Annotated in this window: 54 protein-coding genes, 1 tRNA gene and 1 pseudogene (1 of these 56 running past the window's edge); 35 read left to right on the forward strand and 21 right to left on the reverse strand. The window is 65.2% G+C overall.

Features of this window, described 5'->3' with window-relative positions; translation table 11 throughout:
* Positions 1-118: 118 nt before the first annotated feature.
* Entirely contained in the window at positions 119-1,783 is a 1,665-nt protein-coding gene (locus HYG81_RS29805; protein ID WP_180839730.1) for an ammonium transporter, read from the reverse strand.
* A 485-nt stretch (positions 1,784-2,268) separates the two neighbouring features.
* Positions 2,269-3,297 (reverse strand): porphobilinogen synthase, encoded by a 1,029-nt coding sequence (gene hemB, locus HYG81_RS29810; protein ID WP_180839731.1) that lies wholly within the window; start codon positions 3,295-3,297, stop codon positions 2,269-2,271.
* 98 nt (positions 3,298-3,395) lie between these two features.
* Here hemB and HYG81_RS29815 point away from each other — a divergent pair, with 98 nt between their 5' ends.
* The 4 genes from HYG81_RS29815 (at position 3,396) to HYG81_RS29830 (ending at position 6,548) form a co-directional block, all read left to right on the forward strand.
* A complete protein-coding gene (locus HYG81_RS29815; protein WP_180839732.1) occupies positions 3,396-3,698 on the forward strand; it encodes a hypothetical protein in 303 nt (100 codons plus the stop codon).
* Between the two features lie 91 nt (positions 3,699-3,789).
* A complete protein-coding gene (locus HYG81_RS29820) occupies positions 3,790-4,965 on the forward strand; it encodes an MFS transporter (protein WP_180839733.1) in 1,176 nt (391 codons plus the stop codon).
* A gap of 321 nt (positions 4,966-5,286) precedes the next feature.
* The gene (locus HYG81_RS29825; protein WP_180839734.1) at positions 5,287-6,072 is read left to right on the forward strand and encodes a TrmB family transcriptional regulator; all 786 of its coding nucleotides are present in this window, start codon (positions 5,287-5,289) and stop codon (positions 6,070-6,072) included.
* Positions 6,073-6,224: 152 nt separating this feature from the next.
* Positions 6,225-6,548, forward strand: coding sequence for a 4Fe-4S dicluster domain-containing protein (locus HYG81_RS29830; RefSeq protein WP_098724945.1), 324 nt, complete (start codon positions 6,225-6,227; stop codon positions 6,546-6,548).
* A gap of 26 nt (positions 6,549-6,574) precedes the next feature.
* Here HYG81_RS29830 and HYG81_RS29835 read toward each other — a convergent pair whose 3' ends face one another.
* Positions 6,575-6,739: a DUF6757 family protein gene (locus tag HYG81_RS29835; RefSeq protein WP_180839735.1), complete on the reverse strand. Its 165-nt coding sequence runs from the start codon at positions 6,737-6,739 to the stop codon at positions 6,575-6,577.
* A gap of 56 nt (positions 6,740-6,795) precedes the next feature.
* Positions 6,796-7,617, reverse strand: coding sequence for a PHP domain-containing protein (locus HYG81_RS29840; protein WP_180839736.1), 822 nt, complete (start codon positions 7,615-7,617; stop codon positions 6,796-6,798).
* Between the two features lie 158 nt (positions 7,618-7,775).
* Between HYG81_RS29840 and HYG81_RS29845 the strand changes: the two genes are divergently transcribed.
* The gene (locus tag HYG81_RS29845) at positions 7,776-8,063 is read left to right on the forward strand and encodes a DUF5789 family protein (RefSeq protein WP_180839737.1); all 288 of its coding nucleotides are present in this window, start codon (positions 7,776-7,778) and stop codon (positions 8,061-8,063) included.
* Between the two features lie 210 nt (positions 8,064-8,273).
* Here the strand turns inward: HYG81_RS29845 and HYG81_RS29850 are convergent, their stop codons facing one another.
* Positions 8,274-9,281 (reverse strand): DUF5784 family protein, encoded by a 1,008-nt coding sequence (locus HYG81_RS29850; protein ID WP_180839738.1) that lies wholly within the window; start codon positions 9,279-9,281, stop codon positions 8,274-8,276.
* A gap of 247 nt (positions 9,282-9,528) precedes the next feature.
* Here HYG81_RS29850 and HYG81_RS29855 point away from each other — a divergent pair, with 247 nt between their 5' ends.
* On the forward strand, positions 9,529-9,702 hold the full coding sequence (locus tag HYG81_RS29855; RefSeq protein ID WP_219628726.1) for a DUF5786 family protein: 174 nt from the start codon (positions 9,529-9,531) through the stop codon (positions 9,700-9,702).
* A gap of 62 nt (positions 9,703-9,764) precedes the next feature.
* On the opposite strand, the gene HYG81_RS29860 is transcribed toward HYG81_RS29855, so the two are convergent.
* A complete protein-coding gene (locus tag HYG81_RS29860; protein ID WP_180839739.1) occupies positions 9,765-10,760 on the reverse strand; it encodes a YkgJ family cysteine cluster protein in 996 nt (331 codons plus the stop codon).
* A gap of 139 nt (positions 10,761-10,899) precedes the next feature.
* On the opposite strand from HYG81_RS29860, the gene HYG81_RS29865 reads away from it, so the two are divergent.
* Entirely contained in the window at positions 10,900-11,145 is a 246-nt protein-coding gene (locus HYG81_RS29865; RefSeq protein ID WP_180839740.1) for a DUF7561 family protein, read from the forward strand.
* Between the two features lie 137 nt (positions 11,146-11,282).
* Here HYG81_RS29865 and HYG81_RS29870 read toward each other — a convergent pair.
* Positions 11,283-11,371, reverse strand: a tRNA-Gly gene (locus HYG81_RS29870).
* Between the two features lie 95 nt (positions 11,372-11,466).
* Entirely contained in the window at positions 11,467-12,165 is a 699-nt protein-coding gene (locus HYG81_RS29875; protein ID WP_180839741.1) for a hypothetical protein, read from the reverse strand.
* 143 nt (positions 12,166-12,308) lie between these two features.
* On the opposite strand from HYG81_RS29875, the gene HYG81_RS29880 reads away from it, so the two are divergent.
* Positions 12,309-14,174 (forward strand): helicase C-terminal domain-containing protein, encoded by a 1,866-nt coding sequence (locus HYG81_RS29880; RefSeq protein ID WP_180839742.1) that lies wholly within the window; start codon positions 12,309-12,311, stop codon positions 14,172-14,174.
* A 303-nt stretch (positions 14,175-14,477) separates the two neighbouring features.
* On the opposite strand, the gene HYG81_RS29885 is transcribed toward HYG81_RS29880, so the two are convergent.
* The gene (locus HYG81_RS29885; RefSeq protein ID WP_180839743.1) at positions 14,478-15,668 is read right to left on the reverse strand and encodes a class I SAM-dependent methyltransferase; all 1,191 of its coding nucleotides are present in this window, start codon (positions 15,666-15,668) and stop codon (positions 14,478-14,480) included.
* Positions 15,661-16,788 carry a 60S ribosomal export protein NMD3 gene (locus tag HYG81_RS29890; protein WP_180839744.1) on the reverse strand — a complete coding sequence of 376 codons (1,128 nt, stop codon included), beginning with the start codon at positions 16,786-16,788 and terminating at the stop codon, positions 15,661-15,663. Before HYG81_RS29890 ends, HYG81_RS29885 begins: the two co-directional genes overlap by 8 nt.
* A 530-nt stretch (positions 16,789-17,318) precedes the next feature.
* Here HYG81_RS29890 and htpX point away from each other — a divergent pair.
* From htpX to HYG81_RS29950, 12 genes are all read left to right on the forward strand, one after another.
* Positions 17,319-18,203 carry a zinc metalloprotease HtpX gene (htpX, locus tag HYG81_RS29895; RefSeq protein WP_180839745.1) on the forward strand — a complete coding sequence of 295 codons (885 nt, stop codon included), beginning with the start codon at positions 17,319-17,321 and terminating at the stop codon, positions 18,201-18,203.
* A gap of 53 nt (positions 18,204-18,256) precedes the next feature.
* Positions 18,257-18,793 carry a metal-dependent hydrolase gene (locus HYG81_RS29900; protein WP_180839746.1) on the forward strand — a complete coding sequence of 179 codons (537 nt, stop codon included), beginning with the start codon at positions 18,257-18,259 and terminating at the stop codon, positions 18,791-18,793.
* 70 nt (positions 18,794-18,863) lie between these two features.
* A complete protein-coding gene (gene pspAB, locus HYG81_RS29905) occupies positions 18,864-19,469 on the forward strand; it encodes a PspA-associated protein PspAB (RefSeq protein WP_180839747.1) in 606 nt (201 codons plus the stop codon).
* Positions 19,470-19,836: 367 nt separating this feature from the next.
* Positions 19,837-21,483, forward strand: coding sequence for a receiver/sensor box histidine kinase (locus HYG81_RS29910; RefSeq protein ID WP_180839748.1), 1,647 nt, complete (start codon positions 19,837-19,839; stop codon positions 21,481-21,483).
* Positions 21,484-21,593: 110 nt separating this feature from the next.
* The gene (locus HYG81_RS29915; protein WP_180839749.1) at positions 21,594-22,781 is read left to right on the forward strand and encodes an outer membrane protein assembly factor BamB family protein; all 1,188 of its coding nucleotides are present in this window, start codon (positions 21,594-21,596) and stop codon (positions 22,779-22,781) included.
* Between the two features lie 153 nt (positions 22,782-22,934).
* The gene (radA, locus tag HYG81_RS29920; protein WP_180839750.1) at positions 22,935-23,966 is read left to right on the forward strand and encodes a DNA repair and recombination protein RadA; all 1,032 of its coding nucleotides are present in this window, start codon (positions 22,935-22,937) and stop codon (positions 23,964-23,966) included.
* Positions 23,967-24,472: 506 nt separating this feature from the next.
* Positions 24,473-25,846 (forward strand): diaminobutyrate--2-oxoglutarate transaminase, encoded by a 1,374-nt coding sequence (locus tag HYG81_RS29925; protein WP_180839751.1) that lies wholly within the window; start codon positions 24,473-24,475, stop codon positions 25,844-25,846.
* Positions 25,843-27,429, forward strand: coding sequence for a pyridoxal phosphate-dependent decarboxylase family protein (locus HYG81_RS29930; protein WP_180839752.1), 1,587 nt, complete (start codon positions 25,843-25,845; stop codon positions 27,427-27,429). The genes HYG81_RS29925 and HYG81_RS29930 overlap by 4 nt, the downstream gene beginning before the upstream one ends.
* Positions 27,426-29,333 carry an IucA/IucC family protein gene (locus tag HYG81_RS29935; protein WP_180839753.1) on the forward strand — a complete coding sequence of 636 codons (1,908 nt, stop codon included), beginning with the start codon at positions 27,426-27,428 and terminating at the stop codon, positions 29,331-29,333. The genes HYG81_RS29930 and HYG81_RS29935 overlap by 4 nt, the downstream gene beginning before the upstream one ends.
* Entirely contained in the window at positions 29,330-29,995 is a 666-nt protein-coding gene (locus tag HYG81_RS29940; protein ID WP_180839754.1) for a GNAT family N-acetyltransferase, read from the forward strand. The genes HYG81_RS29935 and HYG81_RS29940 overlap by 4 nt, the downstream gene beginning before the upstream one ends.
* Complete coding sequence (locus tag HYG81_RS29945; RefSeq protein WP_180839755.1) at positions 29,988-31,526, forward strand: lysine N(6)-hydroxylase/L-ornithine N(5)-oxygenase family protein; 1,539 nt, start codon at positions 29,988-29,990, stop codon at positions 31,524-31,526. Before HYG81_RS29940 ends, HYG81_RS29945 begins: the two co-directional genes overlap by 8 nt.
* A 3-nt stretch (positions 31,527-31,529) precedes the next feature.
* Positions 31,530-33,380, forward strand: coding sequence for an IucA/IucC family protein (locus HYG81_RS29950; protein WP_180839756.1), 1,851 nt, complete (start codon positions 31,530-31,532; stop codon positions 33,378-33,380).
* 84 nt (positions 33,381-33,464) lie between these two features.
* Here HYG81_RS29950 and sufU read toward each other — a convergent pair whose 3' ends face one another.
* A complete protein-coding gene (gene sufU, locus HYG81_RS29955; protein WP_180839757.1) occupies positions 33,465-33,887 on the reverse strand; it encodes a Fe-S cluster assembly sulfur transfer protein SufU in 423 nt (140 codons plus the stop codon).
* Between the two features lie 182 nt (positions 33,888-34,069).
* On the opposite strand from sufU, the gene HYG81_RS29960 reads away from it, so the two are divergent.
* Positions 34,070-34,726 (forward strand): dihydrofolate reductase family protein, encoded by a 657-nt coding sequence (locus HYG81_RS29960; protein WP_180839758.1) that lies wholly within the window; start codon positions 34,070-34,072, stop codon positions 34,724-34,726.
* 22 nt (positions 34,727-34,748) lie between these two features.
* Here the strand turns inward: HYG81_RS29960 and HYG81_RS29965 are convergent.
* The 3 genes and pseudogenes from HYG81_RS29965 to HYG81_RS29975 all read right to left on the reverse strand — a co-directional run.
* Positions 34,749-34,841 (reverse strand): annotated as a pseudogene (locus HYG81_RS29965) (HD domain-containing protein); the annotation flags it as partial.
* A gap of 84 nt (positions 34,842-34,925) precedes the next feature.
* Positions 34,926-35,378, reverse strand: a complete 453-nt coding sequence (locus HYG81_RS29970) for a response regulator (RefSeq protein WP_180839759.1) — start codon at positions 35,376-35,378, stop codon at positions 34,926-34,928.
* A gap of 106 nt (positions 35,379-35,484) precedes the next feature.
* Positions 35,485-36,732, reverse strand: coding sequence for an aminotransferase class V-fold PLP-dependent enzyme (locus HYG81_RS29975; protein WP_180839760.1), 1,248 nt, complete (start codon positions 36,730-36,732; stop codon positions 35,485-35,487).
* Between the two features lie 710 nt (positions 36,733-37,442).
* Between HYG81_RS29975 and HYG81_RS29980 the strand changes: the two genes are divergently transcribed.
* Complete coding sequence (locus HYG81_RS29980; RefSeq protein ID WP_180839761.1) at positions 37,443-38,438, forward strand: ABC transporter ATP-binding protein; 996 nt, start codon at positions 37,443-37,445, stop codon at positions 38,436-38,438.
* Positions 38,435-39,310: an ABC transporter permease subunit gene (locus HYG81_RS29985; protein ID WP_180839762.1), complete on the forward strand. Its 876-nt coding sequence runs from the start codon at positions 38,435-38,437 to the stop codon at positions 39,308-39,310. Before HYG81_RS29980 ends, HYG81_RS29985 begins: the two co-directional genes overlap by 4 nt.
* A gap of 60 nt (positions 39,311-39,370) precedes the next feature.
* Here HYG81_RS29985 and HYG81_RS29990 read toward each other — a convergent pair whose 3' ends face one another.
* From HYG81_RS29990 to HYG81_RS30000, 3 genes are all read right to left on the reverse strand, one after another.
* The gene (locus HYG81_RS29990) at positions 39,371-39,664 is read right to left on the reverse strand and encodes a DUF424 domain-containing protein (RefSeq protein ID WP_180839763.1); all 294 of its coding nucleotides are present in this window, start codon (positions 39,662-39,664) and stop codon (positions 39,371-39,373) included.
* Between the two features lie 4 nt (positions 39,665-39,668).
* Positions 39,669-40,652 (reverse strand): tetratricopeptide repeat protein, encoded by a 984-nt coding sequence (locus HYG81_RS29995; protein WP_180839764.1) that lies wholly within the window; start codon positions 40,650-40,652, stop codon positions 39,669-39,671.
* Between the two features lie 92 nt (positions 40,653-40,744).
* Entirely contained in the window at positions 40,745-42,373 is a 1,629-nt protein-coding gene (locus tag HYG81_RS30000) for a hydroxysqualene dehydroxylase (protein ID WP_180839765.1), read from the reverse strand.
* A 130-nt stretch (positions 42,374-42,503) separates the two neighbouring features.
* Here HYG81_RS30000 and thpR point away from each other — a divergent pair, with 130 nt between their 5' ends.
* The 5 genes from thpR to HYG81_RS30025 all read left to right on the forward strand — a co-directional run bounded on the left by thpR (position 42,504) and on the right by HYG81_RS30025 (position 44,803).
* Positions 42,504-43,061 (forward strand): RNA 2',3'-cyclic phosphodiesterase, encoded by a 558-nt coding sequence (thpR, locus tag HYG81_RS30005; protein WP_180839766.1) that lies wholly within the window; start codon positions 42,504-42,506, stop codon positions 43,059-43,061.
* A gap of 171 nt (positions 43,062-43,232) precedes the next feature.
* Entirely contained in the window at positions 43,233-43,385 is a 153-nt protein-coding gene (locus HYG81_RS30010; RefSeq protein ID WP_006184874.1) for a 50S ribosomal protein L39e, read from the forward strand.
* 2 nt (positions 43,386-43,387) lie between these two features.
* A complete protein-coding gene (locus HYG81_RS30015; protein ID WP_180839767.1) occupies positions 43,388-43,666 on the forward strand; it encodes a 50S ribosomal protein L31e in 279 nt (92 codons plus the stop codon).
* Between the two features lie 2 nt (positions 43,667-43,668).
* Positions 43,669-44,334, forward strand: a complete 666-nt coding sequence (locus HYG81_RS30020; RefSeq protein ID WP_180839768.1) for a translation initiation factor IF-6 — start codon at positions 43,669-43,671, stop codon at positions 44,332-44,334.
* Positions 44,335-44,491: 157 nt separating this feature from the next.
* A complete protein-coding gene (locus tag HYG81_RS30025) occupies positions 44,492-44,803 on the forward strand; it encodes a hypothetical protein (protein ID WP_180839769.1) in 312 nt (103 codons plus the stop codon).
* Between the two features lie 17 nt (positions 44,804-44,820).
* On the opposite strand, the gene HYG81_RS30030 is transcribed toward HYG81_RS30025, so the two are convergent.
* A complete protein-coding gene (locus HYG81_RS30030) occupies positions 44,821-45,132 on the reverse strand; it encodes an ASCH domain-containing protein (RefSeq protein ID WP_180839770.1) in 312 nt (103 codons plus the stop codon).
* Between the two features lie 153 nt (positions 45,133-45,285).
* On the opposite strand from HYG81_RS30030, the gene rpl18a reads away from it, so the two are divergent.
* From rpl18a to HYG81_RS30060, 6 genes are all read left to right on the forward strand, one after another.
* Positions 45,286-45,462 carry a 50S ribosomal protein L18Ae gene (gene rpl18a, locus HYG81_RS30035; RefSeq protein WP_180839771.1) on the forward strand — a complete coding sequence of 59 codons (177 nt, stop codon included), beginning with the start codon at positions 45,286-45,288 and terminating at the stop codon, positions 45,460-45,462.
* Positions 45,459-45,911, forward strand: a complete 453-nt coding sequence (gene pfdA, locus HYG81_RS30040; RefSeq protein WP_180839772.1) for a prefoldin subunit alpha — start codon at positions 45,459-45,461, stop codon at positions 45,909-45,911. Before rpl18a ends, pfdA begins: the two co-directional genes overlap by 4 nt.
* 28 nt (positions 45,912-45,939) lie before the next feature.
* On the forward strand, positions 45,940-47,637 hold the full coding sequence (gene ftsY / locus HYG81_RS30045) for a signal recognition particle-docking protein FtsY (protein WP_180839773.1): 1,698 nt from the start codon (positions 45,940-45,942) through the stop codon (positions 47,635-47,637).
* A 78-nt stretch (positions 47,638-47,715) separates the two neighbouring features.
* Entirely contained in the window at positions 47,716-48,351 is a 636-nt protein-coding gene (locus tag HYG81_RS30050) for a hypothetical protein (RefSeq protein WP_180839774.1), read from the forward strand.
* A 369-nt stretch (positions 48,352-48,720) separates the two neighbouring features.
* The gene (locus tag HYG81_RS30055; RefSeq protein ID WP_180839775.1) at positions 48,721-50,421 is read left to right on the forward strand and encodes a nitrite/sulfite reductase; all 1,701 of its coding nucleotides are present in this window, start codon (positions 48,721-48,723) and stop codon (positions 50,419-50,421) included.
* Positions 50,411-52,129, forward strand: a complete 1,719-nt coding sequence (locus HYG81_RS30060; RefSeq protein ID WP_180839776.1) for a Coenzyme F420 hydrogenase/dehydrogenase, beta subunit C-terminal domain — start codon at positions 50,411-50,413, stop codon at positions 52,127-52,129. Before HYG81_RS30055 ends, HYG81_RS30060 begins: the two co-directional genes overlap by 11 nt.
* Before the next feature lie 534 nt (positions 52,130-52,663).
* On the opposite strand, the gene HYG81_RS30065 is transcribed toward HYG81_RS30060, so the two are convergent.
* The gene (locus HYG81_RS30065; protein ID WP_180839777.1) at positions 52,664-53,623 is read right to left on the reverse strand and encodes an AEC family transporter; all 960 of its coding nucleotides are present in this window, start codon (positions 53,621-53,623) and stop codon (positions 52,664-52,666) included.
* Positions 53,624-53,921: 298 nt separating this feature from the next.
* Complete coding sequence (locus tag HYG81_RS30070; protein WP_226375938.1) at positions 53,922-54,071, reverse strand: hypothetical protein; 150 nt, start codon at positions 54,069-54,071, stop codon at positions 53,922-53,924.
* 805 nt (positions 54,072-54,876) lie between these two features.
* Here HYG81_RS30070 and HYG81_RS30075 point away from each other — a divergent pair.
* Positions 54,877-55,482 (forward strand): GNAT family N-acetyltransferase, encoded by a 606-nt coding sequence (locus HYG81_RS30075; protein WP_180839779.1) that lies wholly within the window; start codon positions 54,877-54,879, stop codon positions 55,480-55,482.
* A 33-nt stretch (positions 55,483-55,515) separates the two neighbouring features.
* Here the strand turns inward: HYG81_RS30075 and HYG81_RS30080 are convergent, their stop codons facing one another.
* Positions 55,516-56,057, reverse strand: partial view of a haloacid dehalogenase type II gene (locus tag HYG81_RS30080; RefSeq protein ID WP_180839780.1) — the 3' portion only. The gene runs 148 nt beyond the window's last position; the window shows 542 of its 690 coding nt (coding positions 149-690); its start codon lies beyond the right edge, outside the window; the stop codon is at positions 55,516-55,518.

Below are 56,057 nucleotides of genomic sequence, written 5' to 3' on the forward strand. Positions count from 1 at the left end.
GGATGTCACAAGCGCGCCGATTGCCAGAGCCACACCGTAAAACGTGGGTCGCGTGAGTCACCTTACGTCGCGGTCCGTCGGCGGGCGGACCGCGAGCGGTCGACCGCGTGTCCCCAACTCAGACGGCATCACGACCGGTTTTGCCGGTGCGAATCTGCATCGCGCTCTCGACTGGCATGACGAAGATCTTGCCGTCGCCGGGTTCGCCGGTCTCTGCGCCGTCGCGGATGGCATCGACGACCTCCTGGGCCGGGATATCCGCGACGACGCACTCGATCTTGACCTTCTGGTGGAGGTCGACCGTGTACTCCTCGCCGCGCCACTGTCCTTTCTTCGCGGGCTGGGAGCCGCGACCGGAGACGTTGGTGACGGTCAACGACGGCGCGCCGGCTTCGGCGAGGGACTGCTTGATCGCGCCGAGGCGGTCGGGACGAACGATCGCGCTGACCATCTTGATTTCGCCGTCGTTCGGCTCGCCGCCGTCGGCGCGGACGATCTGCTCGTCGCTACCGCCGTCGGTGGCGATGTCGGGTTCGCCAAACTCGGGGTAGGTGTCGACGCCGTGTTCGGAGACGTCGAGCCCGTCGCGCTCGTGTTCGGGCGAGACGCGGGCCTGACCGGCTGCTTTGAACGCGTACCAGATGACGGCGGTCGCGGCAATCGTCCAGCCGGCGATGACGACGACACCGATGAGCTGCGCGACGAACACGTCGACACGACTCCCGCTGATCCCGCTCATGTATTCGGGCGAGGCCACGACCGGGAGCAGCAGCGTCCCGAGGACGCCGGCCGAACCGTGGACCGGGAAGACCGCACAGACGTCGTCGATCTTCAGGTAACTCTCGACGATGCCGAAGACGATGGGGAGCTGGGCACCGGCGAGGCCGCCGACCAGAAACGCACCCCACCAAGTCGAGGCGTGAGGAATCGCGGTGATCGCGGCCAGGCCGGCCAGCAGACCGTTAGCGACGTACAGGGTATCGACTTTGCCGGTCTTGACCCAGGCGACGAGTCCGGCTCCCATCGCACCGCAGGCCATTGCGACCGTCGTGGTCAAGGCGACGCGACCGAGCTGATCGCCGAGGAACGCGCCCTCGCCGATGATCGCCGAGGTACCGACGTTGAAGCCGTACCAGCCGAAGGCGAGGATCAGCGTACCGAGCGCAGCGAAGGTCAGCGAGTGCCCGGGAATGACGTTCGCGCTCCCGTCGCTGTTGTACCGGTCCATTCGCGGACCGAGGACCCACGCGGCGGTGAGACCGGCGATGCCGCCCATCCCGTGGACGATCATTCCGCCGGCGAAGTCATCGAACACCACGCCGTTGTACGAGAGCATCTCGCCCGCCCACGTGAGTCCGGTGACGACGGGGTAGATCACCGCGGCCAGCAGGAAGGTATAGGTGACGTACGCGCGGAGCTTCGCGCGACCGGCGACGGCCCCCGAAACGATGGTCGCCGCAGTCATGGCGAAGACCGCACCGTATAGCCAGTCCATCCAGTCGGATGCGGCACTCTCGAACTGGAAGGCGAGCCCGTTGCCGGCCACGAGGCCCTCGATGGTGGCGCCGATCAGGAAGAACACCGTCACGCCGACCGACCAGGTCAGCAGGTTCTTCGTTAGTTGGTTCGCCACGTTCTTCGAGCGGACCTGTCCCGCCTCGAGCATGGCGAAGCCGGCGTGCATGAAGAAGATCAGGAACGTGGCGACCAAGATCCACGTGTAGTTGATCGAGTCGATCAACATCTCGATCTCAGCCTCGCTCTGCAAGAGCGTCGGCTCCATCAGGCAGCCACCTCCGTTTCCGTCGTTTCGTTACCGGAGCGTTGTAGACGTATGTCCATGTATGAGCTGTTCAGGCGCATGGTTGTCTTTTGAATCACGTTAGATGCCGATGGACTAGCTATACATAACGTTTAGTGTTGATAAACGTCCAAAAATAGGCGAGTAATAGGGACAACCAAACAAATCTAAAGGAGATCTAATGTGTATAAGGCTATTCTATCTTGCGTATTTTTCGAGTCGTGGTTATATATTCGACCTTTGTAAACCTAGAAAAACTCGAGGCGAGACGTTCAACCACCATATCGACCCTGCATACCCCCTCGAGTAGCCCGACTCCCCTCGCGCGCGGTAAATATTGCCATCCGTCCGGCACTGCGGAGGATGGTGTGGACGTTTGTCCGAATACCACCTGCTATCCACGCGTAGCCGGCCGTTCCGACGGCGCGCTCCCCGATTCACTCGTCGGCTCGGCCGGCGACTTCCGGCTATCGGTCGCCGGTCAGTCTCTCGGCGACGTCTTCAGCGAAGTAGGTCAAAATCAGATCCGCTCCCGCACGTTTGATCGATAGCAGCGACTCGAGCGCCGCATCCTCCAGCTCCATCCATCCCTTCTCGGCGGCGGCGTGGAGCATGGCGTACTCACCGGAGACGTTGTAGGCCGCGACGGGGTGGTCGAACTCCCGGCGGACGGCGCTGACGATGTCGAGGTACGGCAGGGCGGGTTTGACCATCATCACGTCCGCGCCCTGCTCGGCGTCGAGTCGGACTTCCCGCATGGCCTCCCGCGAGTTCGCGGGGTCCATCTGGTAGTGCCGGCGGTTGCCGAAGGACGGCGCACCGTCGGCGGCGTCCCGGAAGGGGCCGTAGAAGGCGCTCTCGTACTTCGCCGCGTAGCTCATGATCGGAACCTGCTCGTAGCCCGCCTCGTCCAGCGCCGAGCGGATGACCCCGACCATCCCGTCCATCATCCCGCTCGGCGCAACCATGTCCGCACCCGCGCGAGCGTGCGATGTGACGATCTGCTCGAGCGCCTCGAGCGTCGCGTCGTTGTCGACGGTCATCGTCGGTTCGCAGGCCGGTCCGTCCGCCTCGACGACGCTCCCCTCCGCTCGCAGCTCCTCCTCGAGCGGACCGCAGTGGCCGTGATCCGTGTACTCGCAGAGACAGACATCGGTGATGACGTAGGCGTCAGTCTCGCTCGTGACTCGGCGCAGCGCCTCCTGAATGACGCCGTCCTCGGCCCACGCACGACTCCCCTCGGGATCCTTCGATTCCGGAATGCCAAAGAGCATGATCGCCTCGACGCCCGTTTCGAGGACCTCCTCGACGCGGGCGACGATTCCGTCGATCGGCACCCGCTCGTGACCGGGCATCGACTCGATCGGGATGCGCTCGTCGGTCGTGGCGTCGACGAACACCGGCGCGATCAGATCGCTCGGCTCGAGGCTCGTCTCGCTGACGAGACCGCGAATCCGGTCCTGTCGGAGCCGCCGGGGGCGATGTGTGAGGTCCATAGACGTGCATTCGACGGGAGTCGCAAAAGCACCTCGCTCGCGGAATCGATCGTCACCGCTCAGCGGGCCGCGTCTCCGCTCATCGGAGCCGCCGCTCGATGCTCGAGACGGTCGGCAGCCGCCGCTGCAGCCGCGTCAGCGCGAACATCCCGCGGGCGTACTACGCCGTCGGCACGCCCGGCGGGACGTCGAGCGGGCCGATCCGTGAGGTGGCGATCGTCCGGGGCTCGAGGTGGCGGACGGCGGATTCGTCCTGGCCCGACGCCCGTGAGGAACGCGATCAGACGTTGCTATCGGTAACTGCCTCGAGACGACGAACATTCGTCCGTCCGGTCGATCGGCCGCGGATCGATCCCGTGGACAGTGAGACCGAACCGCAATCCAGTGGCGACTGCCGGTAGCAGTGCCCTCATCCGTCGGGATCGATGACGAGTTAGCAGACTCTCGTCCCGACCGGAACGTACCGATGATGCTGCGACTACTCGAGTTCGAATGAGACGCTGGCGATACGAGGAGACCGTCCTCACGATGTGTACGCTCGCCTTCCTGGCGACGATGGCCGCCAGGCTGGTGATCAGTCCGGTCGTCCCCCGGATCACCGCCGAGTTCGGCGTCTCGAACTCGGTGATCGGGCTCGCGCTGACGGGGATGTGGATGGCGTACTTTTGCTCGCAGTTCCCCAGTGGCGTCTTCGGCGACAGGTTCGGCGAGCGCCGCGTCATTCTGGTCGCCGTCGGCGGAACGGCCGTCGCGAGCGCGTTCCTCGCGATCGCACCACTGTTCCCCGTCTTCGTGGTCGGCACCATCGTGCTCGGTGCCGTCGCCGGCCTCCACTACAGCGTCGCGACGTCGCTGCTGACGCGGACCTACGTCGAGATCGGAGCCGCGATCGGCGTCCACAACAGCGGCGGTCCCATCGCCGGCCTCGTCGCGCCGCCGGTCGCCGCCTGGGTCGCCGTCCGGTACGGCTGGCGGGCGGCGATCGCGGTCGGTGCCGTGGTAGCCGTCCCTATCTTCGTCCTGTTCGCCCGGTCGGTCCGACCGACCGCTCCCCAGCGGCCCGACCAGCCGATGGCCGAACGGTTCGAACTCGAGCCGCTCGTCGAACTCCTCTCCCGGCCGAAAATAGCCTTCACGTCCGCCCTCGCCATTCTGGGCGATTTCGTCTGGCAGGCGACCTCCTCGTTCCTGCCGACGTTCCTCGTGACCTACCGCGGCCAGTCCGCGACGACGGCGAGTCTCGTCTTCGGGGGCTACTTCGTGGTTCAGGGGCTCACGCAGGTCGGCGTTGGGGCGGCCTCCGATCGCTACGGTCGCGAGGTCACTACCGCGGCCTGTATGGTGCTCTCCGTCGCCGGCTTCGCGCTGTTCGTCGCCGTTCCGGGAACCGCCGCCGTCGCGGCCGCAGTGGTGCTCCTCGGGATCGGTCTCGGCTGGGGTGCAGCGCTGTTGCCCCGATTTATGGACGAACTGTCCCCATCCGAACGGGGGGCGGGGTTCGGTCTCGTTCGCACCGTCTACGGCTTCGTCGGGGCGCTGGGCTCGGTCGTCACCGGAACCCTGGCGGACCTGTTCGGCTGGGGCGTCTCCTTCGGTTTCCTCGCCGCGTTACTCGCCGTCGTCTTCGTTGCGTTGGCCGTCAACTGGGCGTTTTCACTGGGCTACTGACTCGTACTCGCGAATCGGACCAGCGTTGTTACGGTTGGAGCACACGACGCAGCACTCCCGTCACACTCGCATCTCGCTTATGTGTTCGAAGCGGGTAGATCGCTCCATGGCAGCAGAGTCACGGCGGAAGGGTGCGGCGCGGTGTACGGACTGCGGAAGAGCGTTGGCGGTATGGCTTTCGCCCGGCGAAATTCGACCGATCGGCAGCGCTAACGGTTGTCCCTGCGGTGGCGACTCCTTTCGTCCGTTTTCCTGATCGTCGAATAACGACGTGGCGGTAGAAAGCCGCGTTTTTTCCTCCGTGCTGGCTGTGTGTTACCCGTGCCAAGCGCCGAGGAAGCGGTCAAAACCCTCGAGGAGTTGGGTCTGACGGAGTACGAGTCTCGGTGTCTCGTGGCCCTCGTTCGCATCTCGAAGGGGACCGCAAAGGAGATCAGTCAGGTCGCGGATATCCCCCGCTCGCGGGTGTACGACACGATCGAGCGGCTCGAACGCAAGGGGCTCGTTAGCGTCCAGCAGACCGAACCCCGCGAGTACAAGGCCGTGTCCGTCGAGACGGCCTGTCGGCGGCTTCGCGAGGACTTCGACTCGCGGATCAACGCCGCCGAGAACGCGCTCGGCCAGCTCGAGGAACCCGATTCGCGGGACGACGAGGGAATGTGGGCGATCACGCAGAAAGAACACGTCACCGAGCGCGTCGTCCGCTTCCTCGAGGAGGCGGAGGACACCGTCCGGTATCTCGTTCCGGCGACCGAAGTCGTCGAACGGGAGATCTTCGCGGCCCTCGAGTCGGCTGCCGACCGCGGCGTCGACGTCTATATCGAAGTCCCGACCGAGGACGATCACGAGCGGTTCTCGGAGGCGGTTCCGAGCGCGGGTATCGTCGTCGCACCCGATCTCCAGACGACCAACAACGTCCAGAACGAGTGGCCGGCACAGTTGCTCATGACCGATCAAGAGGCGATCGTCGCAGCCGGGATCAAGGAGAGCGAGTTGCCCGACGTGATCAACGAGATGGCTGTCTGGACCTACGGCCGCGATCACGGCTTCGCCGTCTGGACGCGCGAACTCCTCGACGATCGGCTCGCGAGACGCGACGAGGACTGAACGACGGACGGGTAGAATGACGGACGGGTGGCACATCCGTCCGCAGGGTCGGCCTGGTTGTCTCGTTCCGATCGTTCCCGCTCGAGGGAGCGGCCGCTCGCGTTGCAGCGAGTACGCACTTTTAAGTGTGTCCGTCATTTAATCTGTTAGCAATGGCCATAGACCCACAGTTCCACGAGAACCGCGACCAGGTCGACGAACACGAGGGGCACTCGGTCTGGGGTCCCGTCGACGAACCCGAAGAACTCGGCATCCACGGCACGCACGTCGCGGTCGACTTCGACATCTGCATCGCGGACGGCGCCTGCGTCGAGGACTGCCCGGTCGACGTCTTCGAGTGGATCGACACGCCCGGACATCCGGAAAGCGAAGAGAAGGCTGATCCCGCCAAGGAAGCGCAGTGTATCGATTGTATGCTCTGCGTCGACGTCTGCCCGGTCGACGCCATCGACGTCGACGCCGGGCGAACCGCATAACGGGACGAACAGGACGCGCCGGCTCCTTACTCGGCGCGATCGACGTCGACTTTCTCTTTCAGGCTCTCGAGGCCGTCCGCTTCGGCGAGTTCCTGTAACCGCTCGCGGAAATGCTCTTCGCAGAGTCCGACTCTGAGCCCGTCGGACTCCGCGGCGAACGCGGCCTCGCGGTCACAGTAGTGGCAGTTCATACCCGTTCGTTAGGACTACGATGCATTGAACCCTCCGCTAGCGGTCAGCTTTTAGGTCACTCGACTGGCAACCCGAGACGCTCGTACGCCCGTCGAGAGAGCCCATCGACGCCGAGTCGCTCGTCGTGCGCGTCGCTGCCGCCGGTCGCGAGCAGGCCGTGGCGCTCGATCGCTCGTTCGACGAGGTCGCGGTCGACATCGCGGCCGTAGGGGTACTGCAGTTCGACGGCATCGAGTTCGGCTGCCAGCGCGAGCGCACTCTCCGGATCGCGATATCGCAGCGGATGGGCCAGCGAAACGAGCTGACAGGACTCGGCCAGCGCCGACCGTCCCCGCTCGAACGACGGAACCTCCCGGGGCACGTAGCAGGGACAGTCGGAACCGATGACGTGATCGAACGCGCCCTGATAGTCGTAGTCGGCCTCGGGATGGGCCTCGATCGCCCGCGCGATGTGGGGCCGCCCGAAGCCGCCGTCGACGGTCACGTCGAGATCGATGCCCAGCCGCGATTCCACGCAGTCGACGATCGCCTTTCCGCGATCGATGCGGTTCGTCTGTATCCGATCGAGAATGGCCTCGAGCGCCGGGCTCGGCTCGAGGCCGTAACCCAGCAGATCGATTCGCTGGCCGCCGCCGGATCGCCGATCCGACTCCTCGCTGCTGGCCTCACCGCCCGGCGTCTCCACGCGCAGCTCGATCCCGTGGAGGAGCGTCACACCGTCGCGCTCGACCACCGGTCCGTCGAACGGCTGTACCCGATCGTGGTCCGTCACCGCGACGATGTCGACACCGCCGCGGCGAGCGGCGTCGGGGATCGCCTCGAGCTCGAGGCTGCCGTCCGAGCGCGTCGTGTGGACGTGTAAATCCGCATATGGCATACGATATCCGAACAGCCCCGCTCTGAAAGGTGTTTCTCCGGGCCTGCTACCGATTCTCACGATATCTAGGGTGGTATTAGGTATATTAGGTCTGGGGTGCTACTAGGAAACATAGATGGACAATGTTTATAATTATCGTTCACACAGGATAGGGCGTAATGCTGCTCAATGGCACCGGCGAGGTCATCGACGACCACGAGTACCCCGCGACGACCGAGGAACTGATCGAGGAGTACGGCGATCGAACCCTCGAACTCCCCAACGGCAGTGAGACGGTCGGCGATGTACTCGCCCGTCTCGAGTCCGAAACTTTCGAAAATCCGGAAGAGGCGCGTTTCGCCGTCTACTCCGCCGTCAGCGACAAAGCCGTCGGCCGCGTCGGCTACAGCGACCGCGACCCGACCCCGGTCGGCAGCCCGTACGCGCCCGACGCCGTCTCGTTCTAACCAAAGTTTTTACGCGGGATCCTCGCTCGTTTTGCTCGCTCGAACCCCGCGCAAAAACTTTGATGAAAAAGGCCGAGCGTTCGCTGCGCTCACGCTCGGTGAAACCGCTCGCTTCGCGAGCGGTACGCTATTCCCGTTGTTCGATTGGCTGGTCTCTCGAGCGATTAGATCACGTCACTGACCAGACCGGAGTCCTGATCGGTTCGAAACTTAGTCCAGGAACTCGAGTGCGTCATCCAACTTGAGGGGCACCGCACCTTTCCGGTAGCCTTCGGCGTGGCCGTTCGGCCGGACGCGGTAGACGACCGCGGGGCGGTGGCGAACGTCGGGTTGTTCGCCGCGGACGGCGGACCAGGCGTCGTCGCGAAAGCTCGAGCAGTCGACGAAGAGGACTGCACCGCCGCCGTGTTCGGCCAGCTGGCCGTTGGTCTTGGTCTCGGCGGTGTCGCGGACGGCGGCCACGGGGCCGGACGCCGCGCGGTTCTGGGGCGGCTGGGGTCGCGTGACTTCGACGAGGACGTTGGTCTCGTCGTTTTCGGCCCGAAAGTCGAGCGAGTGCCCGGTCGTGACCTCGATCTCCGGGACCACGTCGTAGCCCGCGTCGGTGAGGAGCTTTGCCGCGATGAACTCGGCCATCGCGGCGCTCATCCGGACCCGGTCGACGTGGTTGCTGGTGCCGAGTTTGCCCGACATGACGTGTCGGTACTTGTCAAGGACGCCGGTCTCGAGGAAGTCCTCGAAGAAGCGGGTCGTCTCCCGACGGCCGGCGTCTGGGAAGCCGGCGGCGTGTTCGCGGAAGAACGCTCGAGTCGAGCCCCGGCCGTCTTTGGACATGAACACTGGCAGGAAAAACCACGAGAGGTGCGGGTAATCGGCGAGCCAGGGGTCCTCCTCGTGAAGCGTCGCGGTCAGTTCGCGCTGGGCCCACCGCGAGACGCGATGGGGAACCTCCCGCCAGCCGAACTTGTCGGTCTTCCACAGCGAGGAAGGTGTCTCCGTGTTGCCCATCCAGTAGGCGTCGCTGTCGGTGCGCGCAAAGAGGGCGACGTCTCCGTTTTGCATCTCGAAGCGGTGTGTCTGCCAGTCGCCGCCGATCTTGAACCACGGCGTAACGGACTGTGCGCCGATATTCGACTGCAGCGGCTGGAGAATCTCGTGTTGAACTCGCCCGTCGCTCCAGGACTGCGGCGAGTAACGAAAGCGAAGCGGCCGTGCCACGGGTCGATTTAGAGCACGGAGGTGCATATACTGTTCGTTGTCCGCTGTCACCACGCCGGCCGCGAGGCTCTACTCTCATCCCGATGCGGTCGACAACCTCGGGAGTTCCACCCGCCGACCGTGACGGCTCGGCGGCTGTCCCGCCGTGGTGGATCGCCGTCTCGGTCGAAACGGATGCGGCTGACTGATGGGTGTGTGCAACCGTTACATTCATAGTTGCGCCGCCCCTATCATGTTCACACTAACCATGTCAATGGGTGCCTATGACGAAGACGAGCACGAGCGCCGCGAAAAACAGGCCTCGAAGGTCGACACCGATTTCGACGACGAGCGGACGATTTACCACGGCAAAGTCGAGTACGACTCCGGCGATTCCGCCGAAGAGTTGCTAGATACGTTCGAACAGATCAAGTCGGATTAGCGGCGTTGAGTTGGCCGTTCCCCCCTCTGTTCGTCTCCCTCTCTAGCCGTCGGTATCAGTACTCACTCGAGGATGTCCCAGCCCGGCGTTTCGGGTGCGCCGCGAGCGGTCTCGATATCGTCGGCGACGGCTGGTGACGGCACAGCCTCGCCGGCCTCCCGGCAGCGCTGCTGCCAGTCGCGGATCGCCGGCCCGACCCACGATTCGTCGTCTGCGGATTCCGACTCGGCATCTTTACCGTCGAGCAGCCGCGCTTTCGCCCGATCGTAGTGGAATTCCGAGATTGCGAGTGTCCCGGGACTCGAGGCGGCGGCGACCGCGATCGCCTCGGCGCGATCTCGTCGCGTGAGCTCGCCGGTCGCCGCTCGGTCGACGATTCCCTCAAGGTCGGCCGGCCGCGGATGACAGAAGAGCTTCGCCCCGATCGCCTGCGATCCGAGTAGCAGGCCGTCGGGCTCGTCGTGGTCTGCCTCGAGCAGCCGGTCGCCGCCGAACGCGGACTCGACGCGTTCGCACTCGGTCTCCCGTGCGAGCGCGAGGTTGTATTCGGGATACGCACCGCACTCGTCGGGATACAGTTCGCGCTCGTGAATCCGACACTGCAGCGTCGTCGGATCGAGAAAGACGCAGGTCGGCAGCCACGTCGGCTCCTCGCGGCCGAACGGGGCGACCGGCTTCGGCGGTTTCCGGAGGCCCACGAAAAACGCCGGCCGGCCCGCGACGGCGGCGACGCTCACTCCGTCGATCTCGACGCCCTCGGCTTCGTCTCGAGCGTGCCAGAACCGCGGCGTCAGCGCATCGGTCATCCCCGCCTCGAGGAACCCCCGTACCTCGTCTCGAGTCAGCGGGACGAAGGTGGCGTCGTCGTCGAGCGGCTCCCGGGATGCTGTCCCCGCGTCCTCGCCGTCGAACGGGTCGCGCTGTCGCCGGTGTCGCTGTTTGGAGTCGCTCTCGGTCTCGTCTTCACCGTCTCGAGCGGCGGTCGATTCCGCACCCTCTTCGAGCAGCGATCGCCAGTCCATGCAACAGCCGGCACAGCCCTCGCAGTTCACCTCCATAGTCGGCGGTACGCCGCTGTGGCCTATATAACCGCTGTGCGGACTCCCCCGTTTAAACGCTCGCTGGCCGGACACCTCGTCCCAAGCGACTGATCGCGCCAGGAGAACGATTTTCATCGTCGGGCACCCACTGGCACGTATGTCGAAGACTTCCTGTGACGGCTGCGGTCGAACGGTCACTGTCTCCGGCGGGATCGCCACCCTCTGGTCGTTCGGCAGTGACGCCGGGACCGTCGGAACCGCGATCACGCTGGAGCTCGAGGACGGCTCGTCACATCTGCTCTGTTATCCGTGCATCGAAGCGATCCCCGACTATCCGACGGTCGAGGACATCGAGCGACTCGAGCAGGTCGACGACGAAACCTCACGGCTCGAGACGTTATAGGAGTCCTCCGAGTCGATGCGAGTCGACTCGAGCCGCGAAAAATGGGGATTTCGAGTGGAGGCGATGTGACGGCCACGGCGGTTCGCCGCAGAGCGCGTGAGCACGAGCGACACCCGCGGCGGTACCGCAGCCGGAAACGGAAGGGGTGGGAGTTGAACGCCACGGGGCGAAATGCCGCCGCGGAACCGGATGGCACCGCGGTGCTCTACCGCTGAGCGACCCTTCCGTACCTGTATTCCAGTCCCGGATTCGTATTTGTAATCGGGCGGCTACCGTTCCGAAGTGGGACCGATCGCTCGGTAGACGGGGGCTACAGCAGCGTTAGCGCTCCCACGGGCAGGGAGCCACGTCGGCCGTCGATTCGACCAGCGAGAGCTCCTCGTCCACGACGAGCGCGTCGAACTGGAAGTACTCGCCCAGCCGCGAGTCGACGGTCTCCTCGAGTCCGCGATCGTCCGATACCGAACACTCGTAGCGCCCAAGCACGTCGGAAACGTCGATTTTCTCGCGGTCGCCGGCCTCGAGCGCGAGCGTTTCGTCGACCACGGTCTCGCCGTCGTCCTCGCGGACGATGGTGATCGCCACGGACCGGTGATCGTCGGTCGCGTTCTCGACTCGCAGTTCGTGGACCCGTCGCCGCGTCAGTCGATCCCGCTCGACCAGGGAGAGCGTCCGTTCGTCGCCGTCGTCGGATTCGGTGACCGTCGGTTCGTACGTGGCGTCGTCCCTGCGAACGTAGGCGTGGTCGACGTCCATCGCGTCCTCGAGCAAGAACCCACCGGACGCGGTGTAGCCGTCCGTCTCGAGTGCCGCGTCGATCTCACACTGGAGTGGGTCGGGGAACGACGCGTACGAGATGAGCAGGTGACGACACGTCTCGTACGTATCGTCGGCGTCACAGGCTGCACTCGGGCTCGGGGTGGCTGAATCGTCGGTGTCGGTTTCGATATCGTCGCCGAGACAGCCGGCCGACACGACCGTCCCCGAACCGACCGCGGCGAGGAGCGTGCGTCGTTTCATGGCTGGATATCTGTTGATCGGTCTATATGTGTTGGGGTAGGTCAAATACCGCTTTTCCGTTCGGAAGACGGGTTCGTGTTCGCACTCTCGTCTCGAGCAACGGTTCGCAGCCTTTAGGACGTGTCCGGTCCGTGAGTCGAACGGTGAATACCGAGCGGATCTTCGAGGAGTTTCCCGCGCCGAGTTACCGCGGGACCCAACAGCAGGCCCTCCGCGACATTCGCGACGCCTTCGCGGCCGGCAACGACGTCGTGCTCGTTCGCGCGCCGACGGGCAGCGGCAAGTCTCTGCTCGCCCGCGCCATCGCCGGCTGTGCGCAGCGCGCGGACGAGGGTGACCCCAGCGATGCGACGGGCGCGTACTACACGACGCCGCAGGTCTCACAGCTCGACGACGTTGCGGCCGACGACCTCCTGGCGGATCTCAACGTCATCCGCGGGAAGTCGAACTACACCTGCATTCTGCCGGAGGAACGCGACACGCCGGTCAATCAGGCCCCCTGCGTGCGAGAGCGGGGCTACGACTGCTCCGTCAAACACCGGTGTCCGTACTTCTCCGACCGCGCGATCGCGTCGAATCGGGAAATCGCGGCGATGACGCTGGCCTACTTCATGCAGACCGCCGGCAGCGAGGTCTTCCGCAAACGCGACGTCGTGGTCGTCGACGAAGCCCACGGCCTCGCGGAGTGGGCCGAAATGTACGCGACCATCCAGCTGGGGCCCCGAACCGTCCCGTTCTGGGACGATCTGCGGGTTCCCGAGGTGGACTCCGTCGAGCGCGCCGTCCGCTACGCCGAGAGCCTCGCACAGACGTGTACGCGGCGCAAGGACGACCTGCTCGCACAGGACTCGCTCTCCCCCGGCGACGTGCGCGAACGCGACCGACTGCAGGAACTCATCGGCGAACTCGAGTGGTTCGTCTCGGACTTCCGGGACCCGCAGAGCCCGACGACGTGGCTGGTCGATCAGTCCGAGCCGCGCGCTCGCGACGCCGGCGCCGACGAGGGCGACGCCGACGGCGACGAACCGCGGGGCGGTCCCCTGACGATCAAGCCGATGAACCCCGAGAAGTACCTCCAGCACACCGTCTGGGGGCGGGGCAACAAGTTCGCCCTCCTCTCGGCGACGATTCTCAACAAGGCGGCGTTCTGCCGGCAGGTCGGACTCGATCCCGACGACGTCGCGCTGGTCGACGTCGAACACACCTTCCCCGTCGAGAACCGGCCGCTGTACGATGTCACGCAGGGGAAGATGACCTACGAGGAGCGCGACGAGACGACGCCGAAGATCGCCCGGACGATCGTCCGACTGATGCAACACCACCCCGACGAGAAGGGGCTGGTCCACGCCCACTCCTACGACATTCAGGAACGGCTGGCCGACCTCCTCGCCGACTTCGGCGTCGGCGACCGGATCCGGACCCACGACCGCGACGGCCGCGACGCCGAACTCGAGGCCTGGAAGGCCAGCGACGAGCCCGACGTCTTCCTCTCGGTGAAGATGGAGGAGGCACTGGATCTCAAGGGCGACCTCTGTCGCTGGCAGGTCCTCTGTAAGGCCCCCTTCCTCAACACCGGCGACTCGCGGGTGGCACATCGCTTGGAGCAGGGACAGTGGGCGTGGTACTACCGGACGACGCTCCGGACCGTCATTCAGGCCTGCGGCCGGGTCGTTCGCGCGCCCGACGATTACGGGGCGACGTATCTGGCGGACTCGAGTCTGGTGGACTGCTTCGAGCGCGCCCGGACGGACATGCCGGAGTGGTTCGAGGCGCAGGTCGATCGCATGACGCGCCCCGATCTCCCGACGTTCGAGCCGCAGGCGGCGCTCAGCGGGACGGTATCGGGCGGCGGGTCCGGCGTCGCCGACGGATCGTCCCGGACGGGACGAAGTAACACGACGGATTCCCAGCGTAGCAACGGAACCGATCGGGGATCGTCGCGGTCGCGCCGGTCGCGGAAATCGTCTCGCTCGAGCCCGCTAGCGGATGTCTGGGACACGGACGAGTAGAAACTGGATACGCGGGGTCGGCGACGGATTTCTCGCGGACGGTGGATCTGACGATCAGTCTGGCGGTGGTTCGAAGCCCGCGCGAGCGCCTCGAGCGTCTCCACGTCCGTTCGACCAGCCGTCCCTAAAAGAGGGCCGTTGCGCTCCACGCAACCATCGAGGTCATCATGAGGACCGCGAAGATGAGTGCGATGATCTGATTCCTGTTCATAGTCGATGTCAGACGGCCCGCAACTATCAATGTCACGACCGAAGTCGGCCGCCCGAGGCGGAGCGCGTTGCAACGCGAGTCTCCCTGTCTCGCTACTCGAACCGCGCGTCGACGACAACGTGGTCGACGCCCGCACTGTGGCTCTTCACCCGCCGTTTCTCGAGTACCTCCAGTTCGCGGCCGGCGTCGTCGGCGGCCGCCGCGAGGCGCTCGAGCGGCCGGTCCCAGAGTAGCGACTCGGGGGCCGCCTCGTGGTAGTGGACGACGCCGCCGGGGACCAGCGCCGCGAGGGCGTCGGGCAGGAAGTCGTGTGCTTCGTCGGTTCGCGTTCCGTGGTCCGTCCCGTCGTTTCCGTCGTTATCCGAGCCGTCCGAACTCCCGTAGTAGCCCATGACCACGCGATCGGCCTCGAGTTCGCTCGCGAGGTCGCGACAGTCGGTCATGTAGGCATCGACCCGGTCGCCGACGTCGTTGAGCACGGCGTTCTCGAGCAGGTAGCGAAAGGCGGTCGGGTTGATCTCGGTCGCGGTCACCCGCGCACCCGCTCGAGCCATCGGGAGGGTGAAGTAGCCGATACCGGCGAACATGTCGAAGACGTGCTCGCCGTCGGCGGTTATCTCGCCCATTCGGGCTCGCTCGGCTTGGTTCCCGGGCGAGAACATGACCGTCGCCGGATCGAGTCCGTATCGGGTTCCGTGCTCGGTGTGGATCGTCTCCGTGTCGTCGTCGCCCGCGATCAGTCTGGTACGGGGCTCCCGATAGGTGCCGGCCGTCCCGTCGTTTTCGATCCCGTCGTCGGCCAGCACGCTGTCGGCCTCGCCGTGTAACTCGAGCAGGGCCTCCCCGAGCGCCGCCTCGTCGGGGCAGTCGTCGGGCACCGTCACGAGGATCACCGAGCCGATCACCGCCCACGAGCCCGGGACCGACTCGAGGTCGGCGTCGCTCCAGCCCCGCTCGACCAGCAGCGCCTCGAGGTCGGGATTTCGCGGCTCTGGCTCGAGTTGCCGGACGACCTCGGGCACTTGCGTCTCGGCCGGCGGCTCCGTGATCGGGAGCGCGACCCGCTCGGACCCATTTTCGCGCACGCGCCTCGAGTCGTCGTAGACGCCCTCGGCGCGCAGCGATTCGATAGCGGTCTCGGTGCGAGTCTTGTCGACGAGCGCGGCCAGCGGCGCGTCGGCCTCCGCTCGTTCGAGGACGTCGTCAGCCGCGGGCTCGAGGGAACGACGCTCCCCGTCCGCAGCTCGGTCGTCCCCGTCTGCGTCAGCTGCGTCCTCAGTCATCGCTCTCGTCGGGCAGAATGTGCAGTCCGGCGCGGCTCTTCAGTACGGGGACGGTTTCGGCATCCGGATCGAAGTAGTCCGGTCGCGCGACGGTCGTGGCCCGAAACGTCTCGGGGTCGAGCACCTGCACGGCGTTGTCGTCTTCGACGGTGACGACCGTCGCTTCGTCCGCGTCCTCGAGCTGGCCGAGCCGTCTCGCGTCGGGCGAGTTCCCCTCCTCGTAGCTCGCTTCGTAGCGCTCGCCGGTCGTCACGCGGACGCCCTTGAGGTTGCCGCGGGCACTGCGGACGAGGACGGGACCGTCGTCGTCGTCGTCGGCGAGATCGATCACTTCGCCGGGCGTGTATGGCGGCAGCCGAACGGCGAACGTGACGCGGTAGACCTCGTTGCCGTCCTGGTCCTCCGTGACGAGGGTTTCGGCGTCGTTGACGGTCCCGCCGAACTCCTCGATCATCTTGTTCGAGATCTTCTTGCCGATCTTGTTGGTCGAGACCCTGATGTTCAGTCCGTCGTCGACCTCGCTCATCTCGGTGACGAAGGCGTTGCGGTCGCCCGTCGCCTCCATATCGGCGACGATCCCGTTCGCGATCGCTTTCGCTCTCTCGACCTCGTCGGTCGTCGGGGTGCGGTCCTCGGCGCGGACCTGGACGATGCTGGCGTAGTAGTCGCCGGCGATCCGCCCGCAGCGGGTACAGGTCTGACGGGCGATCTTGACCGGAACCGTCACCTGCTCCTCGACCGGCGTCCCGCGAACGACGCCGGTAAAGAAACAGTGCATCCGGATCGTGTTCTGGTCGACCTGCTCGGGGTCTATCTGCCAGGCGACGTCCTCGACGTCGACGTGGACGCCGAGCGCCTCGCTGACCTCCTCGATGGCGATGTCGGTGTAGTCGTCCGCGCCGACGTCGACCCACCGGTTCCCCCGGTAGACCGCACCGCAGCGGGCGCAGACGCGAACGTCGATCCGATCCGGCGCGTCCACGAAGTCGAAGTCCTCGAAGTAACACGAATCGCAGAGTTCGACCTCCGCACCGGGCCGCAACGGATTGTTCGCGTCGCTTGCCGACCGCTCGGGCACCGCGTCCCCGCATCGGGGACAGAACGCACGCGATTCACTCATTGGCCCCGTTTAGGGGCTCACGGAGTTAAGGGACGCGTTCCGACCTTTTCGACTGGGATCACTCGAGGAAAGTCACACGGATCGCTCACCCTCTCCGACCGGTTCCGTTCCGTGACGTTCGGTCCGCTCTACCCGAAACGAAGGGGTAGCGAACTGAAATCGTCAGACACACGTCAGACTTCCTCTCAGTTCGCTGGTGTCAGACGTGACCACGTCACGTGGTTTCCAGCCGAAACGAAGGGGTTGGACGGATCAACTGCCACGGTCGTTGATCGGTCAGTCGCCGAATATGGAACACTATCAATCTGACAATTCCAGTGTCGGCTGCAGTATCACTCCCGTAGCCGTTCTTCTATGGCGTCGCGTTCGGCTTCGATCCGTTCGACGGCGCTCGGCGGATACGGCGGTAATGGCGTCGAAATTCACAACTGACCGGTATTCGTGTCCCGCACTCGAGCGATAGTTGGATGTGAGAGAGTGTCGCCCGTTTCGACAGGGCACTTATTTTGCCGGAGCCCTTCGTTTCGGATATGAAATGGCAGGCGGACTGGGGATTGCGGTTTCGAATGTTCGTGACGATGTTTCTGCTGTTCGTGCTGTACATCGTCTTCGCCGGAGCGATCGCTGCCTACATGGGCAGTTTCGTCGTTTTCGTCGTCCTGTTCGGAGGGATGTCGCTGGTCCAGTACTACTTCAGCGACACGCTCACCCTCCGGAGTATGGGTGCGAAGACGGTCTCGGCCGACGAGTACCCGCAGCTGCACGCCTCGATCGAACGACTCTCCCAGCAGGCGGACCTCCCCAAACCGAAGGTGGCGGTCGTCGACTCGAAGGTCCCGAACGCCTTCGCGACCGGGCGCAACCAGCGCAACGCCGCGGTCTGCGTGACGACCGGGATCATGAACACGCTCGAGCAGGACGAACTCGACGGCGTCCTCGCGCACGAACTCGCCCACGTCAAAAACCGCGACATGATGGTGATGACTATCGCCTCCTTCCTCTCGACGATCGCGTTCATGGTCGTCCGCTGGGGCGCGTTCTTCGGCGGCGGCCACGGCCGCGGTCGGCAGGGTGGAGGCGGCGGTATCGTCGCCGCGATCCTCGTCTCGCTGGTCGTCTGGATCATCAGCTACCTGCTGATCCGCGCGCTCTCGCGGTACCGCGAGTACTCCGCCGACCGGGGCGCGGCCGCCATCACCGGCAACCCGTCGGCGCTCGCCTCGGCGCTGCTGAAGATCTCCGGCGAGATGGACAAGGTCCCGAAAGACGACATGCGCGAGGAGGCCGAGATGAACGCCTTCTTCATCATCCCGATCAAGTCCGGCATCGTCGGTCGGCTCTTCTCGACGCATCCGCCGACGGAGAAGCGCGTCGAACAACTTCGGAGCTTAGAGCGAGAGATGCAGGCGCTGTAAACTGCGCTGCATCCGGGCCATTACTTAAGAGACGTCGGGCGAACGCAACGAGCATGGTCGAACCGATCGGTCACGTCGCGACGGCGCTGCTATTTGCGGTGCCCGCGTGGTTCCTCTGGGGTCGTCGCCCGGCTGTCACGTTCACCGTGTTGACGCAGGTAACGTCCGTGCTCCCCGACGTCGACATCTACCTCCGGGAGTACTTCTCGCATCCGTTGCTCCAGCATCACGGAATCACCCACACGATTCCGTTTATGCTGGTCGTCGGCGCGCGCGTGCTGACGCCGTTTCTGAACGCGAACCGTCTGATTCACAGTGACTCGATCACGCCGTCGACGACGTTCGTATTCACGACGGGCGCGTTCTGGGCCGGCGGCATCAGTCACGTCCTCGTCGATCTGCTCTCCGCGGCACCGGACACGGCGATCGCACCGCTCTGGCCGCTGTACCGCGGCGACGTGATCGTGAATATCGTCGCGTACGATTCGACTTCGGTGAATCTCGGCCTGATTCTCACCGCGGTCGTCCTCCACGTCGGCCTGTACCGCGCCGAGCGGTATCCGTACGAGACACGGTGGGGGATCGACTGACGCCGCGGACCGAGTCCCGTCGTCGCGGCTAAACGCAATCCTTCTAAGGAATTATGCGCTTTAGACGAGCATGGGACTGCTGGACGGACTCCGCGCGATCCTCGGCTCGCGCGCCGAGGCCGACGCCGGACGCGACGCCGACCCCGACGACCTCTTCGGGATGAGCACCGCGTACCTCACGATGCAGGCCGATCTGGGTTACGAGTCGCTGGACGTCGGCGCGCTCTGTTTCTCCGGCGTCGACTCGAGCGACTTCCGGGACGCCGTCGACGAGGTCGAAGCGATCCTCGAGGCCGGACAGGAGGAAACGGGCACCGAGTTCTCGGTCACGGCGGACGACCACGGCTACCACTGGGTCGTCCTCACAGACGACGACCCGGAGGACCTGATCACGAGCATGCACTTCGCCGCGGACACCTTCATCGAGCACGGCTACGGCTCGCGCTTGCTGGCCGCCGTGTTCGCCTATCGGGACCGCGACGGGACCGCTTACTGGATCTACTCCTTCCGTCGCGGCCGGTTCTACCCGTTCGTTCCCCGGTCCGGTCGGGAACGCGACTCGAGCGCGGAGTTCACCCTCGAGTCGGCTCTGGACGGCGAACTCGAGATCGAGCGCGAGAAGGACTACTGGTACCCGCTTTGGCCCAGCGAGCGCGGGACTCACCCTTGGGAGTGAACACGCGGATCAGAACGGCGGTGATGATGGCTGACACATTGTGGGACCCAGTTCTGTCCCCTCGTGTCGCGGACTCCCAAACTGTGTAGGAGTCACCGGTATTGCAGTTCCCCATATAGATAGAAGTACGCGACAGGAAGCCACATCATCACAACTGCGCCATACACCAGTTGCTTCCTCTTCCTGTCGCTCCCTTTCTCACCGGCAAGCCGTCGGCTTGAGCAGTGTTCGTCTACCGGCTAGTATTTCGCTCTCAGCGCCCAACGGACTCCGTGGCCCGAACTCGATCAGGACCCGGAAACGACGCTCAAGCACCGCGGCCGTCGGCAAGGAGAACTATGGGTGTCGATCCCCTCGGACTAGGCTAATGAAGAGCGTCTCGAACCGGTTCGTCGGCGGGGTGGTCGCTAGCGCGGGCCTTCTCCTCTCGCTCTTCCACCTATCTCATCTCACCGCGTTTCGTCCGAACGGCGTCTTTCCCGAGGGGTCGACGCTCGTTCTCTCAATCGTCCTCTCGCTCGTCATGACTGCTGTCGGCGCGATGATCGCGCTGGATCGTCTCGTCTCGAGCCGGTCCGCGGGCCGAATACTGGCGTGGACCGGAATCGGCGTCGTGGCCCTCTCGCTGCTGGGCGCGTGGATAGTCGTCAGTATTGCCGGCGGGGAACTCTCGCTACTGAATCCGCTCGGACCGATGCTCACCGTTGCGACGTTCGGTGCGCTCGTCGGGCTACTGGTCGGTCTCTACGATGTCCGGGGACTGGAACACCAGCAATCCGTCGAGCAATCGAACCGCATCAACGACACGCTTCGCATCGCGACTCAGGAGTTGGTGAACAAGACGGAGCGATCCGCTCTCGAACGAGCCGTCTGCGAGAAGTTGACCGAATCCGAGGCCTACGAGGCCGTCTGGATCGGCCGCTACGACGAGGCGGATCCCACTGTTCGTGCCGCGGCGTGGTCCGGGTTCACCGACGACTACTTCGAGTCAATCGTCATCACCGTCGACGACAGCCCGACCGGGAACGGTGCCGGCGGACGCGCCATCAAGAGCCGGGAGATACAGTGCGTTCCGAACGTGTTCGACGACCCGACGATGGAGCCGTGGTGGGACCTGCTCGAGATGCACGGCGTTCGGTCGCTGGCGGTCATCCCGATTACACACGACGATACGGTGTACGGCTTCTTCAGTATCTACGCGGACCGCCAGAGCGTGTTCGGCGACCGCGAGCAGGAGGTGCTCGTGGAACTCGGCGAAACGATCGGTCACGCCATCGCGTCGATCGAGGCCCGCGAACGGCTCGCGGACCAGGAGCGCGAACTGGCGCGGCAGAACGAACAGTTGGACGCGTTCGCCGGCGTCGTCTCCCACGACCTCCGGAACCCGCTGAACGTGGCGATGGGGAATCTCGACCTCGCGCGCGAACAGGGTGACGATGTGTATTTCTCCCGATCGGCGGACGCACTGGATCGCATGGACGACCTCGTCACGGACCTCCTGACCCTCGCACGACAGGGCGAGACGGTCGACGAGTTCGACCAAGTCTCGCTTCGGGAAGTCGTCGAAGCGGCGTGGTCGACGGCCGGCTCGTCCGCGGCAACGCTTCGAATCGACGGCGAACTCGGCACGGTGTCGTGTGACCGGGGCCGCCTGCGCCAACTCCTGGAGAACCTGCTCCGAAATAGCGTGGAGCACGGTTCCACGAACGGTCGGCCGAAGGTCGACGACGGCGTCGAACACGCCGGTTCGGACGTAACCGTCACCGTCCGCCGGACGAATGCGGGATTCGCCGTCGACGATGACGGTCCCGGAATACCGACCGAACGCCGGCGAGCGGTGTTCGAGGCCGGACATACGACGAACCAAGACGGTACCGGGTTCGGACTCAACATCGTCCGAAGCATCGCCGAGGCTCACGGCTGGGAGGTCTCGGTCGGCGAGAGCCCGGACGGCGGTGCCCGATTCGAGTTCGTCGGCGTCGAACTGATCGACGCGGTGACGGATGCTCCCTGACTCTCACCTCGTTCCCTGCCTCATCCCTCGTTCCCTGACTCACCCTTCATCTTTCCCAGCGCGAACTCTCGTCACATCTATTATATCGGTCCGTTCGGTATCCGCATGCAGTGACCGACTGGAACCAGTACAAGGGCGATTCGCAGAACTCGGGGCTCCGGCGCGACCTCGAGGGGCCGTCCCGACCCACGGAAGCGTGGACGACCGATCTCGCCGGCTCGCCGGGATCGCCGGTCTGCGACCGCGACACCGTCTACGTCGGGACGACTCGCGGGAACTGCTACGCGCTCGAGCGGGCGACGGGTCGCCGTCGGTGGGTGTTCGAGACGACTGCTTCGACCGACGCGACGCCGGTCGTTACCCGCGATCGACTCTACGTGGGAACGGCCGATGGGGTCGTCCACGCGCTCGATCCTGCAACCGGCGAGGTGAAGTGGCGAGTCGAGCTTCCAGCCGCGCTCGAGACAGCGCTTGCGCTCTCCGATGGCCGACTCTACGCCGGTCACTCGACCGGGCTGTCCGCACTCGAGGCCGAGACTGGGACGGAGCTGTGGACCCACGAGACGGAGTCGGCCGCGGTCGGCTGCCCAGCGATCGCCGACGGGCGGGACGCGGATCAGCGTCGGTCGCCGCGGAATCCGCTCTCGGAGCCGGACGACCCGGCCCTGCTCGAGGACAAACGACTCCGAGAGCCGGACCAGCGGTGGACGGACGAACGGGTTTTCGTCGGCACCGCGGACGGATCGGTGCTCGCGCTCGCGGCCGAAACGGGCGAAGAGGTCTGGACGACGCCGATCGGTGGAGCGATCGCTGCCGGCCCGACGATTGCTGAGAGTCGGGTCTACGTCGCCGACGACGCCGGGACGATGCTCGCGCTAGACGCCGCGACCGGCCAGTCGTGGTTCACGTACGAGATCCGAGACGGATTCACGACGTCCCCGACCGTGCTCGCGGCCGCCGAGACGACGTTCGTCGGGGCCGCGGACGACTGTCTCCACGTCACCGACACGACCGTCGGTCGGCGAAAACTTCGCGGCTGGCTGTTCTCGCGGAAGGGAGTCGAACTCGACGGCCCTGTCCGTTCGTGCCCCGTCGTCGTTGGGGACGTCCTCTGCGTCGGCGACGCCAGCGGCTCTCTGTACGGAATCGATGTCGACGACCCCGAACCCCGTTGGCACGTCGCGCTTGACGACGCCGTCACCGGCACGCCCGCGGTCGCTCCTGGACGACTCTACGTCGGCTGTGACGACGGGCAACTCTACTGCCTCGAGTGGGACACCGACGAGACCGTGTTCTGAGTTGTGGTTCCGGTTCGCTGTCGGCTCCGTTGGGCGCGCCTTTCCTTCTAAATTCGTTGCTTCCGAGTCGAACTACCCCGCAGCCCTCCCGCACTTTCACTTTCACTTCCCTGTAAACGAGGGTTTATGGTGGGTCCGGCACAACGAGGGAGTATGCCCGAAGCAGATCTCGAGGAACTTCCCGGCGTTGGACCGGCAACCGCAGACAAACTTCACGATTCAGGGTTCGACTCCTATCAGAGTCTCGCTGTCGCCGCGCCGTCGGAGCTCTCGAACTCGGCGGATGTCGGCGAGTCCACCGCCGCGGACATCGTCAGTGCGGCCCGCGACGCCGCTGACATCGGCGGCTTCGAAACCGGCTCGACGGTGCTCGAGCGACGGAACGAGATCGGCAAGCTGAGCTGGCACAACGACGAGGTCGACGACCTGCTCGGCGGCGGAATCGAAACGCAGTCGATCACCGAAGTCTACGGCGAGTTCGGTGCCGGCAAGTCTCAGGTCACCCACCAGATGGCCGTCAACGTCCAGCTTCCGAAGGAGGTCGGCGGCCTCCACGGCTGTGCGATTTTCGTGGACAGCGAGGACACGTTCCGCCCCGAGCGGATCGACGACATGGTCCGCGGACTGCCGGACGACGCCATCAACGCGACGCTCGAGGACCGCGAGATCGAGGGAACGGCCGACGACGAGGCGGCGATGGACGCACTCATCGAGGACGTCCTCGAGAAGATCCACGTCGCGAAGGCGTTCAACTCCAACCACCAGATGTTGCTCGCGGAGAAGGCGAAGGAACTCGCCAGCGAACACGAGGACTCGGAGTACCCCGTCCGACTGCTCTGCATCGACTCGCTGACCGCTCACTTCCGCGCGGAGTACGTCGGCCGTGGTGAGCTCGCGAACCGCCAGCAGAAGCTCAACAAGCACCTTCACGACATCGACAAGGTCGGCAACCTCTACAACTGCGCCGTCATCGTCACGAATCAGGTCGCGTCGAACCCCGACTCGTTCTTCGGCGACCCGACCCAGCCCATCGGTGGCAACATCCTCGGCCACAAGTCCACCTTCCGGATCTACCTCCGCAAATCCAAGGGCGACAAGCGGATCGTCCGACTGGTCGACGCGCCGAACCTCGCCGACGGCGAGGCCGTTATGCGCGTTCAGGACGGCGGTCTGAAGCCCGAGTAGAACGCGAACGTCCGGTACCGACTTCAGCTTTCGTTTTCACGGATTGAGACGGTCGTTCGGTCGAGTGCGAATCGTCCCGCTTCCGAGATAAATTCACGCTTCGGAGCCGTCCCGCACGCTGCGTGGCCGTCCCTCATGCTGGCGATTACTTAAACAAACCCGCTCTCGCGGCCCGTCAGTGTCGACACGAACAGTTCGGTTGCTCCCCCCTTCTGCCGTCGATCCTCCGCGTATTGGCGCTGTAACCCCAAACGACCGAACGACGATCGCCTGTCGGCTCGCGATCGACCACCGATCGATGCGTCTCCCAATTCTGGGATCCCGTTCACCGCGTAGCCGCGCTGTCCGCCGAATTCGCTCCTCTCGGAACCACAGGGATAAGCTTTAGGTTAGCCTAAAAACCGGTACGCTTTTCAAGGTTTAGGTTGGCCTAAAACCCGTATGCCAAAGGAACAATTACCACTGGTGTCGATCGGTGATCGGTCGCCGGAGAGAGGTGTGCGGTCGTGATCGACGGCGAGTCGTCGGCCGAGCGCCTCCTCGCACAGCAGGCGCGCCGCGAGTCAAATGCGCGAACCTATCCCCGCTCGCTGCCGCTCGCGATCGAACGCGCCCGGGGAGCGATCCTCGAGGACGTCGACGGCAACGAGTACATCGACTGTCTGGCGGGGGCGGGGACGCTCGCGCTCGGGCACAATCATCCCGCCGTCGTCGAGCGGATGGAAGAACTGCTCGAGCGCGATCGACCGATTCACACGCTGGATCTGACGACCCCGGTCAAGGAACGGTTCGTCGATCGCTTGCTCGAGAGCCTCCCCGACGAGTTCGCCGAGACCGCGAAGGTGCAGTTTTGCAGCCCCGCCGGCACGGACGCCGTCGAGGCCGCACTGAAACTCGCCAAGACGGCGACGGGCAATCGATCGATGCTGGCGTTCCAGGGGGCCTACCACGGGATGACCCAGGGTGCTCTCGAACTGATGGGCGACACGGCACCGAGGGAATCGGTCGCCGGGGTCGCGTCCGACGTTCACCATCTGCCCTACCCCCACGCCTACCGCTGTCCGTTCGGACTCGGCGGCGAGGACTGCTGGCGGACGAGCGCCGAGTACATCGAACGCACCCTCTCCGATCCCGCCAACGGGATCGTCGACCCCGCGGGGATGATCCTCGAGCCGGTACAGGGCGAGGGCGGGGCGGTGGCGGCACCCGATGAATGGCTGCAGGAGATGCGACGGATTACCCGCGAACGGGACATTCCGCTGATCGTCGACGAGATCCAGACCGGACTCGGCCGCACCGGCGAACTGTACGGGATCGAACACGCCGATATCGTCCCGGACGTGCTGACGCTTTCGAAGGCCGTCGGCGGCGGACTCCCCCTGTCGGTCGTCGTCTACGACGAGTCGCTGGACGTCTGGGAACCGGGCGCACACGCCGGCACGTTCCGCGGGAACCAGCTGGCGATGGCCGCCGGTTCGGCGACCATCGAGCACGTCCTCGAACACGACCTCGCGGACCGCGCGGCGGCGATGGGCGAGCGGCTGCGGAGCCGGCTCGAGGAGACGGCCGCGACGTTCGATGCGGTCGGCGACGTCCGCGGACGCGGCCTGCTGCTCGGGATGGAACTCGTCGACCCCGAGGGCGAGCCCGATTCGCTCGGACACTACCCCTCGGACGGCGACCTCGCATCGGCCGTCCAGTCGGCGGCGTTCGATCGCGGCCTCGTCGTCGAGACCGGCGGCCGTCACGGCAGCGTCGTCCGGTTCCTCCCGCCACTCACGATTTCGGCGTCGCGAATCGACGACGTCGGCGACATCGTTCACGAGAGTGTTCGGTCGGCCGTCGCGGACGATCGAAATCGGGCGGAGGCGACGGCATGACGGGCAACGAACTGGCTGGTCAGTACCGTTCGGAAACCGACGGGCCGACGCCGCCGCCGGCGGCCTCGAGCGCCTTCCTCGGCGACCCGGACGGAAACGCTGCGTACGAGCACGCGATCGACCGGGCGCGCAAACGGCTCCTCGAGTCGTTCGCGACGGCGGAGGATCCCTACGCGGGGACTGACCACGAGGCGCTCCGCGAGCGAATAGACGAGCTGGCCGTCTTCCCCGACGAGGGCGAGTCGATCGAGGCGGTCCTCGAGACAGTTGCCGACGAGGTGCTCGCCGATTCGGTTCGCGTCCACGACCCGGGCTGCGTCGCCCACCTCCACTGTCCGCCGGCGATCCCGGCGCTGGCCGCGGAGCTACTGGTGTCTGGGACGAACCAGTCGATGGACTCGTTCGATCAGGCCCCAGCAGCGTCCGTCCTCGAAGAGCGCGTCGTCGACGCCTGCTGTGACCTGTTCGACTATCCGACCGGCGCGGATGGCGTCTTCACGGGCGGCGGCACGGAGTCGAACGTCCTCGGCCTGCTGCTGGCTCGCGACTGGTACTGCGAGACGCGATTCGACCGAACCGTCCAGACTGCGGGGCTTCCGCCGGCGGCGTCCGATCTCCGCCTGCTCTGTTCGGACGCTGCCCATTTCACGGCCAAGCAGGCCGCTCATCACCTCGGACTCGGTGAAGACGCGGTCGTCTCCGTCCCGACCGACGGCGATCGCCGGATCGACCTCGGGGCGCTGGATTCGACCCTCGAGCGCCTCGAGGCCGAGGGCCGCCACCCGTTCGCGATCGTCGGCACCGCCGGCACGACGGACTTCGGGAGCATCGACCCGCTCGAGGCGCTGGCGGACCGCGCCGCCGAGCGCGACCTGTGGTTCCACGTCGACGCCGCCTACGGCGGGGCGTGTGCGATCAGCGACCGCCTCCGCCCGAAGCTCGCGGGGATCGACCGCGCCGACTCGATCGCGGTCGACTTCCACAAACTGTTCTACCAGCCGATCGGCTGCGGGGCCTTCCTGTTGCGCGACGGCAATCGCTATCGGTTCCTCGAGCGCAATGCGGCCTATCTGAACCCCGAACGCGACGACGCGGCGGGGGTTCCGAACCTCGTCTCGAAGTCGACGCGAACGACTCGCAGATTCGACGCGCTGAAGCCGTTCGTGACGTTCAACGCGCTGGGCCGGACCGGCGTGGCCGACTGCGTCGAGTACGTCTGCGAGCTGGCCGACGCGGTCGCCGCCGAGATCCGGACCGAACCGGCGCTGGAACTGTGCTGCGAGCCCGAACTGAGCGCGGTCGTCTTCCGATACCGGCCGGATCGCCTCGGGCGATCGAACCGATCGTCCGAGCAGGTCGATCCCGACACGTCGACTGCAGTCGATCGCATCAATCGCTCGATCCGCGACGAGTTACTGGCCGACGGCGAGGTCGTCCTCGCTCGGACGGAAGTCGACGGCACTGCCGCGCTGAAGGTCACCCTTCTGAACCCCCGAACGACGCGTTCGGACCTCCGGGAGGCCCTCGAGGCGGTCATCGACCGCGGCGAGGCCCTCGAACACGAGCTTGGTGATTCCGCATGACTCCACAACCCACGATACCAACGATCGCGACTGACGAGCGTCGCGTCGATCCAACGCGGGTCGCACGCGATGCGACGGTGCACAGCTTCCTGAACTGCTACTGCCACGAGACCGGTGCCGGCGAGTTCGTCACCGCTGCAGACGCGCCCATCGATCGTCGGCCGGAAAGCGGACTCGTCCTGCAGTGCCCGCTGCCGAACCAGGGGATCGATCTCTTCGTTCCCGTAGCGTACCGCTCCCCGACTGGTCGTCACCTGTTCGACCTCCCCGCGTACTACCGGGCCGGGAGCGACGGCGAACCGGTCGACCTGGATTACACTACACTCGCAACGCTCGTCACGAAGGAACTCGAACTCGCACGCGGCGCGGACCCAAACCGCGACGATCTCGTCGAGCGAGTTATCCGATCCTGTCGGAACATCGAACAGTACGTCGACGCCCGTCTGGGCGACGAAGACACCCTGTACGGAACGGACTTCACGTTCCGTGAGGCCGAACAGTCACTCGTCTTCGGTCACCTCCAGCATCCGACGCCGAAGAGCCGCCGGGGAATGGAGCGCAACGCCGAGCGGTTCGCCCCGGAACTCGAGGGCTCCTTTCAACTGCACTACGTTCGTGCAGACCCCGACATCGTCGAGTCCGAGTGCGGTCGCACGGAATCCGCCGCGACGTGGGTTCGTGATGCATTGCGAGACGATCCGGCCGTTTCCGAGTCGCTCCTCGAGGAAAATCTCAACGACGATGACGTTCTCCTGCCGGTTCACCCGTGGCAGGCCGATCGGCTGTTCGAGCGCCCCGAAGTCCGGGATCTCGTCTCGGCGGGAAAACTCGAGTCGCTTGGCCCGCTGGGCCGGGAGTTCCACCCAACGACGTCCGTGCGGACGCTGTACGCGCCCGAGTCGCCGTTCATGGTCAAGGGATCGCTCGCCGTCGAGATCACCAACTCGCTGCGGACGAACAAGCGCCCCGAACTCGAGCGCGGGGTCGCGATTTCGGACCTGTTGGCGACCGAACTCGGCGACGACCTGCGCGAGCGATTCCCCGGGTTCGACGTGATTCGGGATCCGGCCTACCTGACCATCGATCCGGACGCGCTGGGCGTCGAGGGCGACGAATCCGGCTTCGAGGTCGTCCTCCGGGAGAACCCGTTTCGGGGCGAGGACGCCCGGCGGACGACGCCCGTCGTGGCCCTCTGTCAGGACGCGATCGGCGACGGGACCTCCCGTCTCGGCCGCATCGTCGCGTCCATCGCCGAGCGCGAGGGCCGCGACTCCGCAGCCGTCAGCGAGGAGTGGTTCCGGCGCTACCTCGCGATCTCGATCCGGCCGCTCCTGTGGCTCTACCTCGAGCGGGGGATTGGCCTCGAGGCCCACCAGCAAAACAGCGTGCTCGCGCTGGACGAGGCGGGCTACCCCGACGAGTTCCGCTACCGGGACAATCAGGGCTACTACTTCCCCGAGAACGCGTACGACCGAATCGAGGCCGTTCTCCCTGGCGTCGGCGAACGGGCCGGCAGCGTCTGTCCCGACGCGGTCGCCGACGAACGGGTCCGCTACTACGTCGTGCTCAACAACGCCTTCGGCGTGATCAACGCCTTCGGGACCGCGGGGCTGGTCGACGAGAATCGGCTGCTCGCCGTCCTCCGCGAGGAACTCGAGTCGCTGCGGGAGTTCGACCGCCCCGGCACGTCGATCCTGGACCCGCTCCTCGAGTCGGCGACCGTCCCCTGCAAGGCGAACCTCCTGACCCGGTTCCGCGGACTGGACGAACTCGAGGCCCCCTCGCTCGACGAGCAGTCGGTCTACGCCGACGTGCGGAATCCGCTCGTCGACGCGCCGGAGTCGGTCGATCGAGTCGATTCGGTCGGTTCGGTCGACCCGGTCGAGTCGGAGGTGAACCGATGACCGCTCGGGAGCCGTCCCGCGGCCCGCACGCCGCGGTCGTCTCGGACTACGACTTCGAGTACTACGACGAGACGATCGACCGCCACATCGGCTTCCGGCCGGTCTCGCTCGAGCGCGACCTCGGCCGCCTGCACGCATGGCTCGGCTCGGATCACGTCAAACCCTACTGGGATCTCGACCAGCCGTTACTCGAGTTCCGCGAGACGCTTCGGGAGAAACTCGCGGACGATCACCAGACGCTGTATATCGGCTGTCTGGATCACGTCCCGATGAGCTACTGGGAGCGCTACTGGGCCGCCGAGGACGACCTGGCGGCGTACTACGACGCCGACCCGGCCGATCAGGGGGTCCATCTCCTGATCGGACCTGAGGAGTACCTCGGCCAGGGGTACGGGACGGCGCTGCTTCGGGCGATGCTCGCGTTCCAGTTCCGCCACCCCGAGACCGACCGGGTCGTCGCCGAACCCGACGCCCGCAACGACGCGCTCCTCGCGACGGCCGGGCGCTGTGGCGCCGACCTCCGCCGGGAGTTCGAGTTCGAAGCGGAGGACAAGACGGCCAGGCTCGTCGTCTGTGAGCGCGAGCGGTTCGAACGCGAGATCTGGCCGCCGACTGCCGACGAAACGGCCGCGCTCCCGGCCGAGGTGAACGACGATGACTGAGGACGACGCCGGCACCGGTATCGATAGCGGTGACCCCGGTAGCGGTGACGGCACCGACGGCGTCACCGATGGCGGCGACGACACTGCCGTCCTCGATGTCGACGACGGCGATTCCGTCGTCGACCGCGGCTCGTACGACGTGCTCGGCGTCGGACTCGGGCCGTTCAACCTCGGGCTCGCGGCGCTGCTCGACGGTGCTGACGACCTCGAGCTGGATGCCGTCTTCCTCGAGCGCGAGCCCGAGTTCGCTTGGCACGAGGGGATGCTGATCGAGGGCGTCACGCTCGAGGTGCCGTTCCTCGCGGATCTGGTGACGATGGCCGATCCCACGAATCCCTATAGCTTCCTCAACTACGTCCGCGAGCGCGACCGCATCTACGAGTTCTACTTCTACGAGACGTTCCAGCTTCCCCGCCGCGAGTACGACGAGTACCTGCGCTGGGTCGCCGAGACCGTGCCGACGACGCGGTTCGGGCGGGAAGTGACGAGCGTCGAGTACGAGGCCGCGGGCGACGATTCCGATGACCCGGGGGACGCCGGGACGTTCGTCGTCGAGGCTACCAACCCCGAGACGGGGCGGCGCTACCGCTACCGCGCCGACGACCTCGTCATGGGGATCGGCTCTCGACCCGCATTGCCCGAGTTCGCCCGCGACCACGCCGGTGGGGACGAGCCGCTGTTCCACACCGCCGACTACCTCGAGCGCCGCGACGACGCCCTCGCGGCCGACGCGATCACCGTCGTCGGCTCCGGGCAGAGCGCCGCCGAGGTCGTGCTGGACCTGCTCGAGCGCCAGTCCGTCCACGACTACCGACTCGACTGGCTCACCCGGTCGGACGGCTTCTTCCCGATGGAGTACTCGAAGCTCGGCCTCCAGCACTTCACGCCCGAGTACACGCGATACTTCTACGACCTGCCGCAGTCGCGCAAGGACGATCTGCTGGCCGACCAGGACCTGCTCTACAAGGGGATCGACCCCGAGACCAGCGAGCGGATCTACGATACCCTCTACGAGCGCTCGATCGGCGACCGCGAGCCCGACTTCGGCATGCTCGCGACGACCGAAGTCGCCGATATCGAGCGCCTCGACGGCAGCTACTGGCTCGAGTGCGAGCAGCGCCAGCAGGAAACGGCGTTCGCGCTCGAGACGGACGCCGTGATCTTCGGGACGGGGTATCAGCGGCCGACGCCGACGTTTCTCGAACCGATCGCCGATCGGATCGCGTTCGACGACCGTGGCCAGTTCCGCGTGAGCGAGGACTATCGGCTCGAGGGAGCGTTCGGGAGTCCGGACGAGGACGGCGGCCGCGTGTTCGTCCAGAACGCCGAGGTGCACACCCACGGCGTCGGCGCGCCGGATCTCGGGCTTGGCTGTTATCGGAACGCGGTGATCATCGATCGGCTCGCCGGCCGCGAGGTGTACCCCATCGATCGGGACACCGTTTTCCAGAACTTCGACGTCGAATCGTTCGCCGACCATGCGCCGGTTCGGACCGACACCGCGCAATCGCCGTCACTCACCACGGAGTAATTCATGCAAAACGCACGACACACGACGGAGACGGAGTACGGACTCGACGGAATCGACACGCTAGACGACGTGCTGACCGAAGACCGCTGGAACGACGCGGGGCGGGAGTTGCTCGCGAAGATCCTGCAGGAGTTCACCTACGAGGACATCCTCGAGCCCGAACCGGTCGATGACGACCGATCCGGCGACCGATCGGGCGGCGAGTGGACCACCTACGAGATCGATCTCGAGGGAACGCGCTACCGCTTCGACGCCGTCGAGCGGTTCTGGGACAGCATTAGCGTTCGCGTCGACTCGATCGAACGCGACGCAGGCGACGGGTTCGAACCCGCCGACGACCCCCTCCAGTTCGTCGTCGACCTCGAGCCGACGATCGAGATGGACTCTATCACGGCCGGCCACCTCGTCCGCGAGTACACCAACACGCTGCTCGCGGACGCCCACATCGAGTCGGCCGACGCCGAACGGTCCGTGCTCGACATGTCCTACGGCGAAATCGAGGGCGAGATGACCGGCCACCCGTGGCTCACCTTCAACAAGGGCCGGGTCGGCTGGGGGTACGACGACTACCGCAGCTACGCCCCCGAGCGGGCCGAATCGATCCGGCTCTCGTGGTGTGCCGTCTCGCGCGAGGCAGCCTCGTTCGTGAGCGTCGACGGACTCGAGCACGAGGCGCTGCTCGAGTCGGAACTCGGAAGCCACGCCGAGGAGTTCCGGGGTGAACTCGAGGCGCGCGGGCTCGAGCCCGACGACTACCTCTTCGTGCCGGTCCACGACTGGCAGTGGGAGAACGCGATCGTTCCCCTGTTCGGCAAACAGCTCGCGACGGACGAGATCGTGCCGCTCGGGGCGGGGCCGGACGAGTACCTGCCCATGCAGTCGGTTCGGACGTTCGTCAACGCCGACGAGCCGACCAAGCACAACGTGAAGCTCCCGATGATGATCAGCAACACGCTCGTCTGGCGCGGCCTCCCCGGCGAGCGCACCGAGGCCGCGCCGCTCGTCACGGAGTACGTGAAGGACGTTCGGGACTCGGACCCGTTCCTGCGCGACGACTGCGAGGTCGTCCTGCCGGGCGAAATCGCGGGCGTGAACTTCGATCACCCGACGTTCGACGCGCTCGAGGCCCCGCCCTACCAGTACAATGAACTGCTGGGCTGTGTCTGGCGCGAGAGCGTCACGGACCTGATCGACGACAGCGAGCGGGCGATGACCCTCTCGTCGCTGCTGCACGTCGAGGACGGCGAACCGGTACTCTCGAAACTTGTCGAGCGCTCTGATCTCGCGCTCTCCGAGTGGCTCGACGAGCTGTTCGCCACGATGCTCCCGCCGCTCCTGCACTACCTCTACCGATACGGAACCGCCTTTTCCCCCCACGGAGAGAACACGATCCTCGTCCTCGAGGACGATCGTCCGTCCCGGCTCGCCGTCAAGGACTTCGTCGACGACGTCAACGTGGCCGAGGCACCGCTCGAGGAGCTGCAGGGACTGCCCGACGACCTCGAGGACGTGCTGCTGTCCGTACCGCCGGAAGAGCTGCGCCTGTTCGTCGTCTACGGGCTGTTCGTCGGCGTCTACCGCTACCTCGCGGACCTGCTGGTCCGCCACCACGACTATTCGGAGGATAAGTTCTGGGGACAGGTCCGGACTGCGATCGAGGACTATCAGGCGCAGTTCCCCGCCCTCGAGGAGCGATTCGAGCTGTTCGACCTGCTCGAGCCGACGGTCCCGAAGCTGACGCTCAACCGAAACCGGATGATCGATATCGGCTACGGCGACCGCCCCGAGCGACCCCACGCGATCGAGCACGGGACCGTGCCGAATCCGCTCTCCGAGGTCGACCCTGAGCGGTAACGGCGACGCTCGAGATTCGAATCGACGAGCGGTAGCAGAGAACGCAGCTCCTGCGTTTCGGGGTTCGCCGGAGACGAAGCGGCTTTAGTCGTCCTCGGTCGTCGTCTTGTCGACGTCGAGTTCGCCCTGATAGATCTCCGCGCCGTCCTGTGCGACCTTTTCGGCGAGCACGGCGCACTTGACCCGCATCGGCGAGATGTCGACACCGAGCATGTCGATCACGTCGTCGCGGTCCATCTCGTGTAGTTCGTCGAGGCTCTTGCCGGCGAGTTCGCCCGAGAGCATGCTGGCGGAGGCCTGACTGATCGCACAGCCGTCGCCGGAGAAGGCGACCCGCTCGATCGTCTCGTCGTCGTCCTCGAGCGTGACGTCCATGCGAATCTCGTCGCCACACATCGGGTTCTCGCCGACGTGGGTGAACGTCGGATCCTCGAGTTTCCCGTAGTTACGGGGGTTCTTGTAGTGGTCGAGGATCTGCTGTCGGTACATATCCGATCCCAGTCCCATTGTTGCGTTCGAATAGACGCGAGAGTTGTAAAAGGGTTCCGGGGCCGCTCACGATCGCGCTCGAGGAACGGATCGCACGCGCTCCGACGTTCCGATACCGTAGCGTTCGGTGTTCGGAATCGCTCGAGACCCTGTCAGTATAGACGAAATAGTTATCGTCTATTCCCGCGTTAATTAAACGCATGGGAACATCTAGTTCAGAAGAAACGTCTGGAAAACTCGTCGTCGGAACGTTCCTCACGCTCGATGGTGTGATGCAGTCGCCGGGCGGCGCCGACGAGGATAGAGACGGCGGCTTCGAACGTGGTGGATGGTCGGTCAACTACTGGGACGAGACGATGGGCGAGATGATGAACGACCAGTTCGCCGAGGCCGACGCGCTGTTGCTCGGCCGGAAGACGTACGAAATCTTCGCCGCACATTGGCCTAACGTCGATACGGCGGACGACCCCGTGGCAGCGAAACTGAACGGCATGCCGAAGTACGTCGCCTCGAGAACCCTCGACGCGGTGACGTGGAACAACTCGACGCTCCTCTCGGACGGCGTCGCAGAAGCCATCGCGGACCTCAAGGAGGAGCGGGAGGACGTGATGATGGTGCAGGGGAGCCACGACCTGATCCAGACGCTGCTTGCACACGACCTCGTCGACGAGTTCTGGCTCTGGATCTTCCCCGTGGTCGTGGGGGACGGAAAGCGGTTGTTCGGCGACGAGACGATTCCCGCGGCCCTCGAACTGATGTCCGTCGAGACGTCGAGCACGGGGGTCCAAATGCTCCGCTACGACCGAGCGGGTGAGATTGACTACGGCTCGTTCGCGCTGGATGATGTGGCGGTGTGAGTAGCGGGCGTCCGCTCGTATACACGGATTCGACTCGCCGGACGTGGTGCCAGTCGTGGGCCGGCGGCGCGTCCGCGAAGTACGACCGCGTACGGTCCCGGACTGCCTCGAGCATCGTGCTCTCGTTTCGGCGGCGGGACAATAAGCGCGCCGTCCTCGAGCGATTACGTGAGCTGTCGAGTCGGATTCGATACCGCAGTCACTGCGATTGCTTCTGGACGATCGCGAACCAGAAGTCCTCGATCGATTGCACGAACTCGACGAAGTCCTCGGGTTCGATCGGTTTCTGGATGTAGGCGTCCGCCTCGAGCCCGTGAGACTGTACGATCTGTTCTCCGGCGTCCGAACTCGTGAGTACGACGACCGCGATCTCGTTCAGCGCTGGTTCGTTTTTCAGTTCCGAGAGGACATCGATTCCGCTCTTGCCGGGTAACTGGGGCTCGAGCAGGACCATATCTGGCTGCGGTTCGCTCGAGTACTCGCCGCGCTGGTGGACGAAATCGAGCGCGGACTGTCCGTCGTCGACGATGTGAACGGTGTTCAGGAGCTTCGCGTCTCTGAAGTTCTCCTCGAAGAGACGGCTATCGCCGGGGTTCGGCTCGACTAACAGGATATCGATCGGATCGGTCGACTGTCCGCCTTCCGTGGCCATCTACGACACGTTTCGTGTGCGCCGGTAAAACATCGAGGATCTCTGTATTGAACGATCTATTCCGTTGTCCGCTGTCGCAGCGTCGGCCTCGGCAGTCAGTATCCGCTCACGCGAACAGCTGACGTGCATCATCGATTGCAGCGACCAGCTTGTCGACTTCCTCCTTCGTGTTGTAGACGTAGAACGAGGCTCGAGCCGACGCTGCAACTCCCAGCTTATCGTGGAGCGGCTGGGTACAGTGGTCGCCGGCGCGGATCGCGACCGCGTGGTCGTTCATGATCGAGGCCAGATCGTGGGCGTGGACGCTCTCGAGGTTGAAGCCGACGAGGCCGCCGCGCTCCGGGCCGGGTTCGGGGCCGTAGATTTCCACGCCCGGCTCCGCTGCGAGTTGCTCGTAGGCGTAGCGAGCCATCTCCTCCTCGTGGGCCTCGATGCGCTCCATACCGATCTCCTCGAGCCAGTCGATCGCGGCGACGAGACCGACTGCTTCGGCGATCGGGGGCGTGCCGGGTTCGAACTTCCAGGGGAGGTCGTCCCAGGTGGAGTCCTCGAAGGTGACCTTGCGAATCATTCCGCCGCCGTAGAGATAGGGTTGCATCTCCTCGAGCAGCTCTTTTTTGCCGTAGAGCGCACCGATACCGGTGGGGCCGGCCATCTTGTGGCCCGAGAAGGCGTAGAAGTCGGCGTCGATAGCCTCGACGTCGACGGGGCGGTTGGGGACGGCCTGTGCGCCGTCGATGAAGGCCAGCGCGTCGTGGTCGTGGGCGATATCCACCAGTTCGGAGACCGGGTTGACGGTGCCGAGCGTGTTCGAGACGTGGACCGCCGAGAGCATCGCGGTGTCGTCGGTGATGCACTCGCGGGCGTGGTCCATGTCGAGGGTGCCGTCGTCCGTGATTCGGATGTACTTCACGTCGGCACCCGTTCGCTTGCCGATCTGTTGCCACGTGACCAGCGAGGCGTGGTGTTCCATCTCCGTCAGCACGATCTCGTCGCCGGGGCCGAGCTCGTTCAGGCCCCACGAGTAGGCGACCAGGTTCTCGGCTTCGGTCGTGTGCTTCGTGAAGATCACTTCCTCGCGGCCGCCGCTCGCGCCGATAAAGTCGGCGACGCGGTCGTGGGCCTCCTCGTAGAGAATCGAGGCCTCTTGGCTCAGGTGGTGGATCCCCCGGTGGACGTTGGCGTTGGACTCGCGGTAGTAGTCGCTCATCGCGTCGACGACCGGATCGGGCGTCTGGGTCGTCGCCGCGTTGTCGAGATAGACGACCTGTTGGTCGTCGAACTCCCGCTGGAGGATCGGGAACTCCTCCCGGATCGCCCCGACATCGAGCGACTCGAGGTTCTGTTGACTCATTGGTGACTAGGACGGACTGCACACAAAACACTCCTTCGGTCCGGAGCTGGCCGATTTTTCCGGAATCGGAGCGAACCGGCCCGTATTGCCTATTCGGGGCCAGTTTCGGGAACACAATCAGTGCCGGACCGGCAGTGGATTGCAGTCGCTGTGCGCTGATCGAGTGTGAGTGGAAAGGGGTGGGTGGGGTGGGGAAGGGGAGGGAGTGGGGGAGACGGGGACGGGAGGTGAACGGCAGGGGTGTGGTGGGGGTACCCTGGTGGGTGCCCCTGCCGCAGTTCTCTCTTGGAGTGCCTCCGGGATACCGGTATCTCCAAACTATTTTGGTATCGGAAAACGCGGGCGAGACGGAACTGGCGACTGTCATCATCGCGAGGCGGGAACCATCCTCGAGTTACCGGGCCGCTCCCGTCCCTGCGGTTCGCTGCCGACCGCCGGCTGCGTGTTCTGTCAGCCGGAACCCATGTTTTGCGCGAAGAGCCATGCAACGGCGTCGAACAGGTAGAAGACGACGAGTTCGACGAGGACGCTGACCGCCGAGACGGCCAGGATCGCCGACAGCGAGTCGACGGACAGCGCGAGGGGTTCCCGGTCCGTCTCGTCAGCCCTCTAGTCGTTCGTATGACAGGATAATATAAAACCCCCACAGTTTCCGACCGTGAAACTGGGGTCGGTGGATTATACAAACGGACGGTGTAGCGGCGACCGGGATGACTGCGATCGAGATATCCGGTCTGACGAAGGAGTACGGCGATCTCACCGCCGTCGACGACCTCACGCTCACCGTCGACGACGGCGAGATCTTCGGCTTTCTGGGCCCGAACGGGGCGGGGAAGTCGACGACGATCAACATGCTACTGGATTTCACGCGCCCGACGACGGGGTCGGCGACGGTGCTGGGCTACGACACCCAGACCGAGGCCGATGAGATCAGCCCTCGCGTCGGCGTCCTTCCGGAGGGATTCGACATCTATCCGCGTCTCTCGGGCCGCCGGCATATCGAGTTCGCCAGCGAGACGAAGGCCGCCGAGGACGATCCCGACGCGATCCTCGAGCGGGTCGGGCTCTCGGCCGAGGACGCTGAGCGACCGGCCGGCGACTACTCCAAGGGGATGCGCCAGCGACTCGCGACCGGCATGGCACTGGTCGGCGATCCCGACCTATTGATCATGGACGAGCCCTCGAGCGGGCTCGATCCCCACGGGATCCGCGAGATGCAGGAACTCGTCCGCAGCGAAGCCGAACGGGGGACGACGGTCTTCTTCTCGAGTCACATCCTCGAGCACGTCGAGGCGGTCTGTGATCGCGTCGGCGTGTTGAACGAGGGGGAACTCGTCGCCGTCGATACGATCGACGGGCTGCGCGAGGAGATCGGCGGCGGCGCGACGATGACGCTCACGCTCGCGGACGCCGCGAACGGCGCACGCGAGGTGGCAGGTGCGGTCCCGGGAATCACCGACGTCACCGCGTCCGGGCGAACCCTCGAGTGCACGATCACCGATCCGGCCGCGAAGGCCGGCGTCGTGACCGCACTCGATAACGCGGGCGCGACGATTCGAGATCTGCGGATCGAGGAGGTCTCGCTCGAGTCGCTGTTCACCGCGCTGACGAACGGTGACGGGAGCGAACCCGGGGACGGGACCGGTGCGCAGTCCGGGACGGCCGATGAGGCTGCACTCGAGACGGAAACGGAGGTTCCGCGATGACCTCGCACATTCCAACCGTCGCCCGCAAGGAGTTCGACGACGCCGGCCGGTCGAAGCTCCTCTGGGCGCTGATCGGACTGCTCGTCGGACTCGTCGTCATCGGCTACGTCGCGATCTGGTACACGATCGACGACGTCACCGCGGCCGAGGTGCTCAGCTTTCTCGGCACGCCGCTACAGGTGATCCTCCCGGTCGCCGCGCTGATCGCTGGCTACATGGCCGTCGTCGGCGAGCGACGGTCGGGAAGTATCAAGCTCCTACTGGGACTGCCGCCGAACCGGACCGACGTCCTCTTCGGCAAGCTGTTCGGTCGTATGGGCGTCGTCGGACTCGCCGTCGGGCTCGCGTTTCTCGTCTCGCTCGTCCTCGGTGCCGTCTTCTTCGGCTCGGTCCCGTTCGTCGACTGGCTGGGCTTCGCCGCGGTGTCGCTGCTCTTCGGAACCACGTTCGTCGGCCTGGCTGTCGGCGTCTCCGCCGCCGTCTCGACGCGGGGCAAGTCGATGGCCATCGTCGTCGGGATCTACATGGTGTTCGTCGCGCTGTGGGAACTGCTCACTGCCGGTCCCTATCACCTCCTCTACGACGAGGGGCCGCCGGTCGAAGCCGAGACGTGGTACCTGGTGCTCGATCAGTTCAATCCGATCTTCGCGTACACGAACCTGGCCAACGAGGTCGTCGAGGGGTCGATCTTTCCCTTCCAGTTCCAATACGGACTCCAGTCGATGGAGGCGTACGGAATGACGCCGGCCGAACGCTATCCCGGCGACGCGCCGTTCTATCTGCAAGAGTGGTTCGGCATCGTCGTCCTGCTGTTCTGGCTGGTCGTGCCCGTCGCGATCGGCTACTACCGGTTCCAGCGGACCGACCTCTAGGGGCCTCGAGTCGGTTGCAGAAATATCGACTCCGCCGCGGTCAGTTTCCTGCCGATCGCGCTACTGCATCTGCAGCAACTGCGCGTGCAGCGTCGCCCCGACCTCGAGGACGTTCGCCTCGTCGACGAACCCCTCGTCGACGGCGAGTTCGACGGCGCGGGTGCCGACGATGTTGGCGACGGCCGCCCGTCCGAGGCTCTCGAGTACCGCGTTCTCGTCGACCTCGTCGCCGCCGTAGAACTCCTCGGTGACGGTCAGGGAGAGCTCACCCTCCTCGAACGTCTCGCCGAGGACGTCCTCGTCGCAGACGGCGACCAACAGCCCCTCCTTCGTCTCTCGTTCGTTGACGATCATGCGGTTACTCGAGTTCCCACTCGCGCTCGTCCTCGTCGTCCGCCGCTCCGTCGTCGATACCGAGATCGGCGACGCCGAGGTCGTCGAGCCCGATGTCTCCCTGTCGCTGGGGCGGGGACTGGCGGTTCGCGCCGTGACCGCCGCGGCCCGCTCCGGCACCACCGCGTCCGGCCGCGCCACTCCCGGGTCCGGCTCCCGGACCCGCACCAGCGCCGCCACCGCCGCCCGCACCCTGCTCGTACAGCTCCTCGCGGTCGTCCATCATCTCCTGTTCGGCCTGCTCGCGCATCTGATTCGCTTCTTCGGCGATTTCTTCGGCCTCGTCGAACTCGCCGAGTTCCTCGAGGATTTCGGCCTTCGTCTCGAGCACCTTCGCGTTGCGCAGGCCGAGCCGGATCGCGTTGTCGACGCAGTTGAGCGCCTCCTCGGACAGCCCGCGCTCCGAGAGGAAAAAGGCGCGGTTGAACCAGCCGGCGGCGAAGCGCTCGTCGATCTCGATGGCGCGCTCGGCGTGCTCGAGGGCCTCGCTCGTCTGGCCGAACTCCCAGAGCGCGTAGGCGAGATTGGTTTCGGCGGTCGCGGCGTGCTCGCTCTCCTCGTCGATCCGCAGGGCCTCGCGGTGGGCCCCGATCGCCTCGTCCCACTCCTCGAGTTCGCCGTGGGCGACGCCCTTGTTCACCCACGCTTCCTGCTCGAGCTTGTCGTCTTCGGCGAAGTGGGACGTTCGATCGAAGGCCTCGGTGGCCTGCTCGTAGCGGTTGATCTGCATGTAATTCAGTCCGACGTCGAGCAGCTCGCTCGCGTCGACGTCGTCCTGATCGATGTTGTGCTGGTCGAGCGTGTCGGTGACGACGCGGGAGTCGACGGGGTCGACCTTCGACGGGTCGATACCCAGCTCCGGCGGGTCCAGGTCGAACGCCTCGTACGGATCGCCGAACCCCTCTCCCTCGGAGAAGCGATGATCGCGATCGTCGTCTCGGTCAGTCATTACTGTAAATTGGCGGTGACGACTGTTAAGGGCTGCGACCCGGGTAGCGGCGGCGTTGCGATGGCGTCGTCCCGCCGTTCGAAACGCGGTTCTCAGACCCGTTTGCCGAGGCGTCTGGTAACGCTGCGGAGCGACTGCGTCACCGCCGCCGGGTGTGGCAGTCCGAGGCGGTACCGGATTCGATCCTGCCGTTTGAACGGCACGAACACCGCGGGCTCCTCGAGGTCCCACACCCGCACGGGCGAGTTCCGAACGCCGCGTCGCTCGAGGACGGCGTTCGCCGCGCGGCGGCCGGCCTCGTTGGCCGACTCCATCGAGGCCAGATCGGCATTCGTTCGCACGTAGTCGCTCGCCAGCGTGAGATTGCGGACGGCGACGTCCGCCGGTGGCCGGTTCCGGAGCGAGCCCACGGTGTTGATCAGCAGCGGGGATCGGTTCTCGACGCCGCCGTCCGTTTCGACGAGCGACGGATCGAGGAACCAGTCGACGAGCAGCTCGTCGGTCAACCGCTCGTCGGGCTCGTTCAGGTGCGCTTTCAGCTGCACCCAGATCTCTTCGGCGATTTCCTCGCGCGTACACGCCCTGGCGGGTTTCTCGTGTACGATTCCCGGCGTGTCCCAGTCCGAGGCGATCACCGAGAGGACGCCCTCGACCGCGTGGGGGCCGCGGCTCTCGAGGTCGTACGTCGTCCAGAACTGTCGCTGCGAAATCGACGTCAGCGCCCAGGGGGAATCGGCGTAGACCTGATGGCCGCGGGTCAGTTCGACGTCCGTCGCGAGGTAGAACTGGATCCCGTTCATCCAGGCCGTCTCGAGGCGCTCGATTCGCCCCAGTTCCGGTGCGGCCCGACGCAGGTCCGGCGTGACGAACTCGGGTGCGACCTCGACCGGGACGGCCAGCACGAACTCGTCGGCCGCGACTCTCGCCCTGTCGGCCAGTTCGACGCCGGTGACGCGTCGCCCGTCGAACGCGAGTCGCCGCGCGGGTGTATTCGGCCGGAAGTCGACGCCGAGTGTCTCGAGGTGGCGAACCCACGGATCGATCCAGGCCTCGTTCGTCGGCGCGTTCAGGACGCGCTCGGTCGGCTCGGTCGGATCGAGCTGGCCGAACAGCAACTGCAGGTAGATCGTCCCGACCGTCCGGGCGCTCCCGACCTGCGGCCGGAGCGCGACGAGCGCCTGCGTGGTGTACGCGACCCGGTCGCGAAATTCCTGCGAGCGGTTCTCCGCGTCGATGAACTCCCACCAGGAGACATCGTCGAGTTCGTTCTCGCGCCGGGACTCGCAGGCGGTCAGCAGGTACAGCAACCGCTCGAGCAGGAAGCGAACGTCCTCGCGGGGCAGGTCCTCGGCGAACGCCGGCCGAAGCGCCTCGAGCCAGCCGCGGATCGTGTCGGGGGTGCGCGTCTCGGCGATCCGGCTCCGGCCCGTCGTACTCGCGATGAGCGTCGCTTCGGTTGCGACGAGGTTGTCCGCGACGGTCCCGTCGCCGTCGGGGATCCGTTCCATCGTGTCGACGACGTGCCGATAGAACGCTGGAAAGAACCGGAAGCCGTGTTCGCCCTGGAGCGCATCCGGATCGTCTTCGATCGGCATCGAGCGTGCTTTGCCACCGAAGCGGTCGTTCGCCTCGAAGACGGTCACGTCGAACCCGCGCACGGCGAGTTCGTGTGCCGCCGTGAGGCCGCCGATTCCGCCGCCGATGACAGCAACGTCGGTCATTAGCGTTCCTGCGGGTCCCACGGAAATAACGGGCTCCCCTACCCACGAAGCTCCCGGCGGGCGCCGGGTCGGTGCCGGAACCGGCCACACTCCCGTCACTATTGAGTATCCCGCCGACGAGGATCCGACTATGCGACTGTTCGTCAGCGTCGACCTGCCCGACGACCTCGCCGAACCGGTCGCCGATCTCCAGGACGAGTTCGCGGACGCGAGCGGGCTCAATTTCACGGACCCCGAGCAGGCCCACATCACGATGAAGTTTCTCGGCAATGTCGACGATGATCGGGTTTCCGACCTCGAGCGAGCGCTCTCCGCCGCAGTCGCGGACGCCGATATCGACCCCTTCACCGTCCGCTACGGCGGACTGGGCGTCTTCCCGAGCCTCGAGTACATCAGCGTCGTCTGGCTTGGCGTTGAGGACGGCGGCGACGAACTCGTTCGACTCCACGAGGCCGTCGAGGACCGGACGACGGCGATGGGGTTCGACGCCGAGGATCACGACTTCACGCCCCACGTTACGCTCGCGCGAATGGAACACGCCGGCGGGAAGGAACTGGTTCAGGAGCTCGTCCGGGAGCGCGATCCGACCGTCGGCGAGACTCGAGTCGACGAGATTCGACTGACCGAGAGCACCCTCACGGACGAGGGGCCGGTCTACTCGACGGTCGAGTCGTTTCCCCTCGAGTGAGCGGTGTCGGCTCGAGGGCCGAAACCCGTGGGATGAGTTTCGGTGCATCGAGACCAGCCGACCGTATTCCGGGACCAGCTGACTCGCTCGAGCGGTGTCCGATCGGTCTGCCGACCGTCTGCCGCTTAGATGGACAAGATTTTAAGCCAGCGTGGGCTACGTCCGGCTACTATGGGTAAGAAATCGAAGGGCAAGAAGAAGCGACTTGCCAAACTCGAGAACCAGAACAGCCGCGTGCCGGCCTGGGTTATGATGAAGACGGACATGGATGTCCAGCGCAACCCGAAGCGACGCAACTGGCGGCGTAACGACACCGACGAGTAACGATGAGTGCAACTGATTTCGAGGAACGTGTCGTTACCGTTCCGCTGCGCGACGTCAAGAAGGGGGCCAACCACGAGGCCGCCGACTACGCGATGCGACTCATCCGCGAACACCTCGCGAAACACTTCGCGGTCGACGAGGAGGCCATCCGACTGGACCCCTCGATCAACGAGACGATCTGGAAAAACGGCCGCTCCAACCCGCCGCGAAAGCTTCGCGTCCGCGCAGCCCGCTTCGACGAAGAGGGTGACGCCGTCGTCGAAGCCGAGGTCGCTGACTAAACTTGCAACGCCTCGCCTTCGCCGGGTCGGCGTACGTCGGCGTCTTCGCCCGCGCGACCGACTCGTGCGTGCTCGTTCGCCCCGACGTCGACGACGACGTTATCGCCGACCTGACTGACGAACTCGAGGTGCCCGCCATCCGGACGACCGTCGGCGGTTCCTCGACGGTCGGTGCGTTAGCGACCGGCAACGAAAACGGCCTCCTCGTGAGTTCGCGCGTTCTCGATTACGAACGCGAGACGCTCGAGGAAGAGATCGACCTGCCCGTCGCCGAACTCCCGGGCAGTATCAACGCCGCCGGTAACGTCGTCCTCGCGAACGACTACGGGGCCTACGTCCATCCGGACCTGCCCCGCGAGGCGGTTCAAATCGTCAAGGAGACGCTCGAGGTCCCCGTCGAACGCGGCGACCTCGCGGGCGTTCGAACCGTCGGGACGGCCGCCGTCGCGAACGACACCGGCGTGCTCTGCCATCCCAAGGCAACCGATGAGGAACTCGACGTCCTCGAGGAAGCGCTGGACGTCCGCGCCGACGTCGGGACGATCAACTACGGCGCGCCGCTGGTCGGCTCCGGCCTGATCGCCAACGAGGCCGGCTACGTCATCGGCGAGAACACGACCGGTCCCGAACTGGGCCGGATCGAGGACGCGCTGGGCTATCTCGACTGACTCGACCCACTCGAGTATCGCTGATTTCTCCGCGTTTCTCGAACTGCGCTCGAGCGATCGCACTGGACCCTCTTCGACTCGGGCCACGCCTCGGTGTTCCCGGCCGAGTCTGATCCTGACCGGTATCTATATTTACTCAATACTGAGTACTCTCCGTATGGTCTGGCAGGATTTGGTTTTCATGGCCGGCAGTTTGCTCTCAGTCGTCTTTCTCGCGCCCGCACTCCGGGATGCGAACGTTCGCATCCCGCTGGCGACGAGTCTCCCCAAGGCGGCGCTGGGTGCCGTCTACGCGGTGACGTTCGCCACGATGGGCCTGTCCCTCGCCGCGATCGGCCTGCTGGCGACCGGGATCATGTGGTATCTGCTCGCGACCTACCGATCGCCGCGGACAGTCGCGTCACCGCGCTCGCGGCCCGTCCCGGCGGCGCGTGACGGGCAGCCGAGTGGACGGTCGCTCGACGACTGACCGACCCCACCGCTCTCTCATCGCTGCTCGAACCGATGTAACACGACCTCGCTGTCGTCGTCCCACTCGAAGTTCTCGTGGGCGCGCTCGAGCAGGCGCTCGTACCCCTCGAGGTCTTCCATCCCTTCTGCCCGCGCGTCTTCGTCGGTCAGCTCACCGAGCGTGCGCTCTCGAACGTCGGTCACTTCGAAGACAGTGCCATCGATCGTGAACGTGTCCCCCTCTTCGGCGTACTGGTGACCGCGGTGAATCTGGGTGACCTCGCCCTCGAGGGCCTGGCGCTGCATTCGATCACTGGGCAACAGGTCGCCGGCATCGCGTTCGCTCATGTGTGCTGGTTCGGCGCGATCCGATAAAAATTGCTGACCCGTCGCTCGTCGGGAAATCGACGGCCAGTGGCATGTCTCTCGGCCCGTCCTGCCGGTTGCGAGGGGTCGAACGGGAAGGGAAGATTCTTCCGACTCCCTGCCGGATGGTGTTGTATGAGTCAATTTACGGTCAGTGGTCGGTTCAAGAGCCGCGACGGCTTTGCGGAGTTCGAGACGACCATCGACGCCCAGAACGAGAACGTCGCCCGCGAACACACCCTCTCCCAGTTTGGAAGCCAGCACGGGCTCAAGCGGAGCGAAATCGAACTCGACGAGGTGTCCGAACAATGAGCCAGCAGCAACTCCAGCAGCTGTCCCAGGAACTGCAGGAACTCGAGGAACAGATCGAGACCCTCCAGACGAACGTCGAGGCGGTCCAGCAGGAGAAGACCGAAGTCGACGAAGCGATCGAGGCCCTCGGAACGCTCGAGACCGGCTCGACCGTGCAGATGCCCCTCGGCGGTGGCGCGTACCTCCGAACGACGATCGAGAACATCGACGAAGTGATCGTCGACCTCGGTGCCGACTACGCCGCGGAGTTCGAGGAGGACGACGCCGTCGACGCCCTCGAGAACAAGAAAGAGCACCTCGACGACCAGATCGACGAGCTCAACGAGGAGATCGCCGAACTCGAGACCGAGAGCAGCGAACTCGAGCAGCAGGCCCAGCAGCTCCAGCAGCAGGCGATGCAACAGCAGATGCAGGGGATGGGCCAGGGTCAGGGTCAGCCCGACGAATAACGCGGCGTAGGCACTCCGATCCATACCCATGTTCGACAACCTGAAGGACAAGCTCGGTAGCTTCCGGAAAGACGCTGAAGAAGCCGCTGACGAGAACGTCGAGGAGGTCGACGAACACGACCTCGAGGATGCGGAACTCGAGGATGCGGAACTCGAGGATGAGGCACTCGAAGACGACCTCGAGAACGTCGACCCCGACGCAGACGCGGCGGAGTCTGCGGAACCGGCGGGTGCGGAAGCCACCGATACTACTCCCGAAACGGCGGACACCGAGCCGGCCAGCCCGGCGGCCGAGGTGGAGCCGGACGCGGAGCTGGAACCGGACACGGAACTGGACTCGGCGTCGGCGGCGACGACCGAGTCAGCCACTGCAGCGGCAGCCGAGTCCGCGGGACAGGAGCCGGCGACCGATTCGGACCCCGATTTCCTCGAGTCCGACGTCGACCCTGAACCGGACGAGGAAGCTCCTGGCGAGGAGCAGGCCGATACAGCGACTGCTGACGAGGAACCAGTCGTCGACGAGGACGAGGACAGCGATGCGGATGCGGACGACGATGGCGGCGGGACCGGCTTCGGTGCCAGGGCCAGATCCCTCTTTACGGGGAAGTCCGACGACGCCGAACCGGAATCGGACGAATCGGTTCCTGCAGCGGAGCCGACCGAGACAGCAACCGCCGAGGCGGAGCCAGCCGTCGATGACGAACCGTCCGTCGACGAGGAGGCGGCTGTCGAGGCCGAGACGGAGGCGGAGCCGGCTGTCGACGACGAACCGGTCGTCGACGAGGACGAGGCCGGCGAAGCGGATGCGGACGCCGAAACCGACGACGGCGGCAACTCGACCGGCTTCGGTACCAAGGCGAAATCCCTCGTCAAGGGGAAGTTCGTCATCGAGGAGGAGGATCTCGAGGGACCGCTCCACGAACTCGAGATGGCCTTGCTCTCGAGCGATGTCGAGATGGGCGTCGCCGAGGAGATTCTCGACAACATCCGCGACGAACTGGTCGGTGAGACGCGGACCTTCACGACCTCGACCGGCGAGGTCGTCGAGGAGGCGCTGCGCAACGCGATCTACGACGTGATCAGCGTCGGCCAGTTCGATTTCGACGAGCGCATCGCCGCCGAGGAGAAGCCGATCACCATCGTCTTCACCGGCGTCAACGGCGTCGGAAAGACGACCTCGATCGCCAAGCTGAGTCGCTACTTCGAGGAACGCGGCTACTCGACGGTGATGGCGAACGGCGACACCTATCGCGCGGGAGCCAACGAGCAGATTCAGCAACACGCCGATGCCCTGGACACGAAGTGTATCAGTCACGAACAGGGCGGCGATCCCGCGGCGGTGCTGTATGACGCCGTCGAGTACGCCGAGGCCAACGATATTGACATCGTGCTGGGCGACACCGCGGGCAGACTCCACACCGACGAGGGGCTGATGGATCAACTCGAGAAGATCGGTCGCGTCGTCGATCCCGACATGACGCTGTTCGTCGACGAAGCCGTCGCCGGGCAGGACGCGGTCAACCGCGGTCGGGAGTTCAACGCGGCCGCGGAGATCGACGGGACGATCCTGACGAAAGCCGACGCCGACTCCAACGGCGGTGCGGCGATTTCCGTCGCCCACGTCACCGGGAAGCCGATCTTGTTCCTCGGCGTCGGACAGGGGTACGACGACATCGAGCGGTTCGATCCCGACGAGATGGTCGATCGGCTACTGGCCGACGAATAGGCTACCGGGTAGCGATCAGGACCGTCTCAGTTGGCATCATTTCAGAAGACACTTATTGTTTGTCTGAGATCTTCGCGTATGAGCCGCCCTCGCTCTCGACGTGCACTCCTCGCGTCGGCCGTGACCACGGCGGCGGTTTCGACGGGTGGTTTCGAGCACGTATCGAACGCCACAAACAGACCAGCGTTCGAGTCGGGGACCATCCCTGCAGACTATTACGACTGCCACTCAGTTACGCGTCCCGATCCGGACGTGCTGACTGACGACGACGCACTCGTGACCCTCCCGTATCCGACACCACCGTCGTGGACCGAGAAAGACGACTCATCGGACCACGCATCGTCGCCAGTACTGGTGGACAGCGCGGCAGCGTACGCGACCGAGTTCGAACGAGCGTATCGACGGAACGAATTTATCGCCCGGTTCGGCAACGAGACGCGGACCCTCTCCCTTCGCCGAACGGAGCATCGGACGGCCGCGGTCGGGTCGGCTACGAACGCGGACGCGGTCATGGTGGCGATCCGTTACAATCTGGCGACGGGGACCCGACACTCAGCCGCCGACCCGCGCGACGAGTGGGACATTCGCGTCACGTACTACATAGACGAGAACGTCGTTCTCCGAGCGCGATACGATGGTGTCGCCGAGGAACTGGCGCTCGAGCCCGACCCGCGATGGGAGGGAGACCTCGTGGCCTGTTTCGGCCGAGAGTGACCGGACGGCGTCCGTGTTCGACCGAGATTTTCGTCTCTGATTGACCGAGAGGTCGTGTCCATGATTCGGTCGAAAGAGAACGCTATCGTGATCACGCTGTATCGGATATAGTTGCCGCTATCGTCGACGGGAGTGGGACCGGTATCGGCTCGAGCCAGTGCGTATGGGACTGTTGCCGTCCATCTCTGTTTCGTTCGATCATCTATCGCCGAACGTTGAGGCAATATTTGCTGGAGTAACCGATCCACGTCATGATTCGCCGAGTCACGGGGGTGTATAGGTGCGGGGTGTTATTACCCGCTAACAAATGATCCTTCACGATAGTCTGTGTGGTCGAGTAGTCGCCGAGGCCCCTCGGCGGTGGTTCGCATGAATACGACCGAACAGTACAAACAGAACAAGCACCCGCTCGACGTCATCGACGACGTCTACGACTACGCCGACGAGGAGCTCTCCTTCGAGGAGATCGAGGAGCGCGCCGGCGGCGGTGAGTGGGAGCGCCTGAAGTGGGCCGGGATGTACGCCCAGAAGCAGGAGGGCTACTTCATGATCCGGACCAAGGTGCCAGGCGGGAAGCTCACGCCCGAGCAGGCCGAGGTCATCGGCGAGGTCACCGACGACCTCGCAGTCGCGCCCGAGGAGTACGGCGGCGAGGAGCAGAACGAACTCTGGGGCGACGCCTACCTCGACATCACGACTCGACAGGACATCCAGAAACACTGGATCCGCGTCGAGGACGTCCCCGAGATGTGGGACCGCTACGACGAGGTCGGCCTGACGACCGTTCAGGGCTGCGGTGACTCCGCCCGGAACGTCCTGGGCTGTCCCGCTGCCGGACTCGACGACCACGAGTGCTTCAACGCACAGCCGGTCATCGAGGCCGTCTCGGACTTCTTCACCGAGAACCGCGAGTATGCCAACCTCCCGCGGAAGTTCAAGATCACGATCACCGGCTGCGCCCACGACTGCGCGCAGTCCCAGATCAACGACGTCGGACTCGTCCCCGCGAAAAAGGAGATCGACGGCGAACACCTCTACGGCTTCCACGCCCGCGTCGGTGGCGGCCTCTCCGACGGCCCGCGAATGGGCTCGGAGCTCGACGCCTTCATCAAACCCGAAGACGCCGTCGAGTTCTGCCGCGCCGTCGCCCAGACGTTCAAGGAGATCGGCGACCGCAACAACCGCGGCGTCTGCCGCATGCGCTACCTCGTCGAACAGCTCGGCCCCGAGAAGTTCGAGGAGGCCGTCCGCGATCGCTGTACGATCGACCTGCCCACCGGTGGCGAGAACCTCACCGTCGGCTACCAGGGCGACCACGTCGGCGTTCACGACCAGAAGCAGGACGGGCTCAACTACGTCGGCTTCAACGTCATCGCCGGCCGTATGGGCGGCGACGAGTTCGCCGCAGCTGCCCGCGCCGCCGAGAAGTACGGGACCGAGGACGCCTCCGTGCGCCTCGCGACCGACCAGAACTTCCTCATCACCCATATCCCCGACGAGAACGTCGACGGCCTGCTCGCGGAGCCGTTCGCACAGGAATACAGCCCCGATCCGGGGCCGTTCTCGCGAGGCGCGGTCGGCTGTACGGGCAACGAGTTCTGTAACTACGCCATCATCGAGACGAAAAAGCGCACCAAGCGCTGGGCCCGCGAACTCGACGAGCGTATCGACGTGCCCGACGACATCGGAGCCATCCGGATGCACATGTCCGGCTGTTCCGCGTCATGTGCGCAGCCCCAGATCGCTGACATCGGCTTCCGCGGCGAGACGGTCAAACTCGAGGACGAGAACAGCACGAACGCCGAGGGCGACAACATCGTCGAGGGAATGGACTTCGGCCTCGGCGGTTCCCTCGGAGCGGACAACGAGTTCCTCGACTGGGTCGAGAGCGCCGTGCCTGCCGACTCCGTGATCCCGGCCCTCGAGCAGCTGTTCGAGGCCTACTCGGCGGATCGCGCCGACGGCGAGAAGTTCTACGAGTGGTGTCGCGGCGTCGACAACGAACGGCTCCGGACGATTATGCAAGGGGCAGACGCGCCGGTTGCACGAGGTGTTGCCCATGGGGACTGATAGCGAGGACGAACGCAGTGAGTCCTCGAGTAAGCGAGCGGGAGCTGCGGGGACCGAGCGGAGCGAGGGCCCCGACGATGCGAGCGGCGAAGCCGCGAGCCGCGAGGACGAACGCCGATTCCCGCACGTCCCCGAATCGAGCGACGATGACGACGCCGTGATGGTTCCCGAAGCCAGCGGCGGCGCGTCCCGCTCTCGAGAGAATACGGATCACGCTCGAGAGGGCGCAATTCGTACTGACGGCGGCAGTGGTGCCGACGATGCCAGCAACGGCGACAGCTGCTCGCCGAACACCTGCACCTGCGGCGAGAAGACCGGTGCCGACACCGAGTCGGAGACGCCGCAAGTCGCGACTGACGGTGCGGGCGTGGCAAACGTCGACGAGATGGGCGAACTCGGCGACCTCGAGTTCACCGAGCCCGCCGAGAACGTCAGCCAGGACGTCGACAACGGCTCGCCCGACGCGCGCGTCGGGATTCCCGACGGCGTCGAGCTCGAGACGCCGGAGTACTCGATCCGTTCGCGGATGAACGACATCGAGACGCCGGACGAGAAGACCTGGTTCATGGAACTGGACGAGGCCGTCATCGATGAGGGTCGCTGTATCCAGTGTGGAACCTGTGTCGCTGCCTGCCCGTCGGACTCGATCGGGATCGGCGACGACGGGGAGCCGGAACTCGTCAAGATGTGTACCGGCTGTTCGCTCTGTTGGGACTTCTGTCCCCGCGGCGGCCTGCGCTACGAGCGCCAGTGGAAGATCACCGGCGGCGACGACAATGTCAAGGGCGCAGGCGACCCGATCACGGAGTTCTCCGCAAAGGTCGAGGACGACTGGACCGACAACGCCCAAGACGGCGGCGTCGTCACCGGGATCCTCTCGACCCTGCTCGAGGAGGGCGAGATCGACGGCGCGCTCGTCGCGACCGAGAGCGAAGAAGAAGAGTGGAAGGCCGAGAGCTACCTCGCGACGACGACCGAGGACCTCATCGCGAACGCCGGCACCGTCTACAACCAGACGATGGCGCTGGGGAACCTCGACCTCGACCAGTGGGAGCACAAGCTTCCCGACAAGTCCTGGGACGAACTCAGCATCGCGATCGTCGGTACGCCGTGTGAGATCGAAGGCATCCGCGCCCTGCAGGACTTCGAGTGGGACTACCAAGCCCAGAACGAGGGCATCCGCGCGGTCGATTACACGATCGCGCTGATGTGTACGAAGAACTTCAACTACCACAGCCTCATGGGCGAGCAGTTGGAGGAGCAACGCGGCATCTCGCCGTCGGAGATCGGCAAGATGGACGTCCTCAACGGCAAGATGATGGTCTACGACCACGAGGGCGAGATGATCGTCGAGGAGGACATCGAGAACTTCCACGACGCCGCCCTCAAGGGCTGCGACGAGTGTGCCGACTTCACCGGCTTCTGTTCGGACATCACCGTCGGCTCCGTCGGCTCGAGCGACGAGTACTCGAGCGTCATCGTCCGGACCGAGCAGGGGATGAAGGCGTGGGAGCTGACCGAGCCGAACCTGGACTACCACGACCTCGAGGACAAGTCCGCGGTCGGCAAGCTCCAGGGCTGGGACAAGAAGAAGGCCTTCGAGAGCCTCGAGCGACCGTTCGACCCCGACGCGCCGCGGTTCATCGAGTACACCGACCACGCCGAGAACTACGGGACGGCGCTGAACCCCCACGATCAGGGGCACTGAACGACGTCGCCTCCAGCCGCTGTGCTCCGCTGTAGCGTTCTATCGTTTTCTCGAGATGGCCGCTGCTCGCGCGTCTCGTTCGGAAACGACTCGTGAAAAGGGGTGGGAAGCCCCGGTTCGCTGCTTCCGTTCGTCTCAGTAACGGCTTCGGTGACGGTGTGTCGGCTCGATCCGCCTCTAGGCCGATATCGGGTGCCGGAAGCGGATCAACCGAACGTGCGTGAAGCGTTCGCATAGACTTTGGGCCGACCTATGCATGCGAACAATACCCACACCACTAATTCTCGAAACCCTCGGTCGAACACCGTTTCGGGCTAACTTATTTATGTCGGATTGTGCTAGATATTGGCACACTTGCGAGGTCGCATAGCGTGAATGAGCTCCCAGATGCAACGCGGCCCCGCTGCGGCGCATCGACGGTGTACGGCGACCTCGCGAGTGTATCCGCCCCTCCTCATTCTTCAAATAGCATCCGAATGTAGTGCGAGTATCTCCCTCCGAGCCGGCACCGGCGACGACCGCTGACTGGGTCCTTCAGAGTATCACACCGGACCGCAGTATCGCGATCAGGACGGTGAGAACTGGGATCGCGAGCAGCGTCGTCAGGAACACGCACGTCGAAACGTACTCGGAGACGAGTACGCCATCCGAGCGAGCGCTGCCGGCGAACTCGATGACGAGGATCAGCGGCGTCACGGCGGCCGGCATCGCAGTCTCGAGCACGAACACGCGCGCGACGGTCGAGTTCTCGAAGCCGATGAGGAGCGCGATACCGAGCCCGACGACGGGTGCGATGCCCATCTTGAGCGCCGTCGCAGGCCAGGCTCGAGAGACTGCGGATGCGGTATCGGCCCTCGCGAGCTGAACGCCCAGAATCAAAAGCATGAGCGGGATCGAGGCGTCGCCGACGAGTTGCAGCGTCTCCATCGCCGCCGTGTCGGCGGGCGGGACGATATCCAGCGCTCGCGCGAGCAGTGCCGCGATAACGGCGTACGCCAGCGGAACGTAGAACACGCGGCGAACGCCCTCAAGGCCGGTGGAGCCGCTGCTCCGGGAGGCGACGTAGACGCCGACGGTGTACATCAGTACGGACTGGACCGAGAGGAAGAGGACGGCCGTCTGGCGGCCGACATCGCCGAACGCGAAGTCGGAGACGGGGATGCCGAGATTCCCCGAGTTACAGAAGATCGCGACGAGGACGAGCCCGCTCAGCGCCGGCTCGTTCTCGCCGATGGCGCGACCGGCGACCTCGGCGATCCCCCACATCGCCGCGGTGAACAGACCGATTCCGACCGTGACTCGCAGCAGCGTCGCCGCCGCGAGTTCGGTGACGGCGAGGCTGTGAAAGACCAGCGCGGGCGCGAGGACGTAGACGACGGCCGTGTTCAGCGGTTCCGGATCGATCTCCTTGACGGTCGCCAGCACGTAGCCGACGGCCGCGATGGCGACGATCGGGCCGATCGCGGAGCCGAAGATACCGAGGAGATCGGCCATCAGTCAGCGCTCGACCTCGCAGTGGGCTGGCGACTCGAACTCCCTCGCTGACGGGTGGTGATCGCGTGTTGCATTCGCAGCGTGATACTCCCTACACGTGATATGGGGCTTGCGATCGGGTCGGACCGCGTCCGGAAATCGCGGCGAAGAAATCGAGAGCGGTCCCGCCGTTCAGCGGACGCGCGCCCCTCTCATCGTACCGCCGGACTCACCGTTTGCGGCGGCGGGACTGTCACCGTCGAGACGGGACCGGAGGAATACGGCGGCGCGGCCGACGGCCGCGCGGTTCCCGTTCCGTTCAGCGGCCAGCGCGCGACCACTCCTCGTCCTGCTCGCGCCGTTCGAACCGAGCGCCCTGGCCGCACTCCGGACAGCCGAACTGCCGGTATTCGACCTCGCTGCCGATAAGCGGGATGGCTTTCTCGACGCCCGTACCCCGACGCTTCATCTCGATACCACACCGCGAACACGTGGGTGTCTCCAGAGAGGAGTCGTTTTCGAGGGACATCGCTCTCCCCGTGTTGAATGCTATCGTCTGACGTCCCTAAATCGTTTTCCCAGTCGTCCGCGACGACCACGATCGCCGAAGACGCTCGCTGCAGTGCGCTCTCGATTCGTCAGCGCTCAGGGGGTATGTAGACGCTGATGGAGCGTTCACCGATTCGGCTCGCGTCTCCCCGCTCGAGGCGAGCACCGGCCGTTCTTTAAGTGCTTCTGGTCACAAAGTAGAGCTATGACGGGAAGACGGTCGTTCTCCGGTAGCCACATTCGATAGTCGCGACACTATACGCTTGACGGGCCGCGACCGCCGGTCACGTTCTCACTGTAAGTACTTCTGATGACACGATGGAGTTATGACGGGAAGCTGTCCTCCTTGCGTCTCCGAACTCGGTAGCAGTGCTCGCTCTCAGTGACCGTCGACACTGATCGTCCCCGAACTGCGTTCGTTCTTTAAGTGCTTTTGGTCACAAGCTGAAGATACGACGGAAGAACGGTCCTTTCTCGAGGCAGTCTCGTACTCCGGCCTTGGTATCGGTTCGCCCAGCCTTGGTATCGGTTCGCCCAGCCTTGGTATCGGTTCGCCCAGCCTTGGTATCGGTTCGCCCAGCCTTGGTATCGGTTCGCCCAGCCTTGGTATCGGTTCGAGCAGCGCGACCGGCGGTCGAACCGCGGCGCTGGCTTGCGGGCGCGTTCGCGACGGTTCGTTCGAGTCGCTTCAGCGGACTTATTTCGAACAGGTGGCAACCACGACCATGGCATCCGACGCCCTGATTCGCGTTGCGACCCCGGCGGACGCGGCCGCCGTCCGCGATATCTACGCACCCTTCTGCGAGTCGACGGCGGTCACCTTCGAAGAGACCGTCCCGTCGGCGGCTGAGTTAGCCGATCGAATCGAATCCACCCTCGAGACGCATCCCTGGCTCGTCTGCGAAATCGATGGCGACGTCGTCGGCTACGCCTACGCGGGGCCGTTGCGGAAGCGTCGCGCCTACGAGTGGGTCGTCGAGCTCTCGATTTACGTCGCCGACTCGGCCCGCCGGTCGGGGGTCGGTCGCGCGCTCTACGAGTCGCTGTTCGCCGTCCTCGAGCAACAGGGAATCCGCGACGCCTACGCCGTGACGACCGTTCCCAATCCCGAAACGGAGCGGTTCCACGAGCGGCTGGGATTCGAGCGACTGGTCGACTTCCCGGCGATCGGCTACACGCAGGACGAGTGGCAGGACGTGGCCTGGTGGCGGCGGCCGCTCGCCGAGAAATCTGCGACGCCCGAGCGACCGCGCCCGTTTCCGGCGGTCCGCGAGGACGACGACTGGGAGTCTCTCATTCGGACGGGTGAGGACGCGCTCAAGCTGTCTTGATTTCAGCCATCCCGATTCAGCCGTCCTGACGACTCAACAGCCCAGTCGGTCCGCCAGCTCTCCGAGCCCCTCGGTGATCAGGTCCGGCTCCGCGCCGAAGGGCTCCCACGGGTTCCCCTTCCGGTCGAGCCAGACGCCCTGCATTCCCGCGTGGATCGCGCCCTGCACGTCGAACCAGAGCGCCGAAACGTGGACGAGTTCGTCGATCGGCGTCCCCGTCCGCCCGGCCGCGTGGCGGTAGAGTTCCGCATCGGGTTTGAACGTCTCGAGTTCGTCCGCGCTGATGGTATCGACGAGGAGGTCGTCGATTCCGGCGTGTTCGACCATCGACTCGAGCATTTCCGGATTGCCGTTCGAGAGGACGTACGTGTCGTAGCCCGCCTCGTGCAACCGCTCGACGCTCTCCCGGACGTCGTCGAAGACCTCGAGTTCGTGATAGACCGCGAGGATCTCCTCGCGCTCGTCGGCCGGGAGGTCGATCCCGTGGGCCGCGAGAGCGTACGCGAGCGCGTCCCGGTTGATCTTGTAGAATGTCTCGTATTCCTCGAGGTGGTTCGCGACGAGCGTGTACTGCA

This window comes from Natrinema zhouii (assembly GCF_013456555.2).
GTDB classification, from domain to species: Archaea; Halobacteriota; Halobacteria; order Halobacteriales; family Natrialbaceae; genus Natrinema; species Natrinema zhouii.

Coding starts and splice junctions, on each gene's coding strand:
- HYG81_RS29995 (WP_180839764.1), bottom strand. CDS start 40,652: ATGACTGACCGAGACGACGATCGCGATCATCGCTTCTCCGAGGGAGAG.
- rpl18a (WP_180839771.1), top strand. CDS start 45,286: ATGAGTCAATTTACGGTCAGTGGTCGGTTCAAGAGCCGCGACGGCTTT.
- HYG81_RS30025 (WP_180839769.1), top strand. CDS start 44,492: ATGGTCTGGCAGGATTTGGTTTTCATGGCCGGCAGTTTGCTCTCAGTC.
- HYG81_RS30075 (WP_180839779.1), top strand. CDS start 54,877: ATGGCATCCGACGCCCTGATTCGCGTTGCGACCCCGGCGGACGCGGCC.
- HYG81_RS29830 (WP_098724945.1), top strand. CDS start 6,225: ATGGCCATAGACCCACAGTTCCACGAGAACCGCGACCAGGTCGACGAA.
- HYG81_RS29975 (WP_180839760.1), bottom strand. CDS start 36,732: ATGAGTCAACAGAACCTCGAGTCGCTCGATGTCGGGGCGATCCGGGAG.
- htpX (WP_180839745.1), top strand. CDS start 17,319: ATGAAATGGCAGGCGGACTGGGGATTGCGGTTTCGAATGTTCGTGACG.
- HYG81_RS30000 (WP_180839765.1), bottom strand. CDS start 42,373: ATGACCGACGTTGCTGTCATCGGCGGCGGAATCGGCGGCCTCACGGCG.
- HYG81_RS29890 (WP_180839744.1), bottom strand. CDS start 16,788: ATGAGTGAATCGCGTGCGTTCTGTCCCCGATGCGGGGACGCGGTGCCC.
- HYG81_RS30050 (WP_180839774.1), top strand. CDS start 47,716: ATGAGCCGCCCTCGCTCTCGACGTGCACTCCTCGCGTCGGCCGTGACC.
- thpR (WP_180839766.1), top strand. CDS start 42,504: ATGCGACTGTTCGTCAGCGTCGACCTGCCCGACGACCTCGCCGAACCG.
- HYG81_RS29820 (WP_180839733.1), top strand. CDS start 3,790: ATGAGACGCTGGCGATACGAGGAGACCGTCCTCACGATGTGTACGCTC.
- HYG81_RS29865 (WP_180839740.1), top strand. CDS start 10,900: ATGTCGAAGACTTCCTGTGACGGCTGCGGTCGAACGGTCACTGTCTCC.
- HYG81_RS30055 (WP_180839775.1), top strand. CDS start 48,721: ATGAATACGACCGAACAGTACAAACAGAACAAGCACCCGCTCGACGTC.
- ftsY (WP_180839773.1), top strand. CDS start 45,940: ATGTTCGACAACCTGAAGGACAAGCTCGGTAGCTTCCGGAAAGACGCT.
- sufU (WP_180839757.1), bottom strand. CDS start 33,887: ATGGGACTGGGATCGGATATGTACCGACAGCAGATCCTCGACCACTAC.
- HYG81_RS30015 (WP_180839767.1), top strand. CDS start 43,388: ATGAGTGCAACTGATTTCGAGGAACGTGTCGTTACCGTTCCGCTGCGC.
- HYG81_RS29985 (WP_180839762.1), top strand. CDS start 38,435: ATGACCTCGCACATTCCAACCGTCGCCCGCAAGGAGTTCGACGACGCC.
- HYG81_RS29945 (WP_180839755.1), top strand. CDS start 29,988: ATGACTGAGGACGACGCCGGCACCGGTATCGATAGCGGTGACCCCGGT.
- HYG81_RS29990 (WP_180839763.1), bottom strand. CDS start 39,664: ATGATCGTCAACGAACGAGAGACGAAGGAGGGGCTGTTGGTCGCCGTC.
- pfdA (WP_180839772.1), top strand. CDS start 45,459: ATGAGCCAGCAGCAACTCCAGCAGCTGTCCCAGGAACTGCAGGAACTC.
- HYG81_RS29960 (WP_180839758.1), top strand. CDS start 34,070: ATGGGAACATCTAGTTCAGAAGAAACGTCTGGAAAACTCGTCGTCGGA.
- HYG81_RS29940 (WP_180839754.1), top strand. CDS start 29,330: ATGACCGCTCGGGAGCCGTCCCGCGGCCCGCACGCCGCGGTCGTCTCG.
- HYG81_RS29815 (WP_180839732.1), top strand. CDS start 3,396: ATGCTCGAGACGGTCGGCAGCCGCCGCTGCAGCCGCGTCAGCGCGAAC.
- HYG81_RS29875 (WP_180839741.1), bottom strand. CDS start 12,165: ATGAAACGACGCACGCTCCTCGCCGCGGTCGGTTCGGGGACGGTCGTG.
- pspAB (WP_180839747.1), top strand. CDS start 18,864: ATGGGACTGCTGGACGGACTCCGCGCGATCCTCGGCTCGCGCGCCGAG.
- HYG81_RS29970 (WP_180839759.1), bottom strand. CDS start 35,378: ATGGCCACGGAAGGCGGACAGTCGACCGATCCGATCGATATCCTGTTA.
- HYG81_RS29950 (WP_180839756.1), top strand. CDS start 31,530: ATGCAAAACGCACGACACACGACGGAGACGGAGTACGGACTCGACGGA.
- HYG81_RS29860 (WP_180839739.1), bottom strand. CDS start 10,760: ATGGAGGTGAACTGCGAGGGCTGTGCCGGCTGTTGCATGGACTGGCGA.
- HYG81_RS30065 (WP_180839777.1), bottom strand. CDS start 53,623: ATGGCCGATCTCCTCGGTATCTTCGGCTCCGCGATCGGCCCGATCGTC.
- HYG81_RS30070 (WP_226375938.1), bottom strand. CDS start 54,071: ATGAAGCGTCGGGGTACGGGCGTCGAGAAAGCCATCCCGCTTATCGGC.
- hemB (WP_180839731.1), bottom strand. CDS start 3,297: ATGGACCTCACACATCGCCCCCGGCGGCTCCGACAGGACCGGATTCGC.
- HYG81_RS29835 (WP_180839735.1), bottom strand. CDS start 6,739: ATGAACTGCCACTACTGTGACCGCGAGGCCGCGTTCGCCGCGGAGTCC.
- HYG81_RS29845 (WP_180839737.1), top strand. CDS start 7,776: ATGCTGCTCAATGGCACCGGCGAGGTCATCGACGACCACGAGTACCCC.
- HYG81_RS29855 (WP_219628726.1), top strand. CDS start 9,529: ATGTCAATGGGTGCCTATGACGAAGACGAGCACGAGCGCCGCGAAAAA.
- HYG81_RS30030 (WP_180839770.1), bottom strand. CDS start 45,132: ATGAGCGAACGCGATGCCGGCGACCTGTTGCCCAGTGATCGAATGCAG.
- HYG81_RS30060 (WP_180839776.1), top strand. CDS start 50,411: ATGGGGACTGATAGCGAGGACGAACGCAGTGAGTCCTCGAGTAAGCGA.
- HYG81_RS29910 (WP_180839748.1), top strand. CDS start 19,837: ATGAAGAGCGTCTCGAACCGGTTCGTCGGCGGGGTGGTCGCTAGCGCG.
- HYG81_RS29805 (WP_180839730.1), bottom strand. CDS start 1,783: ATGGAGCCGACGCTCTTGCAGAGCGAGGCTGAGATCGAGATGTTGATC.
- radA (WP_180839750.1), top strand. CDS start 22,935: ATGCCCGAAGCAGATCTCGAGGAACTTCCCGGCGTTGGACCGGCAACC.
- HYG81_RS29900 (WP_180839746.1), top strand. CDS start 18,257: ATGGTCGAACCGATCGGTCACGTCGCGACGGCGCTGCTATTTGCGGTG.
- HYG81_RS29930 (WP_180839752.1), top strand. CDS start 25,843: ATGACGGGCAACGAACTGGCTGGTCAGTACCGTTCGGAAACCGACGGG.
- HYG81_RS29885 (WP_180839743.1), bottom strand. CDS start 15,668: ATGACTGAGGACGCAGCTGACGCAGACGGGGACGACCGAGCTGCGGAC.
- HYG81_RS29840 (WP_180839736.1), bottom strand. CDS start 7,617: ATGCCATATGCGGATTTACACGTCCACACGACGCGCTCGGACGGCAGC.
- HYG81_RS30010 (WP_006184874.1), top strand. CDS start 43,233: ATGGGTAAGAAATCGAAGGGCAAGAAGAAGCGACTTGCCAAACTCGAG.
- HYG81_RS29980 (WP_180839761.1), top strand. CDS start 37,443: ATGACTGCGATCGAGATATCCGGTCTGACGAAGGAGTACGGCGATCTC.
- HYG81_RS29935 (WP_180839753.1), top strand. CDS start 27,426: ATGACTCCACAACCCACGATACCAACGATCGCGACTGACGAGCGTCGC.